At 58.0% G+C, this 56,951-nt stretch carries 55 protein-coding genes and 1 tRNA gene (2 of these 56 running past the window's edge); 18 read left to right on the top strand and 38 right to left on the bottom strand.

The window, feature by feature from the left end; genetic code table 11:
• Nucleotides 1-909, top strand: the 3' portion of a protein-coding gene (locus tag AAFM46_RS11295; RefSeq protein ID WP_283528118.1) for an MFS transporter. 339 nt of this gene lie to the left of the window's left edge; only the last 909 of its 1,248 coding nucleotides appear in the window; its start codon lies off the left edge, out of view; its stop codon occupies nt 907-909.
• A gap of 182 nt (nt 910-1,091) precedes the next feature.
• Nucleotides 1,092-1,859, top strand: a complete 768-nt coding sequence (locus tag AAFM46_RS11290; protein ID WP_343317866.1) for a type 1 glutamine amidotransferase domain-containing protein — start codon at nt 1,092-1,094, stop codon at nt 1,857-1,859.
• Nucleotides 1,860-2,029: 170 nt separating this feature from the next.
• Here the strand turns inward: AAFM46_RS11290 and AAFM46_RS11285 are convergent, their stop codons facing one another.
• On the bottom strand, nt 2,030-2,578 hold the full coding sequence (locus AAFM46_RS11285; RefSeq protein ID WP_343317865.1) for a hypothetical protein: 549 nt from the start codon (nt 2,576-2,578) through the stop codon (nt 2,030-2,032).
• Between the two features lie 568 nt (nt 2,579-3,146).
• Here AAFM46_RS11285 and AAFM46_RS11280 point away from each other — a divergent pair.
• From AAFM46_RS11280 to AAFM46_RS11260, 5 genes are all read left to right on the top strand, one after another.
• Nucleotides 3,147-3,398 (top strand): hypothetical protein, encoded by a 252-nt coding sequence (locus tag AAFM46_RS11280; RefSeq protein WP_343317864.1) that lies wholly within the window; start codon nt 3,147-3,149, stop codon nt 3,396-3,398.
• A gap of 28 nt (nt 3,399-3,426) precedes the next feature.
• Entirely contained in the window at nt 3,427-3,867 is a 441-nt protein-coding gene (locus AAFM46_RS11275) for a GrpB family protein (protein ID WP_343317863.1), read from the top strand.
• A gap of 285 nt (nt 3,868-4,152) precedes the next feature.
• Nucleotides 4,153-4,809, top strand: a complete 657-nt coding sequence (locus AAFM46_RS11270; protein WP_343317862.1) for an SDR family NAD(P)-dependent oxidoreductase — start codon at nt 4,153-4,155, stop codon at nt 4,807-4,809.
• A 125-nt stretch (nt 4,810-4,934) separates the two neighbouring features.
• On the top strand, nt 4,935-5,594 hold the full coding sequence (locus AAFM46_RS11265) for a pyridoxal 5'-phosphate synthase (protein WP_283528106.1): 660 nt from the start codon (nt 4,935-4,937) through the stop codon (nt 5,592-5,594).
• Nucleotides 5,595-6,053: 459 nt separating this feature from the next.
• Complete coding sequence (locus AAFM46_RS11260; protein WP_343317860.1) at nt 6,054-6,797, top strand: SUMF1/EgtB/PvdO family nonheme iron enzyme; 744 nt, start codon at nt 6,054-6,056, stop codon at nt 6,795-6,797.
• Between the two features lie 42 nt (nt 6,798-6,839).
• Here AAFM46_RS11260 and AAFM46_RS11255 read toward each other — a convergent pair whose 3' ends face one another.
• Complete coding sequence (locus tag AAFM46_RS11255) at nt 6,840-7,337, bottom strand: anthrone oxygenase family protein (protein WP_343317858.1); 498 nt, start codon at nt 7,335-7,337, stop codon at nt 6,840-6,842.
• On the bottom strand, nt 7,334-7,621 hold the full coding sequence (locus tag AAFM46_RS11250; RefSeq protein WP_343317855.1) for a hypothetical protein: 288 nt from the start codon (nt 7,619-7,621) through the stop codon (nt 7,334-7,336). The genes AAFM46_RS11255 and AAFM46_RS11250 overlap by 4 nt, the downstream gene beginning before the upstream one ends.
• A gap of 80 nt (nt 7,622-7,701) precedes the next feature.
• Here AAFM46_RS11250 and AAFM46_RS11245 point away from each other — a divergent pair, with 80 nt between their 5' ends.
• Nucleotides 7,702-8,643, top strand: coding sequence for an AraC family transcriptional regulator (locus AAFM46_RS11245; protein WP_283528097.1), 942 nt, complete (start codon nt 7,702-7,704; stop codon nt 8,641-8,643).
• Nucleotides 8,644-8,727: 84 nt separating this feature from the next.
• Here the strand turns inward: AAFM46_RS11245 and AAFM46_RS11240 are convergent, their stop codons facing one another.
• Entirely contained in the window at nt 8,728-9,546 is an 819-nt protein-coding gene (locus tag AAFM46_RS11240; RefSeq protein ID WP_343317854.1) for an alpha/beta fold hydrolase, read from the bottom strand.
• A gap of 115 nt (nt 9,547-9,661) precedes the next feature.
• Nucleotides 9,662-11,059 (bottom strand): amino acid permease, encoded by a 1,398-nt coding sequence (locus AAFM46_RS11235; RefSeq protein WP_343317852.1) that lies wholly within the window; start codon nt 11,057-11,059, stop codon nt 9,662-9,664.
• 246 nt (nt 11,060-11,305) lie between these two features.
• Here AAFM46_RS11235 and AAFM46_RS11230 point away from each other — a divergent pair, with 246 nt between their 5' ends.
• The 5 genes from AAFM46_RS11230 (at nt 11,306) to AAFM46_RS11210 (ending at nt 17,371) form a co-directional block, all read left to right on the top strand.
• Nucleotides 11,306-12,034: an NUDIX domain-containing protein gene (locus AAFM46_RS11230; protein WP_343317850.1), complete on the top strand. Its 729-nt coding sequence runs from the start codon at nt 11,306-11,308 to the stop codon at nt 12,032-12,034.
• Nucleotides 12,035-12,121: 87 nt separating this feature from the next.
• The gene (gene nadA, locus AAFM46_RS11225; protein WP_283528088.1) at nt 12,122-13,480 is read left to right on the top strand and encodes a quinolinate synthase NadA; all 1,359 of its coding nucleotides are present in this window, start codon (nt 12,122-12,124) and stop codon (nt 13,478-13,480) included.
• Nucleotides 13,477-15,270: an L-aspartate oxidase gene (nadB, locus tag AAFM46_RS11220; RefSeq protein WP_343317847.1), complete on the top strand. Its 1,794-nt coding sequence runs from the start codon at nt 13,477-13,479 to the stop codon at nt 15,268-15,270. Before nadA ends, nadB begins: the two co-directional genes overlap by 4 nt.
• Nucleotides 15,267-16,214: a carboxylating nicotinate-nucleotide diphosphorylase gene (gene nadC, locus AAFM46_RS11215; RefSeq protein WP_343317845.1), complete on the top strand. Its 948-nt coding sequence runs from the start codon at nt 15,267-15,269 to the stop codon at nt 16,212-16,214. Before nadB ends, nadC begins: the two co-directional genes overlap by 4 nt.
• The gene (locus AAFM46_RS11210; RefSeq protein ID WP_343317843.1) at nt 16,211-17,371 is read left to right on the top strand and encodes a cysteine desulfurase family protein; all 1,161 of its coding nucleotides are present in this window, start codon (nt 16,211-16,213) and stop codon (nt 17,369-17,371) included. The genes nadC and AAFM46_RS11210 overlap by 4 nt, the downstream gene beginning before the upstream one ends.
• Before the next feature lie 12 nt (nt 17,372-17,383).
• On the opposite strand, the gene AAFM46_RS11205 is transcribed toward AAFM46_RS11210, so the two are convergent.
• The 9 genes from AAFM46_RS11205 to AAFM46_RS11165 all read right to left on the bottom strand — a co-directional run bounded on the left by AAFM46_RS11205 (nt 17,384) and on the right by AAFM46_RS11165 (nt 24,665).
• A complete protein-coding gene (locus tag AAFM46_RS11205) occupies nt 17,384-17,923 on the bottom strand; it encodes a GtrA family protein (protein ID WP_343317841.1) in 540 nt (179 codons plus the stop codon).
• 166 nt (nt 17,924-18,089) lie between these two features.
• On the bottom strand, nt 18,090-18,293 hold the full coding sequence (locus tag AAFM46_RS11200) for a fumarylacetoacetate hydrolase family protein (RefSeq protein WP_343320437.1): 204 nt from the start codon (nt 18,291-18,293) through the stop codon (nt 18,090-18,092).
• Between the two features lie 127 nt (nt 18,294-18,420).
• Nucleotides 18,421-19,275, bottom strand: coding sequence for a MurR/RpiR family transcriptional regulator (locus AAFM46_RS11195; protein ID WP_343317839.1), 855 nt, complete (start codon nt 19,273-19,275; stop codon nt 18,421-18,423).
• Nucleotides 19,276-19,286: 11 nt separating this feature from the next.
• Complete coding sequence (locus AAFM46_RS11190; RefSeq protein WP_343317837.1) at nt 19,287-20,345, bottom strand: metallophosphoesterase; 1,059 nt, start codon at nt 20,343-20,345, stop codon at nt 19,287-19,289.
• Complete coding sequence (gene phnE / locus AAFM46_RS11185; RefSeq protein ID WP_343317835.1) at nt 20,342-21,178, bottom strand: phosphonate ABC transporter, permease protein PhnE; 837 nt, start codon at nt 21,176-21,178, stop codon at nt 20,342-20,344. The genes AAFM46_RS11190 and phnE (AAFM46_RS11185) overlap by 4 nt, the downstream gene beginning before the upstream one ends.
• 1 nt (nt 21,179) lies before the next feature.
• Nucleotides 21,180-21,986 (bottom strand): phosphonate ABC transporter, permease protein PhnE, encoded by an 807-nt coding sequence (phnE, locus tag AAFM46_RS11180; protein ID WP_343317834.1) that lies wholly within the window; start codon nt 21,984-21,986, stop codon nt 21,180-21,182.
• Complete coding sequence (gene phnC, locus AAFM46_RS11175) at nt 21,983-22,792, bottom strand: phosphonate ABC transporter ATP-binding protein (RefSeq protein WP_283528071.1); 810 nt, start codon at nt 22,790-22,792, stop codon at nt 21,983-21,985. The genes phnE (AAFM46_RS11180) and phnC overlap by 4 nt, the downstream gene beginning before the upstream one ends.
• 86 nt (nt 22,793-22,878) lie before the next feature.
• Nucleotides 22,879-23,904, bottom strand: coding sequence for a phosphate/phosphite/phosphonate ABC transporter substrate-binding protein (locus AAFM46_RS11170; protein WP_283528068.1), 1,026 nt, complete (start codon nt 23,902-23,904; stop codon nt 22,879-22,881).
• Complete coding sequence (locus tag AAFM46_RS11165; RefSeq protein WP_343317833.1) at nt 23,901-24,665, bottom strand: hydrolase; 765 nt, start codon at nt 24,663-24,665, stop codon at nt 23,901-23,903. The genes AAFM46_RS11170 and AAFM46_RS11165 overlap by 4 nt, the downstream gene beginning before the upstream one ends.
• Nucleotides 24,666-24,806: 141 nt before the next feature.
• Here AAFM46_RS11165 and AAFM46_RS11160 point away from each other — a divergent pair, with 141 nt between their 5' ends.
• Both AAFM46_RS11160 and AAFM46_RS11155 read left to right on the top strand, forming a co-directional pair.
• On the top strand, nt 24,807-26,327 hold the full coding sequence (locus tag AAFM46_RS11160; protein ID WP_343317831.1) for a M20/M25/M40 family metallo-hydrolase: 1,521 nt from the start codon (nt 24,807-24,809) through the stop codon (nt 26,325-26,327).
• 320 nt (nt 26,328-26,647) lie between these two features.
• Entirely contained in the window at nt 26,648-26,980 is a 333-nt protein-coding gene (locus AAFM46_RS11155) for a hypothetical protein (protein ID WP_343317829.1), read from the top strand.
• On the opposite strand, the gene AAFM46_RS11150 is transcribed toward AAFM46_RS11155, so the two are convergent.
• Together AAFM46_RS11150 and AAFM46_RS11145 are read right to left on the bottom strand one after the other, a co-directional pair.
• Nucleotides 26,977-27,429 (bottom strand): MarR family transcriptional regulator, encoded by a 453-nt coding sequence (locus AAFM46_RS11150; protein WP_343317827.1) that lies wholly within the window; start codon nt 27,427-27,429, stop codon nt 26,977-26,979. The genes AAFM46_RS11155 and AAFM46_RS11150 overlap by 4 nt on opposite strands.
• Before the next feature lies 1 nt (nt 27,430).
• Nucleotides 27,431-28,564 carry a CE1758 family FMN-dependent luciferase-like monooxygenase gene (locus AAFM46_RS11145; protein WP_343317825.1) on the bottom strand — a complete coding sequence of 378 codons (1,134 nt, stop codon included), beginning with the start codon at nt 28,562-28,564 and terminating at the stop codon, nt 27,431-27,433.
• Between the two features lie 202 nt (nt 28,565-28,766).
• On the opposite strand from AAFM46_RS11145, the gene AAFM46_RS11140 reads away from it, so the two are divergent.
• On the top strand, nt 28,767-30,239 hold the full coding sequence (locus AAFM46_RS11140) for an MFS transporter (protein WP_343317823.1): 1,473 nt from the start codon (nt 28,767-28,769) through the stop codon (nt 30,237-30,239).
• Here AAFM46_RS11140 and AAFM46_RS11135 read toward each other — a convergent pair.
• The 3 genes from AAFM46_RS11135 to AAFM46_RS11125 all read right to left on the bottom strand — a co-directional run bounded on the left by AAFM46_RS11135 (nt 30,236) and on the right by AAFM46_RS11125 (nt 36,832).
• The gene (locus AAFM46_RS11135) at nt 30,236-33,460 is read right to left on the bottom strand and encodes an efflux RND transporter permease subunit (RefSeq protein ID WP_343317821.1); all 3,225 of its coding nucleotides are present in this window, start codon (nt 33,458-33,460) and stop codon (nt 30,236-30,238) included. The two genes, AAFM46_RS11140 and AAFM46_RS11135, sit on opposite strands and share 4 nt — an antisense overlap.
• A gap of 52 nt (nt 33,461-33,512) precedes the next feature.
• Nucleotides 33,513-35,012, bottom strand: coding sequence for a malate:quinone oxidoreductase (locus tag AAFM46_RS11130; RefSeq protein WP_343317820.1), 1,500 nt, complete (start codon nt 35,010-35,012; stop codon nt 33,513-33,515).
• A gap of 128 nt (nt 35,013-35,140) precedes the next feature.
• Nucleotides 35,141-36,832 carry an ABC transporter substrate-binding protein gene (locus tag AAFM46_RS11125; RefSeq protein WP_343317818.1) on the bottom strand — a complete coding sequence of 564 codons (1,692 nt, stop codon included), beginning with the start codon at nt 36,830-36,832 and terminating at the stop codon, nt 35,141-35,143.
• A 141-nt stretch (nt 36,833-36,973) separates the two neighbouring features.
• Between AAFM46_RS11125 and AAFM46_RS11120 the strand changes: the two genes are divergently transcribed.
• Nucleotides 36,974-37,055, top strand: a tRNA-Leu gene (locus AAFM46_RS11120).
• A gap of 69 nt (nt 37,056-37,124) precedes the next feature.
• On the opposite strand, the gene bcp is transcribed toward AAFM46_RS11120, so the two are convergent.
• The 8 genes from bcp to AAFM46_RS11080 all read right to left on the bottom strand — a co-directional run bounded on the left by bcp (nt 37,125) and on the right by AAFM46_RS11080 (nt 42,438).
• On the bottom strand, nt 37,125-37,601 hold the full coding sequence (gene bcp / locus AAFM46_RS11115) for a thioredoxin-dependent thiol peroxidase (RefSeq protein ID WP_283528050.1): 477 nt from the start codon (nt 37,599-37,601) through the stop codon (nt 37,125-37,127).
• A gap of 414 nt (nt 37,602-38,015) precedes the next feature.
• The gene (locus tag AAFM46_RS11110; protein ID WP_343317816.1) at nt 38,016-38,447 is read right to left on the bottom strand and encodes a VOC family protein; all 432 of its coding nucleotides are present in this window, start codon (nt 38,445-38,447) and stop codon (nt 38,016-38,018) included.
• Nucleotides 38,448-38,553: 106 nt separating this feature from the next.
• Complete coding sequence (locus AAFM46_RS11105) at nt 38,554-38,883, bottom strand: hypothetical protein (protein ID WP_343317814.1); 330 nt, start codon at nt 38,881-38,883, stop codon at nt 38,554-38,556.
• 15 nt (nt 38,884-38,898) lie between these two features.
• Nucleotides 38,899-39,273 (bottom strand): ABC transporter permease subunit, encoded by a 375-nt coding sequence (locus tag AAFM46_RS11100; RefSeq protein ID WP_343317812.1) that lies wholly within the window; start codon nt 39,271-39,273, stop codon nt 38,899-38,901.
• A complete protein-coding gene (locus AAFM46_RS11095; protein ID WP_343317811.1) occupies nt 39,263-40,195 on the bottom strand; it encodes an ABC transporter ATP-binding protein in 933 nt (310 codons plus the stop codon). The genes AAFM46_RS11100 and AAFM46_RS11095 overlap by 11 nt, the downstream gene beginning before the upstream one ends.
• An 84-nt stretch (nt 40,196-40,279) precedes the next feature.
• Entirely contained in the window at nt 40,280-40,552 is a 273-nt protein-coding gene (locus tag AAFM46_RS11090; RefSeq protein WP_283528042.1) for a transcriptional regulator, read from the bottom strand.
• Between the two features lie 53 nt (nt 40,553-40,605).
• Nucleotides 40,606-40,884 (bottom strand): hypothetical protein, encoded by a 279-nt coding sequence (locus tag AAFM46_RS11085; RefSeq protein WP_343317808.1) that lies wholly within the window; start codon nt 40,882-40,884, stop codon nt 40,606-40,608.
• Between the two features lie 990 nt (nt 40,885-41,874).
• Nucleotides 41,875-42,438, bottom strand: a complete 564-nt coding sequence (locus AAFM46_RS11080; protein ID WP_343317806.1) for a hypothetical protein — start codon at nt 42,436-42,438, stop codon at nt 41,875-41,877.
• Between the two features lie 148 nt (nt 42,439-42,586).
• Between AAFM46_RS11080 and AAFM46_RS11075 the strand changes: the two genes are divergently transcribed.
• Nucleotides 42,587-43,072, top strand: coding sequence for a hypothetical protein (locus tag AAFM46_RS11075; RefSeq protein ID WP_343317805.1), 486 nt, complete (start codon nt 42,587-42,589; stop codon nt 43,070-43,072).
• Nucleotides 43,073-43,528: 456 nt separating this feature from the next.
• On the opposite strand, the gene AAFM46_RS11070 is transcribed toward AAFM46_RS11075, so the two are convergent.
• The 11 genes from AAFM46_RS11070 to AAFM46_RS11020 all read right to left on the bottom strand — a co-directional run.
• Nucleotides 43,529-43,879: a hypothetical protein gene (locus tag AAFM46_RS11070; protein WP_343317804.1), complete on the bottom strand. Its 351-nt coding sequence runs from the start codon at nt 43,877-43,879 to the stop codon at nt 43,529-43,531.
• Nucleotides 43,876-44,787 carry an N-acetylmuramoyl-L-alanine amidase gene (locus tag AAFM46_RS11065; RefSeq protein ID WP_343317801.1) on the bottom strand — a complete coding sequence of 304 codons (912 nt, stop codon included), beginning with the start codon at nt 44,785-44,787 and terminating at the stop codon, nt 43,876-43,878. Before AAFM46_RS11065 ends, AAFM46_RS11070 begins: the two co-directional genes overlap by 4 nt.
• Nucleotides 44,777-44,905, bottom strand: a complete 129-nt coding sequence (locus tag AAFM46_RS11060) for a hypothetical protein (RefSeq protein WP_343317800.1) — start codon at nt 44,903-44,905, stop codon at nt 44,777-44,779. The genes AAFM46_RS11065 and AAFM46_RS11060 overlap by 11 nt, the downstream gene beginning before the upstream one ends.
• A 19-nt stretch (nt 44,906-44,924) precedes the next feature.
• Nucleotides 44,925-45,584 carry a hypothetical protein gene (locus AAFM46_RS11055; RefSeq protein WP_343317799.1) on the bottom strand — a complete coding sequence of 220 codons (660 nt, stop codon included), beginning with the start codon at nt 45,582-45,584 and terminating at the stop codon, nt 44,925-44,927.
• The gene (locus AAFM46_RS11050) at nt 45,571-45,828 is read right to left on the bottom strand and encodes a hypothetical protein (RefSeq protein WP_343317798.1); all 258 of its coding nucleotides are present in this window, start codon (nt 45,826-45,828) and stop codon (nt 45,571-45,573) included. Before AAFM46_RS11050 ends, AAFM46_RS11055 begins: the two co-directional genes overlap by 14 nt.
• A 40-nt stretch (nt 45,829-45,868) precedes the next feature.
• Entirely contained in the window at nt 45,869-46,210 is a 342-nt protein-coding gene (locus AAFM46_RS11045) for a hypothetical protein (RefSeq protein ID WP_343317797.1), read from the bottom strand.
• A gap of 12 nt (nt 46,211-46,222) precedes the next feature.
• Nucleotides 46,223-50,749, bottom strand: a complete 4,527-nt coding sequence (locus tag AAFM46_RS11040) for a hypothetical protein (protein WP_343317796.1) — start codon at nt 50,747-50,749, stop codon at nt 46,223-46,225.
• Nucleotides 50,746-51,756 (bottom strand): hypothetical protein, encoded by a 1,011-nt coding sequence (locus AAFM46_RS11035; protein ID WP_343317795.1) that lies wholly within the window; start codon nt 51,754-51,756, stop codon nt 50,746-50,748. Before AAFM46_RS11035 ends, AAFM46_RS11040 begins: the two co-directional genes overlap by 4 nt.
• Nucleotides 51,757-51,830: 74 nt before the next feature.
• The gene (locus tag AAFM46_RS11030) at nt 51,831-52,793 is read right to left on the bottom strand and encodes a hypothetical protein (protein WP_343317794.1); all 963 of its coding nucleotides are present in this window, start codon (nt 52,791-52,793) and stop codon (nt 51,831-51,833) included.
• Nucleotides 52,794-52,802: 9 nt separating this feature from the next.
• The gene (locus AAFM46_RS11025) at nt 52,803-53,663 is read right to left on the bottom strand and encodes a hypothetical protein (protein WP_343317792.1); all 861 of its coding nucleotides are present in this window, start codon (nt 53,661-53,663) and stop codon (nt 52,803-52,805) included.
• A protein-coding gene (locus AAFM46_RS11020; protein WP_343317790.1) for a phage tail tape measure protein crosses the window boundary here: on the bottom strand, nt 53,660-56,951 show its 3' portion. It continues 149 nt past the right edge of the window; 3,292 of the gene's 3,441 nt are visible here — the last part of the coding sequence; the start codon falls outside the window, past its right edge; it ends in the stop codon at nt 53,660-53,662. Before AAFM46_RS11020 ends, AAFM46_RS11025 begins: the two co-directional genes overlap by 4 nt.

Below are 56,951 nucleotides of genomic sequence, written 5' to 3'. Positions count from 1 at the left end.
GCTCTGGCGGCTGGGGGAACCTCGCCCCAGGTGGGCCCACTGTCCCGTGTGCGCTGGATGGCGTTGAGTAAGAAACTCCCTGCGAGTCAGCGCGGACCCATGGTTGACACGGCCTTGTCCCTTGAAGGAACAGCCGATGAAGTGACATTTGTCTTGGGCCCGGCCCTTGTGGGTCTGCTGGCGTCACTTGTGGCGCCTTGGCTGCCGCTTGTTCTCGCTGCTGTCATGACAGTGTCACTTGTAACACTTTTCGCTCTCCACCCAACCGCGGATTACGTCAGTGCACGCCCAGCTGCAAGCAGCACGGTGGGCAATGCAGGCTACGTGAGCGAGGAAAGGCCCAACTGGTTCCTCGTGGCAGTGCCGGTGGCTGCGATGCTGTGCATGGGGACGTTCTTTGGTTCTTCGCAAACAGCGCTGGCAGCTTTTACAGGTGTCTATGGTTCTGTTGACCAGGCCGGGCTGATGTACGCGATCATGGGTGCCAGCTCGGCGCTGACGGCCCTGTCAGTGGCCTATTGGCCAGTGAAGTTCAGCTATGCGTGGCGGTGGGTGCTGGCATCTGGCTTCATGGCAGGCGGGACTGTGTTTTTCTTGGCGCCGGAGTCGTTAGGCCAGATGGCTTGGGTGCTGCTGCTGGTGGGTTTGCCCGTAGGCCCCACCATGGTGACAATCTTCAGCGTTGGCAGTGTTGTAGCCCCGCCGCAGTGGATGGGCACCGTCATGACAGCCTTAGCTAGTGGCATTGTGGCGGGCACGGCATTGGGTTCGGCACTTTCGGGTTCGCTGGCGCAAAGTGTTGGCTACGATGCCGCGTTCCTTGTCCCGATTGCAGCAGCATCAACGTTATTCGTGCTCGGCATTGTAGCTTCAGTGGTATTGCGAAAGCAGCTGACCCGCGCGGAGTAGTTCCCAAGCCTTGGAACCGTTTGTTCGCCATCTTGTGATAGACATCCATCTTTGGCGATGTACGGTGGTGTGGTTCGCTGGTCATCCCACTGAATCTGTGTACACGCTGGGAGTTTCTGACCCGGACTGGTCATGATGTCTGCGATTCGTCTAGGGTGGGAAATGGACGAAAGGAGCACCTCATGAAGAAAATCCTCATGGTACTGACCAGCGTTTCCGAGATCGGTGACACCGGAGAAAAGACCGGCTACAACGTAGGCGAAGCTGCACATCCCTGGAAAGTCTTCAAAGACTCCGGACATTTCGTTGACTTCGCATCCATTAAAGGTGGTCAACCCCCGCACGACGGCGTTGACGTGGAAGACCCCATTCAAGTTGCTTTCACAGAGGACGAGACAACGCGAGCTGGCCTGTACAACACGGCCCGCGTCGATGTCATTGACCCGGAACAATATGACGCCGTCTTCCTCGTGGGTGGCCACGGCACCATGTGGGACTTCCCGGACAGTGAAGGCCTTCAAAAGCTAGTTGCTAGTATCTACAACTCAGGCGGTGTTGTGGGTGCTGTCTGTCATGGGCCTGCTGGCTTAGTGAACGTGGAATTGGCTAATGGCATACACCTTGTCAACGGCCGAAATGTTGCGGCTTTCACCAACGACGAGGAAGTAGCCGCAGGCAAGGACAAAGTCATTCCCTTCTTCTTGGCAGACAGACTCGAAGAACAAGGGGCAACTCATGTTTTCGCGGATGTCTTTGAGGAGAAGGTGGTAGTTGACGAGCGTCTTGTTACCGGCCAAAATCCCGCATCTGCGGCAGGGGTTGCCAAGGAGATGGAGAAGCTCTTGGCTGAAGTCATCCATCAGGAAAAGGCAGAAGAGCAGCATGAAGCAGATGCTTTGCGTGCGGAGAAAGACGCCAAAAAGGCGGCTGCTGCGGCAGAGGAACACTGACTCTGAGCACACACTAGCGCAGTGAAATGACGGCCACTCCACATCCGGGGCGGCCGTCATTTCTCGTTTCTGGCGAAGCCATAATCAAAGACTTCCAGGACTAGTGCAGCCTGTTCAAAGAAGGGTGCCATTGTTGGATTTGAACCAACCAAGCAACCCGGCTGGTGCTGCTATCCGAACAATGAAGCTACAGCGTCGGATTCGTCCTTGTAAATACTGTGAATGAGCGGTAATAAAATTAAGAGTCCGAATTCGGCCGTACCCGGTACGGCCTCTGCAATCTCCACTCGAGTCCTGGCCAAAACGCTTCCTGGTTGGAAACGGCCGAGCGCTTTGCGTTGCGCAGTTACTACAACGGAACCGTCCCAGTCCTCTCGAGCGGTGATTGCCCCACCGTTAAGTTGGCCTTTGACTGCAAAGTAAAGAAAATTCTCTCCGAGCCGATCAACAAATATGTCGGCAACGCCATCATGAATGACCTCGTAGGTCGGTCTGAACAGCCGCGAAAAGGCGGATCTGATCGTTGCTCTACGCACGCCGATGCTTGTATGCGGACCTGTCTCCGGGGTGAACTGAAAAGTGCCGGCTATCTCACAACCAGGTATTTTACCGCGAGTGATAACGCCAGCGATTGAACCATCACTTGCGAGGACGTTCACAGGCTCCATTGATTTCGTCACCGAATCAAATGCACCCTCGTGAAATGAGTAAACCTTCATCAGTGTATTCCTTGTAAGGGGTGGCCCCGGACCACATCCTGCTGATACAGCTGGCTGGCTTCCAACGCTTGACCTTGAGCTTCCTTGTGCAGTGCTTGCAAACGGCCTTGTATGTTCTGGTCAAAGCATAGGCGGTGTGATGAGCATTGGGCCGCCGGTCTCGGAAATATAATTGCGCTCTCTACCTCTTCGGTTCGGTAACTTTCTTCACATTATTCTCCTATCTACTGACTTAGAATTATCAAAAAAATATAGGCTGTCCCGTTGACATCTGCAAGGGACGCTGCGCTGTACAGTTCCAGGGCAAACGCCTTTGTGGACTGAAAGGTGTTAGCAGGGGGCTAGCTCATTGCGATCCTCGTATTCAAGGAAAATCAGCACACTTTCGCTGTGTTGCTTCTACCATGGCCGGCTAATCAGCGCTGGTGGCTGTCACTTCATAGAAATCACCGGCCATCTCGGAGCGTGGCTGCTTTTTGCCGCAGCTCTTTGCCCTGCAGGAGAAGAAGCAAGAGGGGTATGATCTAAATCACCATCAAATTTACTTTAGTAAAAGGAGTTGTTGGCAGTGAAGGAAATTCGAAATCTACCACGATGGGCCATGATCTTCTCACTTTGCGTAGCCCTATTGGCTGCTGCTTTTGTGATCATCGGAATAATCGATGTCTTTAACGGAGCGGGGGCGGATAAAGTAATCTTCGACGCTCTAGCCGCCGCCGCGTTTGGACTAGGTGCCTGGTCCATCGCAGTGAAAGGAAATCCTGCGCTGTCGAGGCGCCACGAGGGCGCGCCTAACCGTCAGAGCCCCACCCGCTGGTGACTGCGGGCGGATCGCTTGAGGGGCCCACTTGGCCCAGATTAGGACTGCGTTGGGAAGCCATGCGGTTTCCATAGAACACATTGGTTCGACGTCGGTCCCAACTCTGGCGGCGAAACCCCTTGTCGATATTTTGGTGACGGTTGCAGATATTACCGCTGAAGAGGATTATCTGGTCCCACTTCTCAAAGCTGGATATGAGCTTCGAGTCCGAGAACCCGGACACCGCATGCTCAGAACGCCGGCTCTGTACGTTCATATCCATCTGCTTGAAAACGACCATCCCAATGTCAACGCTTACCTCATGCTCCGCAACAGGCTTCGAAATAACCTCGAAGATCGAGAGTTGTACGCGCGTACCAAACGCCAGCTCATGTCCCGCGGCTTTTCGGATATGAATGCCTACGCCGATGCCAAAACCGGGGTCATAGAAGGCATTCTGTCGCGGGCGCAATTCGCTCCTCACCGTTGAACATCAACAAGAAACGTTCTCCGGTGAGAACAATGGCCGGATGAAAATACTCACACTGGATGAGGGAATACAATCGCTGAACCTTGCCACGGTCCGCAACGGCTAGGAAACCATCGGCGCGTATGCCCGCACCGGTTCTAAAGGTAAATTTTCCGCGTGATACATTAAAAATTCAATCCTCTTACGCGCATGACATGGAATGCCTGCCCACGCCTCGAACGCCTCTCCAGCTCCTTTCCAACCGACTTGTTGTCATCGCAACCACGTCTATAGAAAGCAGTGGAAATGAACAATAAGTATGTGGCAGTAGTTGGGGCCGGTCCTGGCGTTAGTGCCGGAGTCGCCAGGAAATTTGGGGCCAACGGCTTTACAATTATCCTGCTGGCCAGAAACCCTGAATCACTTGCACTCCGGGTATCAGAACTTCAAGATGCTGGGATCCAAGCCCACGGCATCGTTGCAGATGTGAGCGATGAGCAGAGCCTGAAATCGGCTTTTGCCCGCATCCATTCAGAACACGGAACATTGGATGCCTTGGTCTACAACGCCGGTGCCAACACGATTGCCAACCCGTCCGTCCTAGACCCTATGGACCTAACCAAGGATTTTTCGGTCAACGTGGTCGGGGCGCTGATCTGCGCTCAGCTGGTGGCTCCTGCCATGATTGCACACGGTTCGGGTTCCATTCTTTTCACGGGAGGCCTACTGGCCCTGAATCCCGTTGCGTCGAGGGCATCCGCCGCCATCAGCAAAGCCGGGCTTCGCAATCTGGCCTTCACGCTCGCTGAGGAGTTCGCCAAGCACGGCCTCAAGGTGGGTACGGTGACCATCGGGGGTGCCGTTGCGTCAGGTACTTTCTTTGATCCGGATTTGATCGCGGAAGCATACTGGGATCTGCATAGTGGAAAAGCGGCAGGAGAGATCCTGTACATGCAGTCTTAATAATCGATCCACCGAATTGCCCCGGCGTCCAAGTGAGCTTGGACGCCGGGGCAATTTCTTTTCTCATGTTCACCAAGTCAGCAACGCAGACGGCTTCCCTGATGCAGTTATTTGTGGAGAATGGAATGATGAAAACACTTCGTGATGAGCTTCGATCCGCTCCATCCATTGTGGGCCAGGCCCCGAAATTTGATCCAGCCGCGGCGCCCAATGATCCCCATGAACTCTTCACTTCATGGTTCCGGCATGCCTTGAATGCAGGGGTCCCGGAAGGCCATGCGGCCACGCTTGCCACCGTCGATCAGGACGGTGTTCCGGATGCCCGAGTGCTGATTGTCAAAGACGTCACCGAAGACTGCGTTTTTAAAATTGCAACAAGCGACGAATCGGCCAAAGGGCGCCAACTGCTCCAGAACCCGAACTGCGCCCTCACGTTTTACTGGAGCACGCTGGCCCGGGCGGTGCGGGTCCGTGGGAGAGCACAACGTGCATCCACGGCCGAGTCGGCCAAGGACTTTCTAGCTCGCCACCCGCTAGCCCGAGCGATTGTCTTAGCTGGTCACCAGAGTTCCGTCCTCACAGATGAGGACGTTCGCGAAGAAGCAATCGAGCGAGCCAAGGCGGCTATAGAAGCTGATAACAATATTGTTTCTCCGCACTGGGCACTATGGCTGATTGTGCCAAGCTCCATTGAATTTTGGCAGGGCGATCAGAGCCGGGATCACCAACGCCTGCGCTACAACCGTGACGGCGACAGTTGGAATAAGCAGCGACTGTGGTCTTAGTGCGACAAAAAGTTGTGCGGCAAATATGAGTATGTGCGGTGTTTTTTGGGGCTGAGAGTCATGTTCTCTCAGAGGGCGTGGCGACTAGCTCGAAGTCGAGGAACATTTCACTTATGGTTGTACGTACGTTCCTGATAGGCATGAAAGATCTGATCAGGTACCGAACTGGATGCATGAGCGGCTTGTTCAGCAGCCGCAATTTTTCGCTTTCGCAGCTGAAACTCGTGCATCACAAGCGGAGCCGCAGTCAGCGCCAGGATAAAAAGCTTCTCCCACAATGAAGCGTCAAGGAAAAAGACATACACGAGTGCCGCTGCAAATATTCCAGAGTATACAATTCGAAAAATCCCCATGCAACGAAGCTACCAGCTAAGCAAAGAACAAGGAACTTTCTGCCGAAACACGGGGCTGCAGAGCCGCTGCCCGAGGCGAGATCGTCCTGAAGGGAAAGGTCGCATAATGGCTGTATCTGGTCTTCGCCCGCTGGCTGCGGGTCAGGTAGAACTGCACGACGCGCGGCGGCATCGCCGATGGGTAGTTGATCTTGAGCACTTTGAAATAGGGTTTGTTCCTGTCACCACGGCTCAGTTCGTGAAGCTGATGGGCGGTGCGGGGGGATCCTCGAGTCCTGTTGTGAATATCAGTTGGCTAGACGCCATAGAGTTTTGTAATCGTGCCTCAGTACGTGAGGGGCTGGTTGCTGCCTACATGGTGGAAGGTGACCAGGTCAGGTGGCAAACGGACGCCTCCGGATACCGTTTGCCAACGGAGGCAGAGTGGGAATATGCCTGCAGGGCCGGTACCAAAGGGCCGCACTACGGGCCACTGGAGCTTGTTGCTTGGACTGGCGCCGATGAAGTGGATGAAGCTCAAGTTGTTGGGTTGAAACATCCCAATGAATTTGGGATCCACGACACCCTCGGCAACGTATGGGAATGGTGCTGGGATCATCTTGATCCGGCGCGCTATGGGGACTACCGCGTCTTTCGTGGCGGTGGCTTTGCCGATGAGTCGTGGAGTGTCCGTGCCTCAGCTCGACGTGGGGGAGCGCCTGGGATGACTCACCCGGATGTTGGAATGCGGTTGGCGCGCGGAGCATTCGAGGGCAACCAGGCAGCCCAAGGCTGGTCAGCGAAGGTGGATACCGAACGTGGAACCATTGCGGGTGCGCTGCCCTCAGGTTGGACGCCGCGAGGGGCCTGAAACTGCCAACACTGCGTGCAGCAATGCTGTTGGGGGAGTCGACTAGTCTGTGCCGGGAGACAATGACAAGGAATCGACGAAGAGGATTGTGGCAACTATTGACGCTGTGGCACGCAACAGGTTCGCTCTACTCCATCCCTGATCAAATGTCTTCCAAGAATCGCGGCAGTTCCCTAAGTTAGGAGGAACCTGAGCAAGTCTGTTGTTCAGGGGAACATTGCGAACCATGGTGATGCCCAATGATGCCAGAACCAAGCCTGCACCAATCAACCGCCTTGAAGCGCCCAAAGCGGTTCCGCCTATGGCGGCTTCCGCAACAATAAGGGCGAGAGCGGCTGCTGTACCGCCAAAGAAAATTGCCATGAAAGGCAGCTTAACTGCGCTGATGTTGATGCCTTGCATCGTAGCTACTGCCTCGGAACTGGGGAGGCTGCGAAGTGCTGGCATGACAATAGCGGCAAAGCCCAAGTAGACCCCTCCGGTGACTCCGGCGCAGACAGCGGACGCGAGCGTTAGAACGCCTGGGAGATCGTAGCTCATGAGGCAGCCGCAGATTCGCGATGCCCTAGTCCTGGGATGGCAGCGTCTGGGATGGCAGCGCCTGGGACGGCAGCGCTTGAGACGACAGCGCCCGTAATGACCGTCCCCACAGCCGGGGCGTCGCGATCAGTGCGTTCCCACGTTGCTCGGTCTTCCCTGCTGAACGGGCTCTTTCCCTGCCGGGAAGCGATACGTGTTTGCCTGCCGCCGTGCTGAGAATGGCGGACAATCCGGCTGCCTGTGCGACCCGTGCCACCAAATACAAGTGCTTTTGAATGTGTCATACTTCTAGTCAAGCTCAGCCGTGGTGCGTTTTGAATAGTCCAAAGGTGTAATTCCATACGTGATCGTCTAGATTTGTGGCATGGATCCACTGACTCATCTTTTGGACGGGCCCCGGGCTCGGCGCGCCTTTGCCCTCCGTATGGTCATGTCGCCTGGCTGGTCTGTTCTGGTGGCGGACCGTGCGTCTCTCACTGTGATGGTCATGATGAAAGGCACGGCGTTCTTAGCCGCAGATAATGAAGCGTTCCAGTTAGCACCTGGTGACGTGGCTGTTGTTCGGGGGCCAGCCCCATATGCTGTGAGTGATGATCTCCTGCGCGACGCGGATGTGATTATCCATCCCGGGCAGCGGTGTACTTCTCCTTCCGGGGCGGACCTGGTCACAAGCCTGAGTCACGGGATCCGCACGTGGGGCAATGCCTCTTCCGGGTCAACAACGATGCTCATCGGGACATACGAATCTGACGCAGAGCTTGGAGCAGTCCTCACCAGTGCCTTGCCACGAGTAGCCCTAGCCCCCTCCGGCGAAGTCAGCCAGTCTTTACTTGGTTTGCTCGAAGCGGAAATCACTACAGAGGCACCGGGGCAAGGCAGTGTCATTGATCGTCTACTGGATGTGCTGCTGGTTCAAGCTATCCGCGCATGGGCCAGAGGCAACCCTGCAAAAGCACGAGGCTGGTTAGCCGGTGGGATGGATCCGCTCAGCGCCCAGGCGTTGGCGATTTTTCATGAGTGGCCCGCAGAGACGTGGAGTCTTGAATTGCTGGCACAAAAGTTGAATGTATCTAGGGCGACCTTTGCTCACCGCTTCCGCAGTTCGGTAGGTGAGCCACCCATGACGTACCTGACGAATTGGCGGATGCTCCTTGCCAGCGAATTACTGACAGACCCTGCGTTGACTACTGCGCAGATCGCTGCGGAGGTGGGCTACGGGAGCCCTTTCGCTTTGAGCACTGCATTCAAAAGAAGGTTTGGTGTCAGTCCCAGCCGCTACCGGAGCCAGTGCGCAGGAGAAACCTAGTCAGGAGCATTCCCCCGTGTCGGTAGCTGGCCACCCATCAAGGCCATTGAATGGGGAAAGTGCGGTAAATCCTACAGCTGTGGGTCACTTGAGGAAGTCGATCGCTGCTTTTTTGAACTCCCCTGAGGTCACGGTGTTGCCGTGGGTGCGCCCCTCAATCACAAGCTGCTGAGCCGCCGGATTCAATGCGGCTAGTTGGCTCATGCGCCGGGCACGTTCGTCCAGGCCCCCTGCAACAAGCAGTACTGGCATGCATGGCACGGCGTCCGTGGGTTCAAAGGGTTCCATTTTCACGGCCTGGATAAGTGCCAGCAGTGCAAAGATGTCATTGGATGGCACCGCTTGGGCCATGCGCAGTAGCCAGGCCGTGGATTCATCGGAGATGGGTGTGCCGTCATTGAGAAAGTCCTGGGCGGCTCGCAGATCAAAATCGGCCAGTGGATCTTCCGGGTTGGGCCCCCCCAAAACCATTTTTCGCACGAGCTCTTTTTGTGTGGCGCCAAACTCCCACGCCAACCGGGAACCAAGTGAGTAGCCTATGACGTCAACGCCGCTGGCAGCATCTGCGTGCGTGAGCGGGCGGATCCCTTGATCGAAAAGGATCTGCAGAATCTCAGCACGGATCTTACCGGGAGTGTAGGAATCAAGGTCATAAGGTGCGGCGCTGCGCCCGTGCCCTGGCAAGTCAACGCTGAAGACTCGACGCCCTGCCCGGTTCAGCGCCGTAACCCAGCCGGTTTTAACCCAATTCAGTTCTACTGAGGATCCGAATCCGTGAATCAAAAAGACGGGGGGAAGCGGAGCGGGTGATTCGGGCTCAAAGACCACCACGTTAAGCCCTGGGGACGCGCCCTCAGTTTCGTGAGGAGCCGCTGCTGCCGCGTGCTTGCCGGGGGGAACCATTGCCCAACCTTTCTTGCGGCGGGCAGTGCCGCCGTCGTATCTCAACCATAGCGACTATGAACCATGGAGAATACTGTGGCGCTTCAGTGGCGAGTCAGTGGAACCGGTTCTGCGATTAGTTGCGGCCCTGGAGATGATTCTGGCCATACCAGCGACCCAGCTTGCTCAAAATTGCGATGACAGCAACCAAGGCAAACGTACTCAATAGCTGATTGCGACTCGCCGGAGCGGTGAAGCCGATGAGAAAAATAATGCCAAGGAGTGCCAAGCCAGCCAACGTTAGTCCCGGGAAGCCGCGCATTCGCAGAGGAAGGACGGTTCCGTCTCGCTCAGCCCGGCGACGCAGGATGAACTGCGAGACCAGCGCTGAACCCCAGACGATCAAGCACGTGGAGCCAACCAAGTTCAGCAATGCCGTGAGGACAACCCCGGGATATAAAAAATCCAAGAGCACTGTAACAAAGCCAAAGCTCACCGACACCGCGACGGCGGGAACCGGGACAAAACGCTTGTTGGTGCGGGCCAAAAACTCTGGGGCCTCGCCGCGGTGGGCCAGTGAGTGGACCATGCGCGAGGCGCCATACAAGTTGGCATTCAGGGCTGAGAGTAGGGCCGCAACTGCCACCAAAGTGATGGCTGTCCCCGCCCAAGGCAACCCGGCCATGTTTAAAACGCCAGCAAAAGGAGAACTCAGTGCCGTTGAGGTCCACGGCAGGATGGCCGCAATGACGAAGATAGAGCCTACATAGAAAACGAGGATACGCCACACCACAGTACGCACCGCTACTGCCACACTGCGTGCAGGAGTGAATGTTTCCGCAGCAGCCACAGCCACAATTTCGGTGCCTCCAAAAGCAAAAATTACAACGAATAATGCCGAAGTAATCCCGGCCATGCCGGCCGGAGCAAACCCACCGTGAGCGCTAAAGTTCCCGAACCCCGGTGAGGTAGCACCTGGAATCCAGCCGAGGAGCAATGCTGCACCAAAGGCCAAGAAGAGCACAATGGTAGCGACCTTCAGGAGCGCAAACCAGAACTCAAATTCCCCATAATTTTTCACCGAGGTCAGATTGATGACTGTGAAAATCACCATAAAGATCAACGTCAGCAGCCACGAAGGTAGCACCGGCCAAATAGTGACAAGGAGCTGTGCGGCACCCAGTGCCTCGGCCGCGATCACCACCACTAGCTGCAGCCACCACAACCAACCAATAGTGGCGCCAGCATTCTTGCCCATAGCTTTTTCTGCGTAGACCGAGAAAGCACCAGAGTTGGGGTTTGCCGCCGCCATCTCGCCCAAGGCCCACATGACCACAATGATCAACGTCCCGGCCACTAGGTAGGAGACCAAAACGGCGGGCCCCGCCATCCTGATTCCTTCACCCGAGCCAAGAAAAAGCCCTGCACCAATGGCACTGCCAAGGCCCATCATTGTCAGCTGGCGTTGCTTGAGCGAGTTGCCCAGACCGGTCTTGGTGGGCGCGGCAAGAGCAACGTCAGGCTGGGGGAACATGAAAGAAAGGCCTTCTTTAGTGGTGCGCGCCTTGCACGGGACCGTGGAGCGGGGAAAACAAATCCCCGTCAAGAATTATCCCCCATGGAAATGCACAACCAAATCTGCCGGTGGTCCGGCCCCAGGCCCGGGTCGCGGGCAGGTGTGAAGCAATAATTTGTTTCCCACTGCCACAAGGTCGTAGAATCAGTTGTAGTCAAAGTGACTTTAACTAAGTTTGGGTAGAGACGGAAGTGGGTGGAGAACATGGACAGCACGCAGTTTGTTAGCGCGGCCAACATCAGCGAGCGCATGGCTCAGCCGCCAGCACTAGCCATCTCCACAGTCATCTTCGCCCTGCGACCCAGCGAAAATAGTGGCCGCCCCGCCCTGTGGTTGCCGCTGGTGCGCCGTATCCGTGAACCGTTTGAAGATATGTGGGCCTTGCCGGGAGGACCGCTGACTCAGATGGATTCCCTCATGGACGCCGCAGCCCGTAACTTGCAGGACACCACGGGGCTGGCCCCCAGCTATCTTGAACAGTTATACGCCTTTGGCGGCCTACACCGCTCGCCCAGTCAGCGGGTGGTCTCGATTGTTTACTGGGCTCTGGTGAAATCAAGTGAGGCTGAATTGGCGCAGGAGTCTGCGAACGTCCAGTGGTTCCGCGCGGACGGGCTGGCGAAATTGGCATTTGATCACAATGAGATTGTTGATTACGCGCTCTGGCGGCTACGCAACAAAATTGCTTACGGCTCCATTGCTCACCACCTGCTTGGCGAGAAATTTACGCTAGCCCAGGTGCGTGAGGTGTATGAGGCGGTCTTGAACCGCTCAGTGGATCCCGCCAATTTTCGCCGTCAACTTAAACAAACCGCCCACATTGAGCCCACTGACGAATTCCGTCAAGGCGGCAAACACCGTCCGCCCCGCCTGTATCGCTATTCCGGTGACCCCACCGCCGAACATTCCGGGAACCCCCCGTTGCGGCTCTAAACCCCACCGAATATAGATCCAGCCGCCCATGAATTGCACCTCTTCGCATAGCCGCTAACCAAACTGCCTCACACCTTGGAGCACACCATGTCATCTGTGAACACCACCATTTCGCTGATCACCCGCGAGCAAGCGCAGGCTCAATCGAAGCTTGTTGGCGCTCCTGGCCGCGCACAGGAGAGTTGCAACGACGAACTTGCCAAGGGACCTTGGGAATTTGACCTCGCCGAAGCGCTCGCCGGCACTCCGGGCTATGGCCCCGGTGCCTCGCAAGAAGATGTTGCTCCAACAGCCACACCCCGCCAGGGCCAGCTGCCACAGGAGTACAAGGACGCCTCTGAGGCCAATCTTGAGTCACGCATACTCTCCGCGAAGGCTGAACTGGGGGAGCGGGTGGTGGTGCTGGGACACTTTTATCAGCGCGATGAAGTGGTTAAGTTTGCCGATTTTGTGGGGGATTCCTTCCAACTGGCAAATGCGGCCAAGAATCGGGACAAGGCAGAGGCCATTGTTTTTTGCGGTGTGCACTTCATGGCGGAGACGGCGGACATGCTCTCCGGAGCCCACCAGTCCGTGATCCTGCCCAACCTGGCAGCCGGTTGTTCCATGGCGGATATGGCCGATCTGCCCTCTGTGGAGGCGTGCTGGGCTGAACTTGAAGAACTGTACGGCACCGAGCCCGACGCCGAGGGCCGGGTACCGGTTATTCCTGTCACCTACATGAACTCTTCCGCCGCGCTCAAGGCCTTTTGCGGCGAGCACGGCGGGATCGTCTGCACCTCATCCAATGCCTCGACAGTGCTTGAATGGGCGTATGAGCGCGGCCAACGGGTGCTGTTCTTCCCTGACCAGCACTTGGGCCGCAATACTGCCAAGGCTATGGGTATTGCCTTGGAAGCAATGCCGTTGTGGAATCCACGGATGCCCTTGGGCGGTAACAGCGAACATGTCATGCGTGATGCCAAGGTGGTGCTGTGGCAGGGATTTTGTTCGGTTCACAAGCGCTTCACGGTAGCCCAGATTGAGCAAGCCCGGGTGGACTTCCCGGGAGTGCGCGTGATTGTGCACCCGGAATGTCCCATGGAAGTGGTGGATGCCTCCGATGAGGCGGGCTCCACGGATTACATTCTCAAAGCCATCCAGGCTGCCCCGGATGGCAGCACCTTCGCCATTGGTACTGAGATCAATATGGTTAACCGCTTGGCGGCACAGTACCCGCAGCATACGATCTTCTGCTTAGACCCGGTCATCTGCCCGTGCTCCACCATGTACAGGATTCACCCCGGCTACCTGGCCTGGATTCTTGAGGGGCTCGTGGCTGGAGAGGTGTATAACCAAATCACCGTCCCGGAGGCTACTGCGGTTAACGCGCGCATTGCCCTTGAACGGATGCTCGCTGCTAAGCCCAAGCCTCTGATCGCCGCCCGCACAGCCGCACGCACATGAGTAATTCGCACCTGATTGTTATTGGCAGCGGTATCGCCGGACTCTACGGCGCGTTGCTTGCTGCCGAATCAGGCATGCGCGTGAGCTTGATGACCAAAGGCACGCTGGGGCAAAGCAACACGCACTTCGCTCAGGGCGGGATCTGTGCGGTACTGGACCCTGGTCAGTGCGCTCCCGGGGACTCTGTGGAGGCGCATATTGCTGACACGCTCAAAGCAGGGGCGGGGCAGTGCAACCCAGACGCCGTCACAGTTCTGTGCAGCGAGGCCGCCGGGGACATTGCGTCCCTAGAGCGATTCGGCGTGATTTTTGACCGGGACGCGGCCACGGGAAGCCGGGCGCTTGGATTAGAAGGTGCCCATTCTGCGGCGCGGATTCTGCACGCCGGTGGGGACGCTACGGGAGCGGCCATTGCCGAAGGGCTGATCAGTGCCGTGCTTGATGCCGCCGCGCTGGGTCTTATCACCCTGATGGAGCATTGTCTGGTCACCGAGCTACTCACGCAGATCCCGTCTTCTGCTAGCGCCGCGGGTCATCTTGCCCCAGAGCGTAACCCTGAAGCGGACGACGCCGGGACCTCGCCCCGCGCCGCCATAGCCGGGGTTGCTTACCTTGCCCCAGATGATGATGCGGTGGATGAGCGGCGGGTGTTGGTTGCTGATGCTGTGTTACTGGCTGCTGGTGGGGCCGGGCAGCTCTTTGACGTGACCACCAATCCGCTCAGCGCCACAGGAGATGCGCTGGCACTAGCATGGCGTTCCGGTGCCGTGGTGGGGGATCTGGAGTACTTTCAGTTCCATCCCACTGCCTTAGCTATTGGCGGGAACTTTCTCATATCCGAGGCCGTGCGTGGTGCCGGGGCCGTGCTACGTGATGCCCACGGCGAGCAGTTCATGAAGCGCTATCATCCAGAAGGTGATCTTGCCCCTCGGGATGTTGTCTCCCGCGGCATTACCGAGCACCTTAGGGGCAGCACCGAGGCGGTGCCTTCCGTGTATCTGGATGCAACAGGCGTTGAAGAAGCTCATGGGCAAGGTTACTTGGCGCGGCGGTTCCCCACCATTGCTGCCGCGACCACCGCACTCGGTCTTGACTGGCGGCAGGAATGGTTGCCAGTGGCACCGGCGGCACATTATTGGATGGGGGGGGTAGCCACCGATCTGCACGGGCGAACCTCAGTGCCCGGACTCTACGCAGCCGGGGAGGCCGCCTGCACAGGGGTCCACGGAGCGAACCGCCTTGCCTCCAACTCTTTACTGGAAGGGCTGGTCTTTAGCCGCCGGGCAGTTGCCGCCTTTACGGCTTCAATGTCCACCAAAATCACTAGGCTTACCAGGGATGTACATCGCTGGCCGTTGCTGGACGTTGATGCACGTCCTATGCAAGGTGCCCCCGGGCCCCTTGCACCTGATTCGGCCAGCCCGGGGCTCTCACGCACGGATTTACGCCACATCATGGGTGCCCAGGCAGGGGTGGTTCGGGACGCTGTGGGACTCGCTGATGCAGCAGCGGTTCTGGCCGCGAGCTCCAGTAGTTTCGGTACTGCCAGGCAGGGACAGGGGCGGGAGGCGGCCGAGGATCAAAACCTCCACCTCATAGCCACGCTCCTAGTTCACGCAGCACTAGCCCGAGAAAACTCTGTGGGGGCGCATTTCCGTCACGATTTCCCACAAAGCCCTGCCGCAGCCGGAACCCGGAACTCTCATTTCTGGCGAGACCCAGACCCACCGCAGCTACCAGCAGCTGATTTTTCCACCGCCCCAACCCAGCGTGAAAGCGAAAGAGTATGAACGCCGTCGAACCTGTCCTGCAGAAAACTGCCCCACCCCAGCCGGCTCTGCCTGCACTGCCGGAATTACCAGCACTACCGGAATTACCAGCGAGCGCTGTGCAGGAGATCCTACACAGGGCCTTCGCCGAGGACGCCCCGTACGGGGACATCACCTCGGCAACCTTGCTGCCCGCCACCGCCAGGGCAAGTGCCTGGTTGGTGGCGAGAGAGCCGGGCATCTTCTCCGGTGGGGCCGTATTCACCGCTGCCATGAAGATGCAGGATCCGGAAGCGCACGTGGTGCAACTCATTGCTGATGGCAGCACCTTTGGGGCCGGGGATCGAATCATGTCAGTCAGCGGATTGGCCCGCGGGGTGCTGACGGCTGAGAGAATCGCTTTGAACCTCACACAGCGTATGAGCGCCATCGCTACCCAAACCGCCGAGTATGCGGCGCTGTTGGTAGGCACAAACGCTCGTGTCACCGACACTCGTAAAACTACTCCGGGACTGCGCATTCTGGAACGGTACGCGGTGCGTTGCGGGGGCGGGCACAACCACCGGTTCTCGCTTTCTGACGCCGTGCTGGCCAAAGACAACCACTTGGCCGTACTCACCGGGGGAGACCGGACCAAGTTAAGCGCTGCGCTCGCAGGCGTGCGGAGCCGGTTGCCCCATACGGTCCATTTTGAGGTGGAAGTAGACAGCCTGGAGCAGGTGAAAGCCGTTCTGGCTGCCGGAATTGACACCATCATGCTGGACAACTTCACGAACGCGGAGTTGGTAGAAGGCGTTGCATTAGTCAATGGGCGTGCACTGGTTGAAGCCAGCGGCAACGTGAATTTATCCACCATTGCGGGGATTGCACAAACAGGTGTGGATATTATCTCGGTGGGGGCACTAACTCACACTTTGCGGGCGCTTGATCTGGGGTTGGACATGGAAGTGAGCCATTCGTTGTGATTTTTCTCGATGCGGCCGCAACCACTCCTGTCAGACGGGAAGTGATCGAGGCCATGTTTCCTTTGCTCACCAACCAGTTTGGCAACCCCTCCAGCCATCATGGACTTGGTGAGCAGGCAGCGGCTGCCCTGGCTGACGCCCGGCAACGGTGTGCCGTTGTGTTGGGCGCCCGTGCCGAGGAGCTCGTGTTTACCTCCGGCGGCACCGAAGCAGATAATCTTGCGTTGAAAGGCATTGCACTGGCGCGCAGGAGCGCTGATCCCTCGCTTAACCGCATCTTGATCAGTGCCATGGAGCATCCCGCTGTGGTGGAATCCGCGAACTATTTACATCGGGTTCATGACTTCACGGTGGATGTGGTTCCGGTGGATAGCAACGGCTTGGTTGATCCTGACGTGTTTGAGCAGATGCTGGAGAGCACAAGCAACGTTGCAGTGGCCTCCATCATGTACGCCAACAATGAGGTGGGCACCGTCCAGGACATTGACGTGCTGGCTCGTATCGCTGCGGCCAGCGGGGTGCCACTGCACACCGACGCCGTGCAGGGGGCCGGGTGGCTATCACTGAATGTGCAAGAGCTAGGTGTCAGCGCACTGAGCATTTCCGGTCACAAGATGGGAGCGCCCAAGGGAGTAGGACTGCTCTATGTACGCGCAGGAACACGTTATGAACCGTTGATCCACGGGGGAGGCCAGGAACACGGGGCACGTTCCGGTACGGAAAATGTGGCTTTTGCCGTAGCCCTGGCTACGGCGTTGGAACTATCGGAAGCAGGCAGAGGCGCTGCACTGAGCCGTGTCAGCGGGTTGCGGGACGGGTTTATTGACTTTGTTTTAGCAAGCCTTCCTGCGGCTGTCCTGACTGGGCACAGGATGCGACGGTTGCCCAATGTGGCCTCGTTTTGTTTCCCGGGCATCAGCGGTGAATCAGTGCTTCTGGAACTTGAACGCCGCAACATTATTTGCTCGTCAGGATCAGCCTGTGCGGCCGGATCCGATGAGCCCTCTCCTGTCCTTTGCGCCATGGGGGTAGAGCGAGCCGTGGCGCAAACTGCACTACGGTTTAGTTTTGCTGTGGACGTGACCCAAGACCAGCTCTCCACTGCCGGCCAGGAGTTGGTTGAAGCTGTGGGAAGGATGCTGCGGCTTGGCCGCTAAAGACCAGTGCCGCTAGGAATGAGCGGGAACAGGTGCATCTTTGGGGTGCGCGGCGCCCGCGTGCCTGACTCTGCGGAAGATCCAGTACCGCAGCAGGACGAATCGGGTGATGGCTGAGGCAACATTACCAAGCACAATAACAGCAAGTTCGGTCACTATTGAGGCCTCGGGTGCGGCATGGTGCAGTACCCACAAGCTTCCACCGGTCATGCTCAAAGCCAGGAGCATGACCCATAGCCCGCGTCGCTGGTCACGCCACCACAGGTGGCGGTCGCGGATGCCAAAACTAATTCTGCGGTTCAGCTCAGTGTTCAGCACCGAACAAAGCACCAAAGAGATAGCATTGGCCCACTGCATGCCATATAGGGGGCGTAAACCAGCAAAAATCGTCATGGAAATAGCGGTGCAAATGATGGCCACCACCGCGAAACCGCGCAATTGAGAGGCCAGTTTTGGGTTGCGAGACACCCATGCTGCGGGCAAGGCAAAGTAGCCGCGGCCCGTTGCGCTGGCATCTGCGGTGACTGGTTGTGAGGGTGTTGCTGTTGCCATAGGTAACCAATCCTGCCAGCTGAAATTCAAAAAACCCAATGAGCGCCGTGGCGCGGAATCATACAATGAGGCTCACGCCCCAGTGAGGCAACAGCCTTTAGATAACCGTGCTGACTTTTGGCACCGTCAATACCCTTTTGGAACTAATCCACAATCCGTTAGCTTTTTACGCCTCACGAGCCAAGACGTCATTGCCGATCATGAAGCCTAGAACAACCTCGCTGGCATTCTCCAGCGTGAGGTTGCGCGCAGAGTGAACTATGACGATGGAAGGCTCGGCTTCCGGATCAATATGACCGACGTCGGGGCTCAGCACGATTGCATCTCCTGGGCCCACCATTGAACTGGTCTTCGCCCACCGTTGCCCCAAGGCCCCCGCCTGGGCGGGCTGCCCTGTTTTGGTTTTCCCATGAGCTGACAAAAAGTGTAGAGGCAAGCGTCCAATGACGATACGGGGCAGGACCAGTCAGGAAAACCTACCTCTGAGGGGGTGGGGATTATTCATCCAAGTTCTCACTGATAATCTCCAACGCCAGGGCCTTGGCCGCCGCAGCCTTCTCACCCAATTCTTCCGTGAGTGCTGCTATCAGACCCTCCATGAGGATAGTCTGGGGAATTCTGCTGGTGACCGTTACCTCTTCGCGGAAGCTGAGATCTCCCATCCCCACGACCAGTGAGAAGTCAGCCATTGCTGACAGGGGTGAGCGCGCAAAGGCTGTGATGACCACCAGTGTGGCATGGGCGTCAAGGGCAGCTTTGGCTACACGCAAGGTGGAACTATTGGCGCCACTACCGCTAATGATGAGTAAGACGTCTTCCGGGGTCAGGAGCCGTGCAGCGATCTGTTGACCAATGACGTCCAGAGAAGACTCTGCTGGCCGGCCGATGGCGCTCAGCCTCGCGGCCATGTCCGCCGCTAGTGGTGCGGAGAGACCATTGCCGACAACAAGCATGCGTCCAGCGCCTGCCATGGCCTGCACAGCACCCGTTACCGCATCCGGGTCCAAGAGAGCAGCCATGGATGTCACGGCGTTGCCCACCTGCACAAAAGCGTCGGCCACCATGCCGGGCGCCCCTATCGCTTTGGCGCGTGGCTCGGGACTGGCGTACCCGGCGTCGCGTGCCAGAAGGACGCGCAACTGCTGATATCCGGAGTAGCCCAAGCTTTGACAGGCCCGCACTACGGTGGTACGGGAGGCCCCGGCCAACTCTGCTACCTGCTGAGATGAGAGTTCGATGATTTTCTGGGTGTGGCTCAAGAAAACTGCCGCAACGGCTTGCTCGGCTGGCAACAAGGCTGGCCGGGAGGACCGGATGTGAGCCAGAATCTGACCGGGAGCGTACTCCGTCATCGGGTGATCTTTCACATTTCCTTCTTTCCTTGAGGCATTCTTCGCGCTCTGGTAACTGGCAGCTTAGCTGCCGCTAGCTCTGCCGGGGATGCAGCGATGGAGGCGCTGATATTTGAAACCTGCGCCGGACTTAGTTCATGGACAAGAGGTGGACTCACTTCTGCGGGAAGCTGAAAACGAAGGGGCAGCGACCTGACCCGGGCGCCCGTGATACGGCTGGTGGATGTGCCGGGGGACCCTGCACTGATGCTAAGAAGAGTTCCACCGCCTCCTGCACCTGCCCGCTCGTGGCCTGGGGTGGCCAGCACATCATTGGAATTAACTACACCAGAGCTCACTACCACGGCAATGTCATTAGTCCCCGTCTGAAGAACGTCATTGAGGTGATGGTGGTAATGACCGCTCAAGATGGCCACGGTGTCGGAGCCCTCCAGCGCATGCGCCAACTCATCAGCGTTTATGAGCTCGATGCCGCGGTGCAGGGGGGTGACAGGCTCTACTGGTGGGTGATGGACTATCACCACCGTCCCGTACCCGGAATCAGTGGCCAACACAGAACGTAGCCATTGCAGTTGGGTAATATCCAGATATCCGTGAGTACGGCCCGGAACGGAGCTGTCCAGGGTAATGATGCGGAACCCTGAAACCATGCTGACGCCAAAAATTGGGCTAGCTTCACCAGCCGGGCTGACTCCGCCCTCAGTGCTGGCTTCACACTCTGTGCTCGCTTCACTGGCCACGGCAGGATAGTTCTGCGTGGAGTTAGGGTGCCCGGATCCAAGAACTTCACGGAACCCGCCGCGTTGATCGTGGTTGCCCATGGCATAAACAGCCACAGCCCCGTGGCGTTGGGCAAAGTCTTGGGTCAGCGAACGCAAGGTGTTGTAGGAAGCCGGGGACCCGTCGTCGGACGCGTCCCCGGATATGACCACCAAGTCCAGCGGACCGGCATTTTTAAAGGCGCCAAGAGTCCAGCGGTAGGCAGCCACCGTATCCACGACGCCGCCGTGGAGAGTGCCATCACCGGTCAGATGGGTGTCGCTGAGGTGAAGGATGCGCAGCGTTGTCATGAAGCCAGCTTAGGTGCCCGCCACGTACCGTGGATGAGCTTGTTGCGCACAGCGCCGGAGATCTGATCGATGCACATGGTGAGCACCACCACCACAATGAGCAACATACCCACGGCATCCCAATTGCGGAATTGCACGTTGTCCTGAAGCATCTTGCCAATACCGCCAGCGCCGATGAGTCCTAAAATGGCTGATGCCCGCACATTAATTTCAAAACGGTATAACCAAAATGAGAACACCTCAGGAGCGGCCGAGGGCCAAACGCCCCAACGGATCAAAGCCAGTGTGCCACCGCCGGTAGAACGAACGGCTTCCTTAGGGCCGGCGTCAACAGACTCAAAAGCTTCATAACCCCACTTTCCCAAGGTGCCGATCGAGCCCACAGCCAGGGCCAAGGCACCCGTAAAAGGTGTCAGGCCGGTGACGGAGAGGATCAAAATGGCAATAACCACCTCGGGCACGGCACGGATCACGGCGAAGAGTAGTCGAAGGGGTGCTGTGACAACCTGGGGTGCGAGGGATTTGGATGCCAAAAAACTCAGTGGCAACGAGATGACGATGCCCAAGACTGTGCCAATCCAGGCCATTTGCACGGATAAGATCGTGGCGCCAAATGCTTCGGAGAACTTACTCCAATCGGGCGGCAACAACATCGCAGAGATGTATTTGAAGAGTTGGGCGGGGAAGTCGGCCAGTGCGGACCACTGGATCTTCACCGACCAGAAAGCTGCAACAACAATCAGGGACACTACCAGCCATAAAGTGGTGCGCAGCTTTGTGGTTGGTTTCACGGGGCGTGAGGTGCCCTGTTTCTCGTCAATAACGGTGGCCACGTTATACCAACTTCTTTCGAAGCCATGAAGAGATCGACTCCAGCACTAAAACCAGTATGAGGATCTCCATAATGATCAGGGACAGCTCGTGGTACCTAAAGAAGCTGCGGACGTTGTCAATCAAAATACCCAGACCCCCGGCTCCCACCAGCCCAATGACAGCCGAGGCACGAATATTTAGCTCGAAAGTGTATAAAAGCTGTGAGATGAAACTGGGCAGGATCTGGGGAAGCATGGCCGCCCGTTTGGCTTTGGGCCAGCTGGCACCGGCAGCCAAAGCGGCCTCTTGAGCGCCTGTGTCCTCGCCATCCAGGGTCTCCGAGACCAGCTTCACAATGATGCCAATATTGAACAGCACCAGCGCCATGATGCCTGAGAGTGCACCCACACCGACAACTGCCACCAGAATTGCCGCGAAAAGAATTTCTGGCACGCTGCGGATCATGTTCATGACAAAACGTACGCCAGCGAGCAGCCACGGCTTAGGGTTGGTTGCCCTGGAGGCCAAAAAAGCCAGCGGCAGCGAGATGGCCGAACCCACTACCGTAGCAATGACGGCCATCTGCAGGGTTTCCACCAGGGCAGGAATGGTTTTGGGGAAGAACCCATAATCCGGCTGCAGCAGCGCAATGACGTTGCTGGTGGCGTTGCGCCAGTTCTGTACTATTGCCGCCACATCAACCTGGACCCCAAATCCAGCCCAGAGAGTGATAGCCAGCAGAAGAACGACGGCGGCAGCTGACTTTGCGCCATGGCGCGGCTTGGTAGGGCGGCCGGGTTCGGTCTTCACGGTAGTGGCTGAGCTCATAACTGGCCTTTGTTGGGCAAAACATCTTCGGCCGTTAGCGAGCGGCCGTAGATGTTTTCAAAGACAGACTCGTCGGCGTCGGCTCCGGCACCGTCAAAGACAACTTCCCCGGAACGCAGCCCGATTAGCCTGTTGCTGTACCGCCTTGCTAAATCCAGGAAGTGCAAATTCACCACCACCGTGATGCCAAGCTCGGCGTTGATGCGCTGCAGATCACGCATCACCACGTGGGACGTTGGCGGATCAAGGGAAGCCACCGGTTCATCAGCAAGTATCACCTTTGGCCTCTGGGCGAGAGTGCGGGCAATGGCTACCCGCTGCTGTTGTCCGCCGGAGAGACTTGAGGCTTTTTCGTAGGCCTTAGGCACTATTTCGACCCGCTCCAAAGCAGCCATGGCGAGCTCCACGTCGTCGTTCTTCCAAGCACCCAGAAGCGTCCGCCAGGCGGGAGAGTGGTACAGCCTGCCCATCAGAACATTGTTGATGACAGTAGTGCGCTTGGCCAGATTAAAGCTCTGGAAGACCATGCCCACATTGGAGCGCAATTCACGCAAGTCCTTGCCACGGAGCCGGGGTTCTCCGGAACCATTGAGCTGGTGATCGCCTACAGTGATGTGGCCACTGGTGATGGGAACAAGCCCGTTGATGGTGCGCACCAATGTTGACTTGCCAGCCCCTGACAGGCCAACGATACCCACCATGTCACCGGAAGGAATGAACAGGTCAATGTTCTTCAAACCGGTGTAACCATTGGGATATCTAACGCAGACATCGCTAAAGCGGATATCCGCCCCCGTGTGCTCCATGAGCTCTGCTTTCTTGTGTCTTTGTAAGGGTGCTGGAATCGATCAGAACGTGCCGGCGATATTGTGGCTAAGCGGGTCCAATGGATCTAGCCGAGTCCAATGGATTTCGCGGCTTCCTGGGTAATGGACAAGCTCTTCGGGTCTGCCACAGCCATACCCGTGATTTGGTAAATAGCCTTCAACGCTTTGACGCCTTCTGTGGTGCCCGCGAAATCCAGCATGGCGTCACTGATCTTCTGCTGCCACTCTGAGCTGAGCTTGCTGGAGATGGACATGCCGTCGTTGGGGACCTCATCCGTCAAGGCAAAAACGACCACTTTACTGCCAATATCCGGAGTGTCTGAGGCCACTACCTCGCGGGCATCCCAGTAGCTGAAACCAACCTCGGCGTCACCCTTATAGACGGCGAGAACCGAGGCATCATTGGCGGTGACTTTGATGGCAGAGATGTCTTCAAGGGCGATGTCCGCGGTTTTCATTGCAGCGACGGGGAAAATGTATCCTGCGGGCGATGCTGACGAAAGCATGGCCACTGTTGAACCCTTGATCTTCTTCACGGCGTCGAGGCCCGCGGGGCCGTTCCCTGATGCTGTGCCATTGCAATAAAGCATCCCGTTGGGTCCCTCTGCGGGCTTGTCGGTGCAGTACTTATCGGGGTTGTTGGTGAACATCTGGGCGGCGTAACTGGACTTTTCCTTCCGCACTGTCTGCAACGCGGGGATGGCGCCGTATTTATCGCAAGCCTGGCTCATCTGCAGGGATGGGAGCATACCTATCTGGGCCTGGTTGGCGCCGATGGCTTCGACTGCTGCTTGGTAGTCTGCCGTGATGACGCCAGTGACCGGGATCCCTAGTCGGGAAGAGAGCGCTTCTTCTAACGGTTTGACTGTGTCAACGAGTTTCTTGGCGTCTCCGGAAGGGACAAGTGCGAGCGTTAGCTTTGAAGGAGCTGGGCCGGAGCTCTCATTGGTGCCGGTACAGGCAGAGGTTGACGTTGCGGCACCAGACGCGGAGCTAGCCTGGTCTTGGCTGACGCCACAGGAGGACATTGCAAGGGTTCCGGCAAGAGCCAAAGCTGCCCATGCTGCGTTTTTAGAACGGTTGTTTTTCACAGTGGTGCCTTTTCTGAGGAAGGAGTGGAGATGCTGGGTTGGTTGGAAATAAAGACCGCTGGGTTGTGCGCCCAGTCGGTGATTGCGGCATACAGCAGCTCAAACCGGGCGGCGCGCAGAGTTGCGGCGCCGCTTTGGTGGTTGAACCGGTCAATGAAAGCGGTAGCGCAGCCCGCTCGGGCCGGCACCTCAATGTCGTTACTCCAAACGTCGCCCACACTGAGTAGTTCGTAGGGTGCCCTGTCCTGCAAGAAGTCCGGGAGCAACTCGGTGAATCCACCGGGTTTATTTGCATCAGCAATGATCAGGTCTATGGATGGGGCCAGACCCAGAGTGGTGAGAGACTCCGCCACGCCTGTTAAGGGGGCATTTGTCAGCACTATTCGGAAAGCGACGCCTTCCAACTGATCCAGAAAGGCGGCTAACCCATCCGGGGCGCTGATGGTCACTTCTCCCGCGGCGAGCTGGCGTCGACTCTCTGTATAGGCCTGACTCAGTGCTGCTTCATCCAACAGACCCTCGGAAAGTGCCGCCACCGCCGCATACCCGTCCTTGTAGGCGGGAGCGTTGGAATCTTGCGCCAGAAATTGGGCCAGTGCTTCATGGAGACTTTTTCTAGCGCTTTCCGGGATCTGATCCGTAACAGCGGCTGCATAGGCCAATACTGGGCCGTCACCCAGACAAAGAGTGCCATCAAAGTCCAATATCAGAAGCGGAAGGGGTTGCTCTGCGGCCCGTTGGGCCAACGTCATTGTGCTCACAAAAAAGAGCGTACGTGCCGATAAACACTCTGTCCACAAAAACTGTGCCCATGAAACAACTGTTCATCTTGTGTTTACTTGTGCTTCTTTTTAGTCCTGATACCAAGCCAATCATCAGGGCCGTGGCATAGAATCCGTCTTATGCGTAAAGGATCAGCCAGGCCTCTTAGCCATGCAGCTAGAACAGGCAGTGCAGCGCGAACAGCCCGAGCAGTAGCAGCAGCCTTGGTGGTCAGTGTTGGCGGTGCGGCCGCCGTCATTGGTGCGCGTGCCCACAGTGCTGGAGCTGCTCCACCCGCATACGATCAAGCGCCGGAGACTGGGGTGCAATACGCTCAACCGGCGGCTGATCAGCTTAGTGAGCTGATCGGCTTCCGCACCGTGTTTGCCAGTGCTCGGGACCTCATTGAGCTCGATCAATTTACGGGATTCATAGAAGCGTTGGAGCGCTTGTACCCGGGTGTGCATACGGTACTGTCCCGGGAGTTTGTCAATGGGCACGCGCTTCTTTTCAAATGGGCCGGGTCCAAATCCGATGCCGATGCCAAACCCACTGTGCTGATGGCTCATTATGATGTGGTCCCCGTTGACACTCGAGATGATTGGAAGCACCCGGGGTTCTCCGGCCATCAGGAGAACGGGTGGGTTTGGGGCCGCGGGGCATTGGATGACAAGGGTGCCCTGGTTGTCATCATGGGAGCCATTGAGACATTGATCGATGATGGTTTTGCGCCAGCCTACGATCTCTACCTATCCTTCGGTAACAATGAGGAGAGTACCGGTGACAGCGCGCGCGCTGCGGCGGATCTACTCGCCCGCCGTGGTGTGAAACCGTGGCTGGTCCTTGATGAAGGAGGGGCTGTTGCCCTGGACGCCTTCCCTGGTCTGAAAGCGCCGGCGGCTGTTATCGGTGTGGCTGAAAAGGGAAGTTTAGACTTGGAACTGCTGACCCGAGGGGCCGGTGGGCACGCTTCCACTCCTCCGCGTATGGGGGCAACTGCACGTCTTGCCCAAGCCATTGTTGCGCTCGAGGAGACACAGTTTTCGGCATCCATGCCAGCACCCATTGTGGAAATGATGCGCCGGATCGGGTTGCACAGCAGCTTTGCTTTGCGGCTCATAACAGAGAACATGTGGATTTTTAAGACACCCTTGACGCAAGTATTTTCTTGGGTGGGCGATGAAACGCGTGCCCTGACCCGCACCACAGTGGCCGTCACCATGCTGGAGGGCAGTAAAGCCTCAAACGTGCTGGCTTCCACGGCTCGTGCCAATGCCAATATTCGCATTGCCGTGGGGGAGTCTGTTGACTCGGTGGTTGAGCAAGTTCGAACAATCATTGACGATCCGTCCGTGGAACTAAGAGTCCTCTCAGGGCATGATCCATCGCCGATTTCTTCCTTTGAGAGCGATCAATTTGCGCTGCTGACGCGTGCAGTGGCCGCGTCGTATCCCGCAGCCGTTGTGACGCCATATATCCAAACCGGCGCCACGGACTCACGGCACTTGTGCACAATCTCCCCGGCCGTCTACCGTTTCTCTCCACTCTTAATGGATGCCTCTGACAGGGCCAGTTTGCATGCTGTCAATGAACGGGTGCGAATCGGATCGCTGGGTGCGGGCGTAGTTTTTTACCGTGAACTGATCCAAAATCTGAGGTGATAACCCAAGTTGCCGGTAGCATGGGCGCATCAAGGCTCGGGCCTCGAGCGGCTGCGGAACAACCACGGGAGCTACGGAATCATCGGATTCGGCAAGCCAACCAGCTCAAGTGCATGCGAGCGCTAGTCCCCAAACTTTCACGACGCCCTCGAACTCAAGCTCGGACGGTACCAGCCCCACCTAGCGCCAGAGCGGTTCGCCTTGAGGTGAGGGCTGCTTCCTCAGATGTCATGGCTGTGCTGAACACTCACATATCGAGTTTGGGTGGGGCCTGCCAGCCGGACTCCAGTAGACCGAACACGGTGCTAGCCAGTGTTCCCTTGGCGATCCCGTCAGACAACGAATCTATGCTTGCCGTGGAGCCTCGGTTCACCTACCGCATCATCCAAGGCGAAACTCATCACTTTGCCTCCTACGGAATCACGGATCAAGCGGCCGGTCCCGATGGCAAGGCCTGCCTGGTTTACAACACCGTCTCGTCAGAGAAGCTGGGCATCTACATGTTTGGCGACGTTCTTCAATTCACCAGTGACCCCAACGGCTCACCCGGCTTACGGGCTTTCGCCACGATCACTGATGCTCGGGCTTACATGCTCACCAGCGAATTCCAGAACATCCAAAAAATGATCACATCATTCAAGGCACTCGGTTAGCTGCCGCCTAAGGAAGTGCGCAGTTTGGTTGTTAACTCCAGCAACGTGCGCATCTCTTCGTCCGTGAAAGCAACTTCCATACGTTCCATGATGTTCTTTACATGTACACGCCCTACTTTTTTCTGCAGCTCGGCTCCTGCTTCGGTTAGCCCGATCAGCACCCCGCGTTTGTCATCCTGGGCAGTTTTTCGCGCGATGAGCCCACGCTGCTCCAGCCTGTCAACCATGCGCGAGATACTCGGCTGGGTTAGCAGGACATAATCGTTGAGTTCATTCAGGCGCAGCCAACCACTCGGGCAACGAGAAAGGCTGTAGAGGACATCATATTCGCGGCTGCCCACTTCTTTGAAGATGGCTTCCCTATGCAGTTCACGCACCATCGCCACCTGCGAACGCAGCAGTGATTCCCACGAATCGGTAGTCAGCCTGCGGTGTGTGGCAGCGGACATCTCAGTTCACCACTTTTGTGCTGGAACCGGGTGTGTGTGCTGCAGGCTCGACGGCGGCAGCCTTCTGTGCAGCGGCACGCCGAGCTGCGAATGTGGGCCCGTTAGGGACGTTCGCGGGACGGTTGGTGGCGAATTCCTGCCGAAGTGTGGGTAGGACCTCCGCAGCAAACAAATCTAGCTGCTCCAACACCGTTTTCAGTGGCAAGCCCGCATGGTCTATGAGGAACAGCTGTCGTTGGTAATCGCCGAAGTAGTCGCGGAAGGTGAGAGTTTTTTCAATCATTTCCTGCGGGCTACCCACTGTTAGCGGGGTTTGTGAGGTGAAGTCTTCCAAGGAAGGTCCGTGGCCGTAAACGGGGGCGTTATCGAAGTAGGGGCGGAATTCATTGACCGCATCTTGTGATTTTTTGCGAATGAAAAACTGTCCGCCCAAACCCACGATTGCCTGTTCTTGTGTGCCATGGCCGTAGTGTGCGTAGCGTTCCCGGTAGAGGTTGATCAGCTGGATGTAGTGTTCCTTGGGCCAGAAGATATTGTTCGCGAAGAAGCCGTCACCGTAATACGCGGCAATCTCGGCAACCTGGGGCGTGCGAATGGCGCCATGCCAAACAAACGGAGCCACCCCATCTAGGGGTCTGGGTGTTGAGGTGAAGCCGAGCAGCGGTGTACGGAATTTACCTTCCCAGTTCACTACCTCCTCATCCCAAAGCCGGCGTAGCAGCGCATAGTTCTCAACCGTCAGCTCCACGGAATCGTGGTTATTTTTACCAAACCACGGATAAACGGCACCCATATTCCCACGCCCCAGCACAATGTCAGTCCTACCGTTGGAGAGGTGCTGCAGGGTGGCAAAGTCCTCGGCGATTTTTACCGGATCATTCGTCGTGATCAAAGTTGTGCTGGTGGAGAGGATGATGTTCTGAGTTTGCGCGGCTATGTACGCCAAAATAGTTGTTGGTGAGCTGGGGTAGAACGGCGGGTTGTGGTGCTCGCCGGTCGCAAACACGTCCAGTCCCACGTCCTCAGCGTGTTTGGCGATCGTAGTGATTGCTTGTAGGCGCTGGTGCTCGGTGGGGGTGCGCCCAGTGGTGGGGTCCATTGTAATGTCACCAACACTGAAAATTCCGAACTGCATTAGCTGCTCCTTGACCCTGCGGACTCGCCGTGAGGTATATGCGTTTGTATCTAATACTAAGGCTAACGTTGAGAAGCGCCAGAATGTTCCGACACCGGAAGAGGAAATAAAAATCCAAGAATCACCCGCTGAGTTACCCGCGGGTACTAGGATGCCGTTCAAGGACTTGCCATCTATGCCAGCGCAATTGTGGAGGAACCCCATGGCTTCATTCTCACGTGCGATCGCCGGGAAACGCGGCACAGCGGCCACGAGCGCCACAGCAATCGTGGGTTTTCTGGTGCTTGTGGAGCTTACAAGCGGGATCCTCCAAGGCTATTACACCCCGCTACTGACAGACATTGCCCGCTTCCTGGGCATCCACGACGCAGACGTCAACTGGTTTGAGGCGGCTCAGTTGATGGTCAGCGCACTCGTGGTTCCCGTACTGGCGAAAATGGGCGACATGATCGGGCACCGCAAGGTGCTCCTGATTTCCACAGCACTGACGGCAGCGGCGTCATGGGGTGTGGCTTTCGCTCCGAACTTCTGGTTCTTCATCATTGCGTGGGCGCTCCAGGGCTTCTACGTGGTGTGGCTACCGCTGGAAATTGCACTCATCTACAGCCGCTCCCATCATCGTCCTGACGGTGCCGCACTTACCCGCAGATCCGCCGGGATTCTTGTTGCTGGACTGGAGTTCGGTGTCATTGTCGGGGCGCTGGCCGGTGGGTTCATTGGTGGGGCTTTGCCTGATCAGCTCTGGCTGACACTGATGATCCCCGCGATCGCCGTCACTTTGTGTTTCTTCGTGATCTTGTTTGGTGTTCCCGAATCTGAAAGCCGAACCGGAGGCCGTCTGGACATTATGGGGCTGACACTGCTCTCCACGGCTCTGCTACTCATTACCACAGGCCTGACATTCATGCGTATCAACGGGCCCGGCACCTGGTGGGCGTGGGCTGGCGTGGTGCTTGGAATTATGGCGCTTGCACCGTTCACCAGGCACGAGCTGGGCCATAAAGATCCACTGATTGATATCCGCCTGTTGCGCCAACCCAGCATGTGGCCGATCCAGCTCACAGCATTTCTATTCGGCGTCTCCGTGTTGGGCGCGCAGGCGCCGCTGTCAACATTTGCCCGGACCGATCCGGACACGGTTGGTTACGGGCTCGGGGCCAGTTCCGGGCTGGTTTCAATCTTGATAGGTGTTTACGTTTTGGGCCTCTTATTTGGCGCCCTGCTTTATCCCATCCTCACTAAATGGACGACGCCGAGAATCACCTTGCTGGGAGCGGCACTCCTTGTCGCTGTTGGTTATCTTTTGTTCCTGCCGTTCCATGATTCAATGAGCCAGGTTCTGCTGAACATGGCCATTGCCGGCATTGGCAGCGGCGCTTTGGTGGCGGCCTTGCCCTCAGCGGCGGCCGCCGCTGCTCCGTTGACCCAAACAGGGATGGCGGCCGGGCTCACGAACGCCACAAAAACGCTGGGCGGCGCCTTTGCTTCCTGTATTTTCGGCATCGCCTTGGCAGGGCAGGCACTTGGGTCGCTGACCGCCGAAGTAGGGAGCACTGCAGCCCCACTAGAGGGCTACATGTTGGTGTGGAGCATCTGTGGTGTCACCGCTCTGGTAGCGGCCCTAGCACTGTACTTTGTGCCCAAACTGGCGTTTGGACCCACCCTACCTAGCTAGTCGCTTGCGGCACGGCGCCCGCGAACCTTGGGAATGGCTCCAGTTGTCCAATCTTGGAAGTCCGCAGATGGACCTGCGGGCACATGGACAACCTTCAGGGCCTTGAGTAAATCGTGGCGTTCCTTGCGGCCCTCAACCAGGCGGTACAGCACAGGAACCAGAATCAAGGTTAGCGCGGTGGAAGATACCAGCCCGCCCACAACCACGATGGCCAAAGGCTGGGAAATGAAGCCTCCACCGCCTGTCAGCCCCAACGCCATGGGAGTCAGGGCGAAGATGGTGGCAAGTGCCGTCATCAAGATGGGGCGTAGACGTTGGCGGGCACCGTGCTCAATGGCGTCCGCAACGTTCATGGCGGGCCTGTCGCCTGCTGGGTGCCTGTACTGGTTGATGAGGTCAATAAGCACAATGGCATTGGTCACCACAATGCCAACCAACATCAACATACCGATCAGAGAGGGCAAACCCAGGGGGATCCCTGTGATGAGCAGCAAACCAATGGCCCCGGTGGCCGCAAAGGGGATGGAGACCAGCAAGATCAGTGGTTGGATGAGCGATTTGAACGTGGCAACCATGATCACGTAAACAATGGCGATGGCGGCAAGCATGGCCAAGCCCAGCTGCTGGAATGATTCGGCCTGCTGTGTTGCTGCGCCACCAAGGCTGGCAACAACACCGGCTGGCAGTGTGGTGGAATCCAGGTGTTTTTGTACTTCTCCGCTAAGGGATCCTAAGGAGTTGCCCTTAGGTGTCACTGAAACGGTGGCGGTACGTTGGCCATCAGATGAGGTGATCGTCAGCGGTGTTTGAACTTCCTTGACGCTGGCCACCTGCGAGAGGGGCACAGGTCCGGCCGCGGTGGGTATTTGGGCACCCGCGAGTGCCTCAAGGGAATCGAACTTGGTGCCCTGGCCAATCTGGACCTTGTAATCGGTGGTATCAATGCGCACGGTGCCGCCCGGGATGGGGCTAACAGTTGCGGCCAGCAAGCCAGTGATCTGTTGTTCCTCGAGTCCGGCAGCAACAGCCTTTGCCCTGTCAACACTGACCTGGATGACCGGTTGAGCTCCGCTGAGATTGCTGGCAACTGACTGCGCACCGGGGAGCGAGGCCATGGTTTTGACCAGCTCTTCGCTTGCCTGTTTCAGTCCCTCACCGGTGGTTGCCTTAACTGTGATGTCCACAGTGTTTGACATACCCAGGCCACCGCCCTGGGAGCCAATACTCAGCTCACCAGCATCTGTGACCCCATCTACAGCGGTACGGACTGTGTCCTGAAGCTTTACTTGGTCTGCATCGGGGTTGGTGATGACCTGAAAGGCCGCGCTGGAGGCACCAGAAGAAAGCAGTGCCGAGAAACCACCGGAGGCATTACCCACAGTGACTTGGACATCCGTGACACCGTCAATGCCGCGAAGAACTGCCTCCACTTTTTTGGCGGCCTGATCCGTGACCGCCAGGCTAGTGCCGGCAGGCATGTCCTGCTGGATGCTGACACTGTTTTGCCCCGAGTCACCCAACAGGTTGGTAGGGAGCAACGGAGTCATGGCCAACGTGGCTGCCAACACAATTCCACCGGCCAGCAAGGTCACTACCGGATGTTTTTGTGTTTTGGCAAGGATCGGTAGATAGCCGCGCTGTAGCCAGGAAGAGCGTTCCTTCTCTTCCACAGCGCTCAGCAGAGCCTGCCCACTCAAGGCGGTTCCGGCGTCGTCCGCTGCCCCTGCATTTTCCGGGGATTTCAGGAACCAGTAAGCCAGCACAGGAACAATTGTGAGAGAGACCAGCAGTGAGGCAAGCAGTGCGAACGTGACTGTGAGCGCAAACGGCCGGAACAGTTCCCCGGCCAGGCTGCCAACAAAGGCGATCGGCAAGAACACGGCGACGGTGGTCAGCGTGGAGGCCGTGATGGCAGCCGCAACCTCCTTGATGGCAGCGAGAATGGCAGTCTTTTTATCCTCCCCATAGCTCAAGTGCCGCTTGATGTTTTCAATCACCACAATGGAGTCATCAACCACCCGGCCAATGGCAATCGTGAGTGCGCCAAGGGTCAGGATATTCAGTGAATAGCCCGTGGCCCACAGGCCAATGAAGGTGACAAGTAGTGAAAGCGGGATGGAGATGGCTGTGACAAGTGTTGACCGCACGGACATGAGGAAGAGCAGGATGACAAGGATCGCGAAACCCAGTCCTAGCAGGCCCTCAACTGTGAGGTCATGGATGGACTTTACAATAAACGGTGCCTGGTCCAAGACCGTGGTGAACTTAGTGTTGTTGCCCATCGAAGCAGTGATTTCCGGCAGGACATCGTTGACCTGCTGGGACAACGTCACAGTGTCAGCTGAAGGTTTCTTGGTGATGGACAGGGCCAGAGTTGCCTTGCCGTTGGTGCGCGTGATGGAAGTCTGGACGTCATCTGCCAGTGAGACAGCCGCCACCGAGGCGATCGTGGGGGCGCTGGCAGGTGCTTGCGCCCCGGAGGTTCCAGCCAGCGGCAACGCCTTGACGGCGTCCAGGGAATCAACAGGACTTCCCGCCTGGATGGACAACGTGGTGCCCTCGGTACTGAGGGAACCAATAGGAACCAGTGTCCCATTGTTCTTGAGGGCGTTGGCGATGGAGCCGGGATCCACCCCGGCCGCAGCCATTTTGGCCGGGTCCGGGAGGATCTCAATATGCTGGGAATTGGCGCCTGTCACATCGGCGCTGCGCACACCCTCGATCTTCATCAGCCGGGGGACGGCAATACGTTGCAAATCGGTGTTCAGGGCGGAAAGGTCCTGATCGGAGGAGACAGCGAGGAACACAATGGGAAAGTCGGCGATGCTGCCCGCTATGGGCTGGGGCTGGACACCCTCAGGCAGACGTTGGGTGACATTGGAGATCGCCCGGTCAATTTGATTCCGCGCGCGGTCAAGATTTGTACCGTAGGTGAAAGCAAGGTTGATCGTTGAGACACCGCTGCGCGAGGTGGAGGTGCTGGATTCCAGCCCCTCCACCGCGTTTAGTGCCGCTTCCAGCGGTTCACTGACCTGTTTGTCAACCACTGCCGGGGAGGCGCCGGGCATAGCGGAGACAACAGTGATTTGCGGGAACTCTATGCTGGGAATGAGTTCCTGCTTCAGTGAACCAAGGGTGATCACCCCAAACACCATCGCGAAGATAGTGATCAGGGCAATCAGTGCCCGATTCCCCAAAGACATTTTGGCCAAATTAAACATCAAGTAACTCCCACTGCTTTATGCCGGTCCCCGTCCAGCCATGTGGGGTACTTTAGGCTTTGTCTGTCTCCAACTGCAAAGAGGTTGCCGTGGCGGCAAGGCTCTTGTTAAAAAGTTCTGCGTTCTCGTTCAGCTTGGTGCCGTAAGTTGGCATCATTGCACGCAGAGATTCCTGCCAATCGAGCTTGAATTTGCGTGGGAAGCAACGCTGCAACAGCTCAATCATAATGGGAACTGCGGTGGATGCCCCCGGTGAAGCGCCCAACAGCGCGGACAGGGTGCCGTCGGCCGCTGTGATGACCTCTGTGCCGAACTGCAAAATACCGCCCTTTTTGGCGTCCTTTTTGATGATCTGCACGCGCTGGCCTGCTGTAATGAGCTCCCAATCGCCGCCCTCGGCTTCGGGGAAGTACTCGTGGAGTGCTTCAACCTTGCCGCTGCGTGACTTGGTGACTTCACTAACGAGGTACTTCACCAAGTCCAGGTTGTCTTTGCCCACCGCAAGCATGGGAACAATGTTATTGGGCCGGATTGAACCGGGTAGATCCATGTAGCTTCCGGTTTTAAGGTACTTGGTGGAGAAGCCGCCGTAGGGGCCGAACAACAAAGAACGCTGGCCGTCAACGTAGCGGGTGTCAAGGTGGGGCACTGACATGGGTGGGGCACCCACCGACGCCTGACCATAGACCTTGGCGCTGTGTTGAGAGGTGATCTTTTCATCGGTGCAACGGAAGAACTGACCGGAGACGGGGAAACCGCCAAAGCCCTTGCCCTCAGGGACGCCCGACTTCTGCAAGAGGTGCAGGGCGCCGCCACCGCTACCAATGAACACAAATTTTGCTTTAATCCGGCCGCGTTCACCGGAAGAGGCATGCTTGAGGGAAACATCCCAATCGCCGTTGGTGCTACGGTCCAAATCGGTGACTGTAGTGCCGTAGTTTACTTCGACGTCGTTCTTGCCCATGTAGCCGATCAGCTCACGGGTCAGTGCACCAAAGTCAACGTCGGTGCCCTCAGCTGCGCGGGTAGCCGTGACCTGCTCTTGAGGGTCGCGGCCCTTCATGACCAGCGGAGTCCACTTGGCGATGGCGCCCGGATCCTCGCTATATTCCATGGAGGCAAATAGCGGGTTCGTTTTCAGCGCCTCATGCCTGGCCTTGAGGAACGTCCGATGCGCCTCGCCTATAACAAAGCTCATGTGCGGAACGGTGTTGATGAAGCCCTTGGGGGAGCCGATCAGCGATTCATCAACCAGGTGCGCCCAGAATTGACGCGAGAGCTGGAACTGCTCGTTGATGTGGATGGCTTTGCTTGGGTTGACGGTGCCATCTTTACCCATCGGGGTGTAATTAAGCTCACAGAGCGCGGAGTGGCCGGTACCGGCGTTATTCCACGGGCTGGAAGATTCCAATCCTGGTGTATCGAGCTGTTCAAACAGCACAATCTTCCAGCTTGGTTCGAGTTGCTTGAGCATAGTGCCCAGCGTGGCGCTCATGATGCCGCCCCCGATGAGGACAACGTCAGCGTCTTTGGTGTTCGAAATGAAGGTCACAGTCAACTCCGGTAGAGGCTCTTCCTAGCGATTGAAGCGTATCGCGGCAGGCACTGTATACGTAAATCAAGGCCTTGACAGTGGCCTTCACCACTTCTATGCGTCTGGTGGGTAACTGCGCGTTCGGGTCAGCCTGTTGGCGGGGCCGGCGTGAGCTTGACGTGGTTGAAAACTTCGTTGAGAACAGGACTGAGCGGGTAGGAGAGCACTTTATCCGAGAGCGCCACAGCTGAAATGGGAAACGCAATGGGAACAGCCGGGACTGTGGCAGCTAGTTGCTTGCTAATGGACTCGTAAGCGGCCACCCGCTCCGGTCCGTTAGGAAGACTGCGTGCACGCGTGATTTTGGAGACCAATTGCGGGTCATTCATGCCTAACTCCGCACTTGGGGAACCAAATATTGGCCCCACAAAGTTATCGGGATCGGCATAACTGCCATTCCAACCCAACAAACTCAGTGCATGGTCGGTATCCTTGGTGACGGCATTGAGATACCCGTCATTCCACGGCACAGGCACTGGCTTGATGTTCAATCCTATGGCCGTAAGCTCGGTGGCAATCTGGGCGTACACCTTTTCAGGCGAGGGAAGGTAGGTCCGGGCGGCATTCACAGGGTAATAAAACTTCAGTTCTTCACCGTTGTATTTGCTGGCAGCCAGCAAGTCCTTCGCCTTTTGCGGGTCATAGGGAATACCCTCAACGCTGTTGTTGAAGCCGCTGAGTTTGGGTGGGATGAACTGGGCGGTGGTGGCCGTACCCGCAATGAAGTAGTTACTGGCAAGGGTTGTCTTGTTCACGGCAGCGGCAATAGCCTCACGCACCTCTAGTTCAGCCATGACAGGTATTTTCTGGTTGATACCTAAATACATGACGGAAAAGGGGTCGCGCTGCAGTACCTGTTTACCGCCCTTGATGAGCTTGTCAAAATTGCTGGGCGTGACGGGATCGAAACCATCAAGGGTGCCATCGTCAAGGGCAGCAAATCTGGTTTCGGGCTGCTCGAAGGTTGTGAATTTCAGTGTGGTGATCTGGCTCTTTTCACCCCAGTAATCCTTGTTTGCTGCCATGGTGACAGTCCCGGGGGCGGCCGAGACGAACCTGAAGGGGCCTGTGCCCACAGGGTGCAGGGCGTAACTGGAGACCTTGTTGGCGGAGAATGACTTATCCAGGACGTTGGCTGTGCCAAGTTTCAGCGCCGTGGGGGAGGAGATGGCGAAAGCGGGCAGCGTGAGCGCGTCTAGGAACCCGGTGAGCCGCATTTTTAGTCCCAGCGTTACCTCTAGTGGCCCATCAACCGTGCATCCTTTGTAGAGCGAGTTTTGCGGATTGTCTGAAAATTCGCGGAACACCTGTTTGAACATGGCTGAGGAACCATCTGCTCGGGTATCGGAGGTCAGCGCGTACCAGCGTTCAAAATTTGTGCACACGGCGGCCGCATCAAAGTCGGTGCCGTCGTGAAATTTCACACCTCCGCGGAGCTTAAAGTTGTAGCTAAGACCGCCGTCGAGCTGTTTCCAGCTGGTAGCCAGGCTCGGAGCTGGTGCTCCAGTAACGGGGTCGATCGTCAGTAACCCCTCAAGTACCTGCCGAGTCACCCGGTACGACTCCGTGTCCGCCACCAGAGCCGGATCGAAACCGAGCGGGTCGGTGCCCGTGCCGAAGTTGAACGTGGTTTCCGCCGGCGGTGTCGTTGCTGAGGCGCTGGCATCTGGCCCGGGCAGAGGGGGCGCCGTGCATGCGGTTGCAGCGAAAAGTACGACGGCGGCCATTGACACTGCGCGCCGGTAAGCCTTTCGCAGGGGGCCGGCAGGGCTGGGCACGTTCTGATTCTCCTTGCAGCGTGGACACTCCATCAGCCACTCATCATAACGGCTGATTCTCAAGAGTTGCTGGGTTTCTTCCCAACCGTGGTGCAATGCACTCATTTGAACCGGTAGTATTGTGGTTGCTTCAATGCACTCGCGCGAGTGGTGGAATTGGTAGACACGCAGGTTTTAGGTACCTGTGCCTTCGGGCGTAGGGGTTCAAGTCCCCTCTTGCGCACTTATGAAAGGACTCCACCGGGTTTGGTGGGGTCCTTTTTCGGGTTAGGGGCCAACCCGGGGTTGGGGGCTAGGCGTCCTCGAGGTTCAAGTCCCGGCGAAGCTTGGCAACGTGACCTGTCGCGCGGACGTTGTACTGGGCGTGGGTGACCTTACCTGCGTCATCGAGGACAATGGTTGTGCGAATCAGTCCCTCATAAGTCTTGCCGTAATTTTTCTTCTCCCCCCAGGCGGCATAAGCCAAAGCCACTGCATGGTCCGTGTCGCTGAGTACGGGGAACGTGAGACTTTCCTTGGCAACAAATTTCTCCAATTTCGCCACGGAATCTGGTGAAATGCCTACCACTTGGTACCCGGCTGACTGCAGAGACGCCAAATTATCGCGAAAGTCGCAGGCCTGTTTGGTGCACCCGGGGGTCATAGCGGCCGGGTAGAAGTACATGATCAACTGGCGGCCGGCAAAATCTGACAGCGAGGTAGTACCGCCTTCTGTGTTGGGCAGGCTGAAGGCCGGGGCAAAATCGCCGGGGACAAGACGTTCGGTCATGGAAAACTCCTGATGAAAATGCCAGCGACGCGGTGAGGCGTGCCTGGACCAGTGGGGTTGAATCAACTGATTTCAGCGTAGGCGACTTGCTGGCTTGGACTAAATTGGTGGGGCAGACACTTCGCCACTTTGGCAGCAGAATATTTCCTTATGGTTGATTGAGGCGAATTCGCTGTCCAAATCCCGTGCTTTCCACCCAGCGATGCCATCGCGGAGGTGGGCCTTTTGAATCGGTGGATTCGGGGTCTGGTTCAAAGCTTGCTGGTCTCCATCAGCCCGGACGATTATTACGTAGTGGCAATCGAGGATAACGGGAATATGACACTGGTACATCGAGGGACTGGGATGCCCTCCATACTCGCTCCTGAAAATTGATGTGCTTCCCACGCTTGCGCATTGGTTAGAGAAGTGTGCTCAGGAATGGTTGGACGGGTGAAGGCCATCGGTGCCGGCTACAAGCTCTACTTCGAACCCGTCAGAGTTTTCTAGATACGCACCATAGTGACCAGCTCCGCCAGCATGGGGATACTCTTGCGTAAACAACGGCGTCCAGCCATGCTCCGCGCTAGTGCTTGATAGCGAATCAACGTCAGCGCATGAGCCGGCGTGGAATGCTAAATGGTTTAAACCGGGAGACTTTCGTTGATGAATTCCACTGGTGAGATCCGGGGACTGTTCAACAACAATGTACGTTGCTCCCTGCTTCCAACTGCACCCTCGCGACCATTTTTGAAAGGTCGTGTAGCCGAGGCTGGAGAGTAGCCAGCCCCACTCTTTCTCCGCACGTGCAAAGTCAGGTACCCAAAGTTCTACGTGGTGCAGCGTTCCCAAAGAGTCATCCGTCATTGTCTGAGTCTTGCACGCAGTGAGCACGGAGGCTTTCACCGTTGTTGCCCCGCTCCGGGGTTTAGCGGTTCAATCGTCTAGATACGGTGAAATCAACGGGGATTTCTTATGCGCTGATGTCCCGCCTGCGCAAAGCAACGACCGCGACGACGATGAAAAGGATGCTAAAACCATAGAGCAGTGCGAGCCCGCCCCAGTCGGCGCCGCTGGCTAGTGGGGTGTGGTGATAGGCCCAGCCGTAGGGTGAGAAGTCTCGCAGGTGGTCAAGGTTTTTGCTTTGATTGCCGATGGCATTGAGGACATAGCCGAGTACGGCGATGCCGGCCGCGGCCGCGACAGCAACAATGTTGGCCGGCAGCAACTCAAGCTGTGAACTTGTGTTCAGAGCAAGGATCATAAGAGCGCTAAAGGCAGCTAGCCAGGCCAGTCTAAGCACTACGGCAAGAGTTCGCTAGAGTACCAGCTGAGTCCGACTGACCGCGTGTGCGAGCACGAGTTCAAGTGTGCCGTTTTCTACATCGCCAGCGATTGCAGCCGTACCCCAAGATGTTGCTGCTATGACAATCAGCACGAAGCCTAATAGGCCAAAAAAGGTCGATTCCGTATAGCCTGCCCCCGTGGTGATACTTCCATAGTTGAGGGTGTTGACCAGCTGGGGCGGCAGGCTGTTGATCAGTTGAGCCATCTGGGAGTCTTTGCCGCCCAGTGCCGGGAATAGCGGAAGGTATAGCAGCAGAGCAGCCGCGACTCCTATAGTCCAGCCGAGGGTGGATCGCCACGAGTCCCCGATCGAGCGGCGGAACAGTGGCAGTGCGCTACTTCGCATCAGCTGCTCCGCCTCGGTAAAGATTCAAAACCGACTCTTCAAGATCGGGTTCCTCAATGGCCAGCTCGGCAATTGAGAAGGCGGCGATAGTGCTAATAAAAGCATTGATGTCCCCACTGATTGTTGCCGTTAATTCCGTGAGCCCATTTCTTTCCGTGGCATCAAACTCGGTGAGGTTACTGATCTTCGAGAGAGTCATCCTTAGCTCTTCAGCACTTATTCGGGTAAAACGGGCACGGACCTTACGCACGGCGCTCTCTCGCAGCTCATCTACCGAGCTCACAGCAAGGATCTTCCCCTGTCGCAGGATGGCAACAGTATCCGCCGCCTGGCCTACCTCGCGCAGAATATGTGAACTCAGGAAGACTGTCGCTCCGGAATCTCGAGCCTCACGAACCATGGACAAAAATTCCTGCTGAACAAGCGGGTCCTGGCCACTGGTTGGTTCATCTAGCACAAGCAGCGCGGGCTTGTGCATAAACGCCTGCACCAGCCCGAGCTTTTGCTTGTTACCTTTGGAAAGAGTTCGTACTTGGCGGTCGAGATCAAGATCCAGCCGCTCGGCCAGGGTGGCGATCGCACCTTTAGATATAGGGCCGCTGATGTCTGCGTAATGACGGATCAGTTCGCGGCCGCTGACTCTACCCTGAAGCTTCAGCTCACCGGGGAGGTAGCCAATCTGCTCTCGCAAGCTTGGACCGCCGGAACGCGGATCCTTACCAAGCACAGCCACGGTGCCGGAGGACGGCCGAATAATATCCAAGAGCAGCCGAATGGTGGTGGTTTTACCGGCTCCATTGGGCCCAATCATTCCAAAGACCGAGCCGGTGGGAATCTTCAGGTCGATGCCGTTGAGGGCGGTCGTGCGGCGATAGCGCTTCGTGAGCGCCCTCATTTCGATAGCTGCCGGCAACGAGATCATGGTGTGACTGCCTGGTCATACATACTACTCCAAGGCTAACCAGATTCGGCATAGATGGGACGGATCAGGAAGGGCCCTGGTGGCTCACTCCAGATAGATGGCACCTGCCGCGATAGCTTGTAGAGCGCCAGAATGTGTTGCCAGCGCCTTCAACCCCGGCGGCGACGCTCTCACCCAGGTACGGGGCTTGTTTGCCACATAACCTTTACGGATGGAAACGTACCCCACCCGTTGAAGGTAGGCGATAGCTTTACTCAGTGCGGAATCATCAGTCTCAATGAGATCCCGCAGTGTCGCGAAGTCGATTTCAAGTTCGGCACGCAGCGCTGCCATCGTGGAGAAACGAACAGGTGTCATGAAGGCATCATCTAGTTGATGCCGTGGATGTTTACGCATCTCCTCTGAAGTGGTCATGGCTTGCTGCGCGAAGTGGCGGCAGAAATAACAAGTGGCAGAGCGATGGCAGCGCCTCCGAGGATTCCAACCAGAGGAGTGTTCCAAGAGGTCTTAACAACAAGCAGCACGAACGCGAAGAACAAAACAAATGAGATCCCGAAAGCAACCCAGTGTCGAGCTTGCCATTCGGAACCAACACTAGTTAGACCCCAGCGTTTGTTTGCGAAGCACACCGAAACGAGTAGGAGAATCAGCATCGGCAATGCAGCCAAGGGGAACCAGGGAAAGACCATTACAGCACTTGCCGCCCCTAAGTAGATCCCAAGCACAAAGCTAGTTGCTCTGGCGGTACTGCTGAGCACTGGGGATGGAGTTCTCTGACCGCGGGTGTATCCGGAGCTCTTGTGGGCCCGGGTACCCACCTCTCTAAGAGAAGGGGCAGCAACTCCCACCGCAACGAGAATACAAACCCACCAAGGAATCTTGACTCCAAAGAGGCTAACGGCAAGTATCGCTATGAAAGGAACCACAGTGAGAAGCTGCAATATTGTTCGTCCTCGCGACATTGAGATATCTGCAATGGGGAGACGGTTTCTGGCTCCTTGTACCAACTGGATTTGCATCAATAGCGGAATGATGAGGAGGTTTGCATACTTGGCCCCTGGTAATAATGGATTTGGGGCCGAGGCGCTGCCTTGATTCGAAAAGACCAAGAGAAAGCTCACAGCGTATATGAACAGGACCACGGGGGTCCATCGCCGTATAACTACCAACGGACCGGGGTCTATACCCTCCGCAGCCCGTTGACTCACGCGGTCTGCTTCGGTGAGCATTTGTGCTGCTGCAGCTGGATCGATTGGCCGGTTGCCAGCGGTCGGATGACTAAACGGTAGATTCGTCCTACTCGCACGTTAGCATGTACTTGCTAACCGGCAAGTGAAAAAAGTGAGTTCCTTTGGGTGGTGCTCAAAGCCTCAAATACCCCTGACGACTGCACTCAATCGCTAGGGGGATAATGGCCCAAGCTGCAGATATTCTCCCACGCACTCTTGTTCGCCCGTGCATTGCTCGTTGGCATCGACTACAACCAGACACGTCTTCTTTGGAGTCGAGTCCACCAGTGTCTGAGCGACATAATAATCGGCGCCGTTCCTGATTTGAATGAGGTGCCGGCTGCTTGCGCCATCGGGCTCAGAAAGACTGACAATCGAAGAAATGTTGTCTACTGGGGGTTGAGGCTGCTCAAAAAATGGGGTGATTGGGCGCGCTAGCGAATCCACACTTCAAAAGTCATCCACCGCACGGATAATTTTGACCGGAATGCCGGTATTCCGTGCGTAGTAGGCCCAGGGGAACCACATGCGCCCAATTCGCTGCCATCCTGCCGCTTCTAAGGAGGAGCGCGAACTCGTTGCCGGCACTCGGAGGTGTTCCCATTGTTCCTCGGTCTTCTCGATGAGGTGGTAAAGCGTCCCGAAGCCGATCGAGTGCCAGCCGTCTTTGCCTACACGATCGAGGGCTTCCATTTCGTCGAATGCAGTTAGGGGGTGAAGTTTTTTTGTTGCACCAACGGCTTCCGCTGGCGTTTGATCCGCAGCAGTGAAGCGTTGTTGGGCAGCCTGCCTGCTCATCCCTAGTTCTGCTCCGATCTTCGCCCAACTGTGGCCAGCTGTCCTGGCGGCTGCTACGGCCGAATTGAGTAGGAGCGGGAGCCTCTCGAGCGCTTGGGCCGAGAGTGAAATAACGCGAAGGTAAGCGTCCGCATCCTGTTCCAGTGCTTTTTCTAGGCCAGGCTCGGCTGTCAGTATCGCTCTACGGAGAGAGACATCGAGATTATTTTCTATCATAACGTCAACTTAAGGTTGACGCGCCATTATTGTCAAGCTGGGGTTGACAAGAAGTCCTATTGAGGCTGACCTATGCGTAGTTGTCAGTACCGCCGAACCGGCTCAGCCAGTGTCCCTCTCCTGCGGCGTGAGTTGTAGGCTCGCACTTATGGATAAGAAAAGTACCTTGCCGTCATTATTGTGCACCATTGGGTTGCTTGCTCTTGTCCTGTCTGGCTGCACTGGCGTTGATTCATCCCCTGCCCCGACATCAGGGAGCGCGGAAACGTCAACTTCGAGCCCTTCGATAGCTCACGAAGCGATAGTTTTTGAGGTCCAAAAATCAAGGGTGGAGAATGCGACGCCAACAGGACTGGTCCTGAAGCAATTTAGCGGTACAGGCTCAACAACAATTCACCTCGACCCACTGCCAGAGGGGTACAAGAATCTGGGGACAACCGTGAATTGCGGTGGATCAGGTGATTGGAAAACCAGCATCGTTCAGAAGGAGTCTGGATGGGGCAGCGCCGTTTGCACAATGCAAGGCGGGGCCTCGGTTGCGTATCCAGTCGATGACCCGTCGAAAGAGCAGACTATTGAAGTCACCGTCGATCCCGGCACCGAATTCTGGATCACAGTCTTCGCACGGACTTAGAAATCACTGGCTTGTTCAGCCATCACAGGATGGCTTCGATTCGTGGGATGCAGCCTTCGAGGGCAAAGAGTTCGGCCTCAACTATGACGTTGGGGCATAAAAAAACCGCTCCAACCCCGGCGCAAGCCAGCGTTGAAGCGGTTTCACTTTGTGCACCCCTCCGGACTTGAACCGGAAACCCATTGTTTAGGGCCATTGTTGCGCTTGCATAAATCACGACAGATAACGAGAATACCCCGCCGCTCCGACTGAATCACCGGACTCTAGGGGGCAAGGTGCCTCCGCCGCTGCCCTCACTTCCCGCGATCTCACGCAGCATCACCAGCTGTTGCGGAATAAGCGGGCATTATTCGGGCAATTTAGCGATTATTAGGGCAGGTCTTTTCGGCTGCCGGGTGGGACACAAAAAGAAGGCCCCACCCGGCTCCATGAAGGAACCTGGTGGGGGCTTCTGTCCTACTTGTCGTCGTCAGGATAGATTGCCTGGCGGTCGCGGGCCACTGCTGAGTGGTAGTCATCGGTGAGCAGCGGGTCAGGCTCCGGCAGTGGGGGTTCCGGCAAAGGCTTGGGCGCCTTGCGGAGCCGCTGCAGATACGCGGCCAAGGACATGAGTAGGGACTTGATGGTCAGGATGCCGACAGCGCCCCAGAAAAGCGGGGACGTCACATCACCAGTCTCGAGCAGCAGGATAAGCCCCACACCGACCATGGCAGCCGCATCCAGACCGAATCCCTGCCACAGTGTACGAGCGGCCCGTTGGATCGCGTCGGCCCTGTCAGTCGCTGTGGCCACGCGCCGGCCGGTCACTGTGCGTCCTTCTTGATGGTCACGGTCGCATCCAAATCCACGCCGTCAGCAATGGCCTTGGCAACACCAGCAGCGGCGGCCGCCTCGACCTCGGCATAGTCAATGGTGACGCCCTGACCTTTGGCGAGTTGCTTGATCAGCTCGGTTTGGGCATCTAGTTTCCCGGCCAGTGCGCCCATTCGTTTCTGATTTTCAACGAGAATCGGGCGCACGCCGGGAAGGTTCTTCACCCCGTTGCTGGTGTATGTGTTGATGAGCAGCGCGTTGATGTGCTGCTTGATTTCGGCTACGTCTTTTGCAGACAATTCATCCTCCTGGATGGGTGTGATGGTGCCGCCTTGGGGACTGGCGGGGGGTGGAGTTATGGTGCCTGAATAGCGCTTGATTGCGCCCATCAGGACGTCGAACGGGAAACCAGCGCCGGGGTCGGTGCGGTTCGCGGGGTCGATCTGCGCGTGCGTGGCAATACCCTTGATTGTCTGGTTGCCGTTCGCAATCGCGTTGACTTCTGCCGTTGTGAGGTAGCGCAGGGGGATGCCATAGATTTTGGCGTCCGCAGCCATTTCGCGGCCTGCACGGTCGAGCATGTTCTTACCAGCCGCCGTGAGCCATTGCGCCCGGGTGAGCGCTGCGTACCCAGTGAACTCGTAACCAACAGACAGGCCATTCGCCCATGTTGCGTGCCATGCCGCATGGTCAGTGTTGACGCTGCGGACAGTGGTATCCGGGCCGAAGAACGCGTTGATCGATGCTTCAACGTCTGAACGGTTCAGCCAGTTATTTGTGACCGATGCCGCATACCCCGCCGCCAGTGGTGTCTCAGCGGAGTGGACAACGAGCATCTGAGTACGTGAGCGCTTGCCCGAGCTCTTACTCGAGGGCAGGTTAGTGATGTGTTCAGCGACCATCGGCTTCTGCCTCCTTAGCGTTCAGGGCAGCGTCGGCCCGTATCTGTTGCCATACGCTCAGTGGCACGGTGTGGTCAGTGTCTTTGAGTTCATCGGGCACTTCGTCGTGTTCGGCCATGACGGTCTCCTTAAAAGTTTCAGCCACCCGGTGGGTTGGCTGGTTGTGTGGTGCAGGTGTAGGTGGCGGATCCGGGTGGGTCTGGTTCGCAGTTGTAGGTGTGGCCAAGGGCGTCTGCGAAAGTGAAAGACTCCGGCCCCGTGCCGTTGGCTCCGGCTGGACCAGGATCACCTGTGTCTCCCTTGGGGCCGGTGGCGCTGTCTTTGCCCGCGGGTCCGGGCGGTCCCATAGGACCTGCTGTCCCGTCGGCTCCGGCACTGCCAGGGAGGCCGGGCACACCGTCCTGCCCGTCCTCTCCGTTCGTGCCGTTGGTGCCGGGTTTCCCTGCTGGCCCGCTCGCGCCGGCGATGCCTTCCGCGCCGTCAGTACCGGGGAGTCCGCGTGGCCCTTCTGGTCCTGCCGGGCCTTCAATGGTGACGGGCTGCTGGGCGATGGTCGCGGCCCGTGCGCACAAGTCCACACCGGCCACGGATTTGATGACCTGCCCGGACTGGCACGCGTCCGCGACTTCCTCTGCAAGGCTCTTCTTCTGCTGTGCCGAAACCGCCGCCGATGACTGGGCGCTCTCGCGGTCCAGGTTGGCTTGGAGGTTCTGAAAAATCAGCACCCCCATCAGCAGGATCGCGAAACCTACCAGAGCGAACCCGATGATGGACTTCTTACGCTCAAGCCTGCTCATCTACCGCCTCCCGCCATTCTGGATATTGGCAGTTATAGAGTTCCATCTGCAGACGGTTGCGTTCATCCGTAGCTGCTTTGAGTTCTGCCTTGAGGTCGGTGATGACCGTGCGTTTTTCTTCCCGCAACTCCTTGGACGCTTTGAGATACCAGACCGCCCCGGCAATGAGGACAGCCAGGATGAACCCGGCAACGCCGAGTTGCGCGAACAGGCTGCTGAGACTTGCAGCTGCTGCTTGCTCCACATTTAGCCCTCCGAGATTCGTACTGTGGGCCAGATGCCAGTCATTGGTTGGCCCCGAACCGTCGAGCTGCGACCAGATCCCAGTGCCGGCCTACCACGCTCTTGATAGCTTCATCGGGGACATTGGCGGTTCTCACTGCCCCGTCCATGATGGTGATGTGCTCGGCCACAGTTTCATCTGTGGAAGCAAAGGCGATCATGAGTTGGTCGTCGATCATGGGATTATCGAGGACCCAGTCCATGAGTTTCCTTGCCTCAATGGTCATGTCCGGGTTGGCGCCAAGCTTGTATTGGGCTTCGATGGTCATTGCTGCGGCAACGCGCCACACGAAATCTCGGTCGTCTCGGGCCCTGGCGTATTTGAGTAGGTTCATATCGGCCATGCTGGTCCTTCCTTACTTGGTGTATTTGATGCGGATGCGTGGGTCGTGTGCGTAGCCGTAGCGCTCTAGACCACCACCGGACCCTCCGAGGGTGATGCCTCGATGAGTGCCGGCCTTGAACCCGGCATAGGTGGAGGAAGAGAGTTTGATCCAGCGCCCGGCTGCACGTGGCCATCGTTGCGCGACAGCATGCGCGTAGGTCTTGGCCGGCCTGCTGCTGGTGAGCGATGTTTGCCCATGAAGCCCGATGTAGGCGTCACCGCCAGAGCCTTGGTACCAGAAGTCGTAGTACACGTACACTTCGATGCTGGTAATTGTGGCCCCGGATAGATCCCCGGTCATGGAGGGGAAAACTGCCATGGAAGACAGATCTCCATATCCGGCAGGGGAGAGCCCGGAGTACATATAACCGGTGTTGTAGTCGTACGTCGCACCAGAACCGACAAAGGAACGTCTTCCATTTGGAAAGTACGTCTTGGTGTAGTTCTTGGTCACGGTCGCCGGAGGTGGCGTGGTTGACCCGCCACCGGTACCGCTGGGCGCCGCATCACTGGTCCCATCCAAGAACTCCCCAACCTGAGCAAGGGATGGCCCAATGTCCTCAACCGTCACGTACACGGACCGCAGCTCCCCGCTAGTGGCGATCTTGGCCCGGCCTGCGCTAATCGTTCCGTAGGAGATCAGAAGCGCCACAGAAGTGGCCCCGCCACCATTGACGATGCGATTGAATGTCACCGGGGAGCGTCGGGTGGTGAATTCACCCTGAGCGCTAATTCCTTGGGCGACGATGGGGGTCGCCAGCGTCGCCTGTGCGTCGCCAGTTGTCACGCCCGTCACGTGCAGGTTGACCACAGCGTCCGTGGCCACATCACTGTTCACACCAATGGGTGTCGAGCTGATCCGAAACATCCGGTTCGGTGGTGTATCAAACGCGAGGTGCAGGTAAGGCTGATGTGTCGTGCCCGCCCAATACCGCGCATCAGTGCCACGCCCACCCCACGCTACGAGTCCCTTCGGGAATGCGTCCAGGGTCTCAGACAACGCCGTGCCAGCGATGCTGACTTCCCCGGCGAAGTCACCTGACTGCGCGGACAAATCGCCCCCGCTGGTGATAGAAGCAACCAGCTCACCGGTAGCGTTCGCAACACCGAAGTAATCATCGGTATCGGTCCCCATGCGGATAACTTCCGTGGGCGCTCCACCGTCCGCAGACGCCAGCACCCTGAACCCGTTGGCGTTCATCTTAGCGTGCGTCCCCAAAGGATTGCCTGCAATGATGTCCGTCGCCAGCACAAGCTGGGTTTCGAGCTGACGTGCCGTCACCGTCCCATCCACCGTCAACTCACCAGCGTTCATGCGGCGAACGTTTACCTGCCGGAAGTAGTAGACATTGCCCACACCGTCAGCGCTATTACTGACCGCAAACTCCACAATGGCGGACCGGGCGTTGGCCGGCACGGTTGTCATTCCGGTAAGTTGTACCCAATTTCCGGATACAGCCGTGCGGGTTGTTATGGCGAAGCTAGGCCATTGGTAAGAGCCGTTGTCCAGCTTCACTCGGAGATGAATATTGGGCGTGCCGTTACCCTTGTTAGTAGCCTCACCGTAGACCCAGACGGAGCCGTAGATTTGCTCACCAGGGCTTACATCAAACTCGTTCCTGTTCGACTGATCGTTGTTCCCGGATGCTGCCACGATTACTTTTAGCTTGTTTGGCTCGGACGTACCAGCCACTACGACGCCTGAGCCATACCAGTTGGACTTGGCCAAGTCGGTGAAGTTGCCATCAGCCGCAAGGTTGGTGAAGTCACCTACCGCAATCATCTGAGCGGTGATCTTGCGGGACATGACCACATCGGCCCACAGCTTGCTTATGACGGCCTCAGACATGGTGCCGGTGGTGGCGAAGAGGTTCTTCACGTCGACGGTCTGGAAAGCTGCCGTTGCAGCAGCGATGGCCTCCGCGTTCAGCCGGGCAGTATTGATCGTGCCGGAGGTGATCCTGTCCGCGTTCAGTGACAGGATCGTTGCCAGAGAAGCGGCCAGGGTGGTGGTGTTCAAGCGGGCCGTGTCCACGGTGCCGGAGGTTATCGCGCTGGCATTGAGCTTGATGACCGTGGCAATAGAGACGGCCAGTTCGGTAACGTTGATTCTGGCCGCGCCGAGAGTTCCAGCCGTAATCCTGTCAGCATTCAAGCTGAGAATCGTTGCCAACGCTGCCGCTAGGTTGGTGGTGTCAACTTGCCCAGAGGTGATCTTCCCAGCAGTTATACGATCCGCATTTAGCTGGATAACAGTGGCAATCTGCACTGCCAGCTTATTGATAACCGCTGTGTCGATCGCCGCTGCACCAGCACTCAGCTTCCCTATGTCGAGATTGCTGATCGCGTCCGAACTGAGCATCGTCTTCACCCATGCCCCGGCTGGCGGTGTACCGTTCCACCTCCATTCACCGATGATGTTATTCCCGGCGTCACGCTGCCGCCACAAATCACCGTCACCGGTGGCCACACCCGTAGGAAGAGCGGTCGCGTAATAGACCTTGGACTTGGACCCGGCCATCGTCAACGCTGCTGTGGCATTGGCCCCCGCTGCCCCTGCGGCTGCCTGCGCAGCGTCGGCCTTGGCCTGTGCCACGTTAGCTACTGCCGTTGCTGCGTTAGCTTTCGTCGTCGCATCAGCAGCAGCGGCTGAGATAGCCGCTGCTTTAGCCGCGTCGGCCTTGGACTGGGCTGTCGCCGCCGCTGATGAAATAGCCGCCGCCTGGGCAGCATCAGCCTTGGTCTTAGCGTCAGCTGCTGCGGTGGCGATCGCGCTGGCCGAGGCCCCCGAAGCTTGAAGGTCAGCATACGACTTAGCCGATGCCAAAGCGGCAGCTTGAGCGGCGTCCGCTTTGGTCTTAGCGTCAGCAGCCGCCGTGGCTGTTGCTGACGCGATCGCATCTGCCTTCGCGGCATCCGCCTTCGCCTGGGCGGTGATTGACGCAGCGAAGATCGCGTCCGTCTTCGCGGCATCGGCCTTCGACTGGGCAGTGGTAGCAGCGGCCGTAATCGCTGCCGCTTGTGCCGCATCAGCTTTTAGCTTGGCGTCTGCTTTCGCATCAGTCAGCGCTTGAGCAGCCTTAGTGGATGCGTCAAGCTTTGCGTCCGCCAGCGCCTTGTCAGCTTTCGTTTGCGCGGCTGTAGCGGCTTCGGTCAGGGTTGCAGCTTTCGCGGTTGCCACCTTGGAGTCGGCAGCAGTTGCAGCCGCCGTGACAGCAGCGGCTTGAGCCGCGTCAGCCTTAGCTTTGGCATCCAGTGTCGCAGCGGCGATTGCCTCAGCCTTCGCACCTGCTGCGGCAAGATCAGTAGCCGTCTTAGCCGCAGCCACAGCAGCGGCCTGCGCTGCGTCGGCTTTGGTTTTGGCGTCTGTAGCGGCTGCGGTCAGTGCCTCGGCCTTGGCGGTGTCAGCCTTCGCTTGGGCTACGAGAGCAGCAGCCGCTGTTGCGTCCACCTTGGCTTGATTGGCCTTCGCTGTTGCGTCCGTTGCGGCAGCTGTCAGCGCAGCAGCCTTAGCCGCAGCAACTCGACTATCTACCGTACCCAGCTGCACAAAAGCCGTACTCAGGTCTGTCTGAGCGGTGGCCAGTTTCCCCGGCAACGGCGCCAAGGTTCCCTCAGCTGTGGACAAGCGCAGCTTGGCAGCGGTCAAGTCCGTGGACAGGGCCGGGACAGTTGTGTCCTTGAGTAGTGTCACCTGACCCTGCGCAGTGGCAATCGCAGCCTCAGACTCAGCCACCTTCCCCGGCAGTGGGTCCAGTGTTGCCTTCGCCGCGTCCAACTCAGTACGCAGGTTGGGCAAGGTAGTCCCCGTCAACGTCCCCATCGCCGTGTCATTCGCTGACAAACGACCCTCATGCACGACCAGCTCAGCTTCAGCATCCGTCAGACGGGTGCCCAGCTGCCCGGCCTCAGTAATCACGCCGTCATACTTCTCATCCAGATCATCCAGCTTGTCATTGATCCAACCGGGATCAACTGTGCCAGGGACCACCACCGCAGCCACCGGGGACGGGTCAGAGGCCTTGCCTGCAGCGGACCATGCCACGAGCACGACATAGAGCATGCCCTCGACAGCGGTCACGGTTGCCACGTCGCCCAGCTCGCCACGGATCGTCGCCACCTGCGTGGACGGTGTCGCATCCACAACCGGAGTCGTAGACACATGCACTGCCACATGCTTGAAGTCCATGGCCGAGACAGCGTCACCAGTGAATTTCCCCGACCAGCGCACCTCCACCACACCCGGCACGGCTTTCAGCGAAGCGGCTACCGGCGCATCCGGAATCGGGCCCACGTAGGGGACTTGGACGTGTGATCCGTCATGCTGCTTACCCACGCTGGATACAAGGTTCCCGTCGAGATCCTTCTCTACGATTGCCCCGTCCTCAATGGATGAGTAGGCCAGATCGCCACGCGAACCCAGCGCGGCAATCTTCTTGTCCTGGGCATTCAGTTTGTCGGCCAGCCAACGGCCCTGCTGCTCTACCTTGCGGGTCACTCCACACCAACTTTCAAGCTCATGCTGCCGGTGTCACAATTCACGGTCAGCTCATGTATCCGCACCCACAGTGCAAGGTCAGCCCACCCGGCATCGCCCTGGACAAAGATCACATCCCCCGGCGCAAAGGAACCGTATGGGGCGCTGTCGTGATCGATGACCTCAATGGACTCAATAAGATGGGCCGGACTGAAACTCGCCAACAAAGGACGGGCCGCAGCAGTCGCCGCGGACCTAGACTTCAAAGACTTATCCTCAGCAACATGCACCCGTCGCAACCGGCCAGTAGCCTGCGTGAGCCGGTCAGCCTTCACACGGGCCGAACCATCACCAGCACCCAGCATCATCACCTCAGACGCATACGCAGACTGAGACACAGACGGGGCTGCGGTGACGTTCACCCCGATCTCAAAATGAAGATCAGACTTCCGCGTCCCAATCGTCGGATACCCCAACTGGATACGGTGAGTCAACTCTTCGCTGTCCTCGCCAACCCAGGCGCTGCGCTCCGCATACTCAAACGGGGTGCTCGATGCGAGGTCACTAAAGACCTTGCCCAGATCGTCCGTAGACCACCACGCCAACCGGAACGGGCCAGACACAAAACTGACATCTTCACCAGCCCCTGTCGTGAAATTGTTCTCAACCTCAGGGGTGCCAATCCGTACAGGGGACTTGAGCGGATCAACAACCACGCCCAAGTCACCGTCCGGGTAAGACTGGACCTCAGCCCAGACCTTCCGCACCATATCCAACGGGTCAACCTTCACCCCGGCGAAGTCCTTGCCCAGCCACGGCAACCCAGTCGGATACATGCTGAACCCCCCGGCGCCGATCTTGAGCATGTCCCCCTCCTTGGAGAGGTGATCGACAATGGCACAGACCGGGTCTTTGCCCTCTTGCTCGGCCACGAGCAGCGACCCCCACTGGGTGATCTGCCCACCCGACACATCCCCCAGAGGCAGCTCGCCGGTAATGTCCGCCGGAGCATTCACAGCCTCAGTCACGGTGGCTGTGAGCAACTGCAGGTCATGATCCACCCATTCCCCAGACGGGAGCGACCGTAGTCGGAAACGCCAGCTCACTCCGCAACCTCACTGAATTCCCAGTCGATAATGACGCTGGTCTGAGGGTCAGCAGTTACGTTCCCGGTGGTGCTTGTCCGCTGAGCTTGCAACGTAATTGACTGGTCCGTGTCCCTCATCGCGGCCGTGATCTTGTGAGATCCGATCAAGCTGTAGTGGTACCGGCCGTTAGTGTCCTCCGCGTCCTGGACAATGATGCTGTGCTCCCCGTAGTTGCCAGCGCCAAACATGGTGCGGATACCAGCCACAAAGTCAGCAGTGGAGCCCTTGACGAACTTCGCGCCGCTGATATGCACCACAATGTCCAAATGAGTGGCCCAGCTGGGAACATGAACGATAGGCCGCTGTGCTGCATTAATTGGCCAATATCCGTAGGCGTTCGTCATGGACAGAGCCGCCGTCGCGTAGACCGTCCGCATGGCCCGCTCGCGGCGAGGGTTCGCCACCCGCCGCAAGTCCGTAATCATCCCCGCCGTCACCGTCGCCGTGGACGCTGGCAGCGTGATCTTGGCCAGCGCCACAGCGGGGTAACCAAGATTCAGTTCCTTCGCCGTCTTGGTCCCGGCCGACACGCCCTGGATGATCGTAGGGAATGCATACTGGAAGGTCAGAGGGTTGGGCGGTGCCACGCCCTCGTACTGCGGATCCAGCACGCGCGCCACCACAAGATCAGTTCGGCCACCACCGGACCCCGTTGGCGTTACCGTAACCGCCGTTGCCGTTGCGTTACGTAACGCATACGTCTGGCCATTCCCGCCCGGGTACCGGTTCAACAGAAGCGCGGCGCCCGTGAGGACCTGCACAGTCCCGTTCGGCACGGCCTGCGCCTGGACCTTCAAATCATCGACGCCGGCCACCCCCTCCGCGCCATTCGTCGCCGCATACGCCAACACACGTGCCGTCTCCGGCGAATGCTGCGCGCCGCCGCCCACAAACCAAGGGGTCGAATCAAATGCCACTGGGGCCTCCTAAATTGATGTGTAAGCGTTCCGCCACGACAGCACAGCTCTCGCCGTGCCCGTCAGGTCAATGCCGCCAAAGGTCAGTTCCGTGATCCCCGGCTGCAGGAGCGTCCCACTAAGCCGGGTCTTGCGAGTCAAACGCCCATTGGCCGGAGACCCGTCCTGCCTCGTCACCGTCCCCGCCAAAGGGTCCACGGTCACTGACTCGTCATAAGCCAATGACCCCGTCAGGCCCACTTCCCAGCCCTCCGGCGAGCGCACCCACGGCTCAGTGATAGGGCCGTGGATAGTGGCCTTGAGCGGGGTTGGGGCGTCGCCGGCGTTGGTGACGAAGCCTGCCCGGGGTGCGCTGGACCGGACCGTGGACAGGGGCGCTACTAGTGGTGCCATGAGCCCGCCGGTGGAGGCGGGGACGATGGTTAGGGCCACGGAGGTTTCAGCGTCGTCATACGAGCCGGGCTTGTGAACTTTGAAGTCGGCGGTGATGCGTCCGACGCCAAGGGTGGTTAGGTGGTCGCCGTCCGGTGGGGTGTAGAGACCGGGGCGGCCGTAGACGCGGCGCCAGCGGCCCGCTGTCTCGTAAGACAGCGGGGCCAGCGTGTTGGGAGCCAGCCGGACGGCAGGGTCTTTCCATGCTGCCTCGAGGGCGCTGGCGGTTGCCAGCGCCTCTGCGAGGTCCTGCTCATTGGTGGAGATGTCGAAGGCCCATGTTGCTGAGCCGAGAAACTCTCGGCCTGCGATGGTGCCGTCCCTGTTGGGGCGGGCCGTGTCGTTGCCCCGGATCTCTGCTGCGCCAGGCTTGAAGCCTGTCACCAGCAGAGATCCGGTGTCGCCGCCGAACTCGATGCCCTGGTAGCGGAACATCATCTGTTGGCACCTCCTCGGGCGTTGACGCGGTCGCGGTGGGACACTTCGTCCATCAGGTCTCCTACGGAGGCATCCGGAGGCAGTTGCACGTTCCAGGTGTCGCCGCCACCGTCGGGCCGGTCGGCCAGGTTGAACATCGCTTCCCACTGGCGCGGGTTGAGGATGTACTCGGGGTCCCGGGTTCTGTTGACGACGTTGGAGAAGCCAGGGCGGAGGATTCCGCCCTGGTCATACAGCAGCGGGTCAAGGTGTGCGCCTTGGGGGCCGGCAGTTGCGCCCATCCCCAGCTTGTCCTTGGCCCAGTCGCCCACATCGGTGATCAGCTTCTTGCCGATACCGGCAGCCGCGTCCACCATGAACCCGCCGCCGGGGACTGCGTCGATGACTTTCTTCATCACGCCGTCGGCCAGGCTGTGCAGTGCGCTGAGCGGATCGAAGAACCCTCCGCCGCCCGTGGGTGCCGCGGCGCCACCAAGGTAGGCCATGGGGTCCATTGCGTTCGGCCAGCCGCCTGAGTAGGCGCCGAAGTGCAAGTGCGGGCCAGATGAGATGCCAGTGTTGCCGGACAATGCGATTTGCTGCCCTGTAGCTACTTGCTGGCCAACTTTCACCCCGATCTGTGACAGGTGGGCGAACCAGCGCTCAATGCCGCCGCCCTTGATGTGGACCTCGTTGCCACCCCAGACGCCGGGAGCTCTCGCGCCTGGTCCGGCGTGTGTGACGACGCCGGGGCCGGTCGCGAAGACAGGAGTGCCCACTCCGACACCAATGTCAATGCCGTCGTGAGCTGCTGAGTACCCCTGTGTCAGTGTCATGTTCTTTGTCGGGTTCACCCGGCCACCAGTGCGGAACCCGGCCTTATCCAACGCTGAAGCGCCGAAGCGGTTCAGTGCGTCCAAGAATCCAGGCACACGTCCCTCAATGGAGCGGCGTGACTCGGCGCGGATCACTTGCTCGTCACCGTGCACGATGCCGGCCACATGGTTCCACGGCAGGTTGCCTGTGTACCCACCAGAGCGGAAGCCTGGGGGCAGGACGACTTCACCCAGTGGCTTGATCCCTGGCAGGAACTTGGCCACCTTGTTGAACGTCCCGATCAGGCCCTTATTGACGACGGTGTCGACAACAAAGCGCACCGGCTTCTTGGCGATGTCGAGGAGCGTTTCCCAGATCTTCTTGGCCCCATCCACGCCCTTTTGAAATGCTTCAGGAATGGATTTGGTCACGGTATTCATCAGGAAATCAAACACAGGCTTGATGCCCTTTTCCCAGACCGTCTTGATGACGTCCCGGATGCCGTTGAACACGGGGACGATGACGCTGTCGCGGAACCAAATGAAGGCGCCGGCCAGCGTGACCATCACGAAATTACGGACCGCGTTGAAGATCGTGGAGACCACGAACCACCACGCCTTGATGTACAGCTGGATGCCGAGGAAAACGGGCTTGATCACGTAATCCTGCAGCCACGTGAACACGGCAGCGAAAATATTCTTGACGAAATTCACGACGCCGGTAAAAATCCCGGTGACAATTCCCCAGTAAATGGTCGTAAAGTTGACCACATTTTTCCAGGCACCGACGATCCAGCCGACCACCGCTTCCCAGGCAACCCGTGTCCACTCGGACACCTTGTCCCAGTTCGCGACGATCAGAGCCACCAGACCAATGACGGCTGCGATGACCCAGCCGACGGGCCCCATGGCCAGCACCCATGCCGCGGCCATGCGAGCGCCTTGGATCAGGGACTGGACGCCCATGAGGACCCAGCCACCAACCACCAGAGCCGTTTGGATGCCGAAGGAGATTGCGCCAGAGACCGCGCTGCGGATAATCGTGCCCGTCCACACAGCGGCCGTTCGGATACCGGAAGTTACCGCAGCGGCGCCCATGGCGATCCATGATCCGATGATGGAGACCTTGGATGCCATCATGGCACCCATGGCCTTCAGAGAGTCCAGCCGGTACATCAGCCAGATCGCTGCGGTCTCGGCGCCGGACTTGATGGCCGCGAGGCTCATGGCCACCCAAGCGCCGATCATCTTGTAGCTGTTGATGACGTAGAGCCCGGCAGTCTTCACGGCACCTCCGCCGGACATGGCCCAGCTTGCAACCTGCTTGCCGCCGGCGATGAGCGCCTCTACGCCCAACCGGACAAAGATCGGCAGCAGCAGCACGCCGATCACGCCAGCCACGGCCGCGATGGTGCCTTCGTTTTCCCGAAGCCACCCACCAAATTCTTGGAGGTTCGGAATCACGGTGTCCTTGAAATAATCGAAGGTCTGGCGAGCGTAGAACGCGAGCTGCTCCATGAGACCGGGAATGCCGGAGCTTGTAATGTCCCCATCGTTGGCTGCCCAGGCGGCGCCGAAGGCCGTGACGCCGTCGGTGATCTCGCCCATCAGCGTTCCGATAGCCCCAAAAACCGCCGAGGCTGCAGGCTCCAACCAGACAAGGATTTTGTTCTTGAACATCATCCACTGCTCGGCGAAGTCCATCGTCTCCGCACCAGCGCCCAGAATGGTGTCGCCGGTCTGGCCTGCAGCTTTCTCCAAGTCCTCCAAGTTCATGGTGCCGGCCTTCATGGCACCTATGAATTGAGTGGCGCCCTTTGTGCCGAAAACCTTTGAAGCGAGATTCAGGGCCCCGGCCTCGTCGCCCGACTTGATGAATCCGTCGATCTCACCGACCACACGCTTAAAAGCCTTCTGGGGCTCTTCCCCGTCCTTCGCCAAGGTCACCAGGCCCTTGGACATGGACGCCATGATCGCCCCCGAATTCAAACCTGCCTTGTCGAAGGAGCCAATCATGGCCGCCGACTCCTCGAAGGAGAAACCCAATGCCTGGATGGCGGGTGCGTTCCTGGCCACGCCGTCGGCCAGCTCGTTGATGCCGATGCCGGTAGCCTGCGAGACCTGGAAGAGGTGATCCAGTGCCCCTGAAACGTCATCGCCCTCAATCTTGAAGGCGTTGAAGGCCGCACCAGTTTTCATGATGTCTACTTCTTCACCCAGGATGCGGCCAGCCTCCAGATACTGGGATGCCACCTTCTCCAGAGTCTCCCCGGAGAGGCCCATGCGAGTATTTACATCGGCCACGGTGGCCCCAATGTCTTCAAACTCGGCCGGCACAGAGGCGCCCACACGCTTGGCCACATCGACCAGCCCGTCAAGGTCCTTCCCCGTCGCGCCGGTGCCGACGCGGATGGTGTCGGCGACGTCGTCGAAGATCTCGCCAACCTTGTACAGAGCTGCGCCTGTGGCCAGGGCGCCAGCACCAACGGCGCCG

It is taken from the genome of Arthrobacter sp. TMP15, from assembly GCF_039529835.1.
Classification (GTDB): domain Bacteria; phylum Actinomycetota; class Actinomycetes; order Actinomycetales; family Micrococcaceae; genus Specibacter.
The sequence above is the reverse complement of the archived record's forward strand: the minus strand, read 5'-3'. Positions and strand labels throughout refer to the sequence as shown.

Excerpts from the sequence above, each read along its gene's own strand:
- AAFM46_RS11290 (WP_343317866.1), top strand. The coding sequence starts at position 1,092 with ATGAAGAAAATCCTCATGGTACTGACCAGCGTTTCCGAGATCGGTGAC.
- AAFM46_RS11285 (WP_343317865.1), bottom strand. The coding sequence starts at position 2,578 with ATGAAGGTTTACTCATTTCACGAGGGTGCATTTGATTCGGTGACGAAA.
- AAFM46_RS11270 (WP_343317862.1), top strand. The coding sequence starts at position 4,153 with ATGAACAATAAGTATGTGGCAGTAGTTGGGGCCGGTCCTGGCGTTAGT.
- AAFM46_RS11265 (WP_283528106.1), top strand. The coding sequence starts at position 4,935 with ATGATGAAAACACTTCGTGATGAGCTTCGATCCGCTCCATCCATTGTG.
- AAFM46_RS11260 (WP_343317860.1), top strand. The coding sequence starts at position 6,054 with ATGGCTGTATCTGGTCTTCGCCCGCTGGCTGCGGGTCAGGTAGAACTG.
- AAFM46_RS11255 (WP_343317858.1), bottom strand. The coding sequence starts at position 7,337 with ATGAGCTACGATCTCCCAGGCGTTCTAACGCTCGCGTCCGCTGTCTGC.
- AAFM46_RS11250 (WP_343317855.1), bottom strand. The coding sequence starts at position 7,621 with ATGACACATTCAAAAGCACTTGTATTTGGTGGCACGGGTCGCACAGGC.
- AAFM46_RS11245 (WP_283528097.1), top strand. The coding sequence starts at position 7,702 with ATGGATCCACTGACTCATCTTTTGGACGGGCCCCGGGCTCGGCGCGCC.
- AAFM46_RS11240 (WP_343317854.1), bottom strand. The coding sequence starts at position 9,546 with ATGGTTCCCCCCGGCAAGCACGCGGCAGCAGCGGCTCCTCACGAAACT.
- AAFM46_RS11235 (WP_343317852.1), bottom strand. The coding sequence starts at position 11,059 with ATGTTCCCCCAGCCTGACGTTGCTCTTGCCGCGCCCACCAAGACCGGT.
- AAFM46_RS11230 (WP_343317850.1), top strand. The coding sequence starts at position 11,306 with ATGGACAGCACGCAGTTTGTTAGCGCGGCCAACATCAGCGAGCGCATG.
- nadA (WP_283528088.1), top strand. The coding sequence starts at position 12,122 with ATGTCATCTGTGAACACCACCATTTCGCTGATCACCCGCGAGCAAGCG.
- nadB (WP_343317847.1), top strand. The coding sequence starts at position 13,477 with ATGAGTAATTCGCACCTGATTGTTATTGGCAGCGGTATCGCCGGACTC.
- nadC (WP_343317845.1), top strand. The coding sequence starts at position 15,267 with ATGAACGCCGTCGAACCTGTCCTGCAGAAAACTGCCCCACCCCAGCCG.
- AAFM46_RS11205 (WP_343317841.1), bottom strand. The coding sequence starts at position 17,923 with ATGGCAACAGCAACACCCTCACAACCAGTCACCGCAGATGCCAGCGCA.
- AAFM46_RS11195 (WP_343317839.1), bottom strand. The coding sequence starts at position 19,275 with ATGACGGAGTACGCTCCCGGTCAGATTCTGGCTCACATCCGGTCCTCC.
- AAFM46_RS11190 (WP_343317837.1), bottom strand. The coding sequence starts at position 20,345 with ATGACAACGCTGCGCATCCTTCACCTCAGCGACACCCATCTGACCGGT.
- phnE (WP_343317834.1), bottom strand. The coding sequence starts at position 21,986 with ATGAGCTCAGCCACTACCGTGAAGACCGAACCCGGCCGCCCTACCAAG.
- phnC (WP_283528071.1), bottom strand. The coding sequence starts at position 22,792 with ATGGAGCACACGGGGGCGGATATCCGCTTTAGCGATGTCTGCGTTAGA.
- AAFM46_RS11160 (WP_343317831.1), top strand. The coding sequence starts at position 24,807 with ATGCGTAAAGGATCAGCCAGGCCTCTTAGCCATGCAGCTAGAACAGGC.
- AAFM46_RS11150 (WP_343317827.1), bottom strand. The coding sequence starts at position 27,429 with ATGTCCGCTGCCACACACCGCAGGCTGACTACCGATTCGTGGGAATCA.
- AAFM46_RS11145 (WP_343317825.1), bottom strand. The coding sequence starts at position 28,564 with ATGCAGTTCGGAATTTTCAGTGTTGGTGACATTACAATGGACCCCACC.
- AAFM46_RS11140 (WP_343317823.1), top strand. The coding sequence starts at position 28,767 with ATGGCTTCATTCTCACGTGCGATCGCCGGGAAACGCGGCACAGCGGCC.
- AAFM46_RS11135 (WP_343317821.1), bottom strand. The coding sequence starts at position 33,460 with ATGTTTAATTTGGCCAAAATGTCTTTGGGGAATCGGGCACTGATTGCC.
- bcp (WP_283528050.1), bottom strand. The coding sequence starts at position 37,601 with ATGACCGAACGTCTTGTCCCCGGCGATTTTGCCCCGGCCTTCAGCCTG.
- AAFM46_RS11110 (WP_343317816.1), bottom strand. The coding sequence starts at position 38,447 with ATGACGGATGACTCTTTGGGAACGCTGCACCACGTAGAACTTTGGGTA.
- AAFM46_RS11100 (WP_343317812.1), bottom strand. The coding sequence starts at position 39,273 with ATGCGAAGTAGCGCACTGCCACTGTTCCGCCGCTCGATCGGGGACTCG.
- AAFM46_RS11095 (WP_343317811.1), bottom strand. The coding sequence starts at position 40,195 with ATGATCTCGTTGCCGGCAGCTATCGAAATGAGGGCGCTCACGAAGCGC.
- AAFM46_RS11090 (WP_283528042.1), bottom strand. The coding sequence starts at position 40,552 with ATGACACCTGTTCGTTTCTCCACGATGGCAGCGCTGCGTGCCGAACTT.
- AAFM46_RS11085 (WP_343317808.1), bottom strand. The coding sequence starts at position 40,884 with ATGGTCTTTCCCTGGTTCCCCTTGGCTGCATTGCCGATGCTGATTCTC.
- AAFM46_RS11080 (WP_343317806.1), bottom strand. The coding sequence starts at position 42,438 with ATGATAGAAAATAATCTCGATGTCTCTCTCCGTAGAGCGATACTGACA.
- AAFM46_RS11075 (WP_343317805.1), top strand. The coding sequence starts at position 42,587 with ATGGATAAGAAAAGTACCTTGCCGTCATTATTGTGCACCATTGGGTTG.
- AAFM46_RS11065 (WP_343317801.1), bottom strand. The coding sequence starts at position 44,787 with ATGGTCGCTGAACACATCACTAACCTGCCCTCGAGTAAGAGCTCGGGC.
- AAFM46_RS11060 (WP_343317800.1), bottom strand. The coding sequence starts at position 44,905 with ATGGCCGAACACGACGAAGTGCCCGATGAACTCAAAGACACTGACCAC.
- AAFM46_RS11055 (WP_343317799.1), bottom strand. The coding sequence starts at position 45,584 with ATGAGCAGGCTTGAGCGTAAGAAGTCCATCATCGGGTTCGCTCTGGTA.
- AAFM46_RS11045 (WP_343317797.1), bottom strand. The coding sequence starts at position 46,210 with ATGGCCGATATGAACCTACTCAAATACGCCAGGGCCCGAGACGACCGA.
- AAFM46_RS11025 (WP_343317792.1), bottom strand. The coding sequence starts at position 53,663 with ATGATGTTCCGCTACCAGGGCATCGAGTTCGGCGGCGACACCGGATCT.